The 55054-nt window shown below is 72.4% G+C and carries 58 protein-coding genes and 1 pseudogene (2 of these 59 only partly in view); 37 read left to right on the forward strand and 22 right to left on the reverse strand.

Annotated features, from left to right (window positions below):
• Positions 1-1127, forward strand: the 3' portion of a protein-coding gene (locus ACIQUT_RS01805) for a cytochrome P450 (RefSeq protein ID WP_403558129.1). Its footprint begins 61 nt before the window's first position; the window shows 1127 of its 1188 coding nt (coding positions 62-1188); its start codon lies beyond the left edge, outside the window; the stop codon is at positions 1125-1127.
• A 150-nt stretch (positions 1128-1277) separates the two neighbouring features.
• On the opposite strand, the gene ACIQUT_RS01810 is transcribed toward ACIQUT_RS01805, so the two are convergent.
• Entirely contained in the window at positions 1278-2282 is a 1005-nt protein-coding gene (locus ACIQUT_RS01810; RefSeq protein ID WP_403558131.1) for a Gfo/Idh/MocA family oxidoreductase, read from the reverse strand.
• Between the two features lie 251 nt (positions 2283-2533).
• Between ACIQUT_RS01810 and ACIQUT_RS01815 the strand changes: the two genes are divergently transcribed.
• The 9 genes from ACIQUT_RS01815 to ACIQUT_RS01855 all read left to right on the forward strand — a co-directional run bounded on the left by ACIQUT_RS01815 (position 2534) and on the right by ACIQUT_RS01855 (position 10240).
• Positions 2534-3514, forward strand: a complete 981-nt coding sequence (locus tag ACIQUT_RS01815) for a sugar ABC transporter substrate-binding protein (protein ID WP_403558133.1) — start codon at positions 2534-2536, stop codon at positions 3512-3514.
• Complete coding sequence (locus ACIQUT_RS01820; protein ID WP_403558135.1) at positions 3511-4584, forward strand: ABC transporter permease; 1074 nt, start codon at positions 3511-3513, stop codon at positions 4582-4584. The genes ACIQUT_RS01815 and ACIQUT_RS01820 overlap by 4 nt, the downstream gene beginning before the upstream one ends.
• Positions 4581-5522, forward strand: coding sequence for an ATP-binding cassette domain-containing protein (locus ACIQUT_RS01825; RefSeq protein WP_403558137.1), 942 nt, complete (start codon positions 4581-4583; stop codon positions 5520-5522). The genes ACIQUT_RS01820 and ACIQUT_RS01825 overlap by 4 nt, the downstream gene beginning before the upstream one ends.
• Positions 5523-5538: 16 nt before the next feature.
• Positions 5539-6699, forward strand: a complete 1161-nt coding sequence (locus ACIQUT_RS01830) for an ROK family glucokinase (RefSeq protein ID WP_403558139.1) — start codon at positions 5539-5541, stop codon at positions 6697-6699.
• A complete protein-coding gene (locus ACIQUT_RS01835; protein WP_403558140.1) occupies positions 6696-7292 on the forward strand; it encodes a hypothetical protein in 597 nt (198 codons plus the stop codon). Before ACIQUT_RS01830 ends, ACIQUT_RS01835 begins: the two co-directional genes overlap by 4 nt.
• Positions 7293-7331: 39 nt before the next feature.
• Complete coding sequence (locus ACIQUT_RS01840; protein ID WP_403558142.1) at positions 7332-7964, forward strand: MBL fold metallo-hydrolase; 633 nt, start codon at positions 7332-7334, stop codon at positions 7962-7964.
• 55 nt (positions 7965-8019) lie between these two features.
• Complete coding sequence (locus ACIQUT_RS01845) at positions 8020-8805, forward strand: exodeoxyribonuclease III (protein ID WP_403558143.1); 786 nt, start codon at positions 8020-8022, stop codon at positions 8803-8805.
• 58 nt (positions 8806-8863) lie between these two features.
• Positions 8864-9307: a DUF6278 family protein gene (locus ACIQUT_RS01850; protein WP_403558145.1), complete on the forward strand. Its 444-nt coding sequence runs from the start codon at positions 8864-8866 to the stop codon at positions 9305-9307.
• A gap of 189 nt (positions 9308-9496) precedes the next feature.
• Positions 9497-10240 carry an amino acid ABC transporter ATP-binding protein gene (locus ACIQUT_RS01855; RefSeq protein WP_403558147.1) on the forward strand — a complete coding sequence of 248 codons (744 nt, stop codon included), beginning with the start codon at positions 9497-9499 and terminating at the stop codon, positions 10238-10240.
• A gap of 2 nt (positions 10241-10242) precedes the next feature.
• On the opposite strand, the gene ACIQUT_RS01860 is transcribed toward ACIQUT_RS01855, so the two are convergent.
• Together ACIQUT_RS01860 and ACIQUT_RS01865 are read right to left on the reverse strand one after the other, a co-directional pair.
• Positions 10243-11838: a CocE/NonD family hydrolase gene (locus tag ACIQUT_RS01860; RefSeq protein ID WP_403558149.1), complete on the reverse strand. Its 1596-nt coding sequence runs from the start codon at positions 11836-11838 to the stop codon at positions 10243-10245.
• A gap of 189 nt (positions 11839-12027) precedes the next feature.
• On the reverse strand, positions 12028-13239 hold the full coding sequence (locus ACIQUT_RS01865; protein ID WP_403558151.1) for an Ig-like domain-containing protein: 1212 nt from the start codon (positions 13237-13239) through the stop codon (positions 12028-12030).
• Positions 13240-13590: 351 nt separating this feature from the next.
• Here ACIQUT_RS01865 and ACIQUT_RS01870 point away from each other — a divergent pair, with 351 nt between their 5' ends.
• The 6 genes from ACIQUT_RS01870 (at position 13591) to ACIQUT_RS01895 (ending at position 20619) form a co-directional block, all read left to right on the forward strand.
• Positions 13591-14706, forward strand: a complete 1116-nt coding sequence (locus tag ACIQUT_RS01870) for a lipid II:glycine glycyltransferase FemX (RefSeq protein WP_403559280.1) — start codon at positions 13591-13593, stop codon at positions 14704-14706.
• 29 nt (positions 14707-14735) lie between these two features.
• Positions 14736-16466 carry a murein biosynthesis integral membrane protein MurJ gene (gene murJ, locus ACIQUT_RS01875; protein WP_403559283.1) on the forward strand — a complete coding sequence of 577 codons (1731 nt, stop codon included), beginning with the start codon at positions 14736-14738 and terminating at the stop codon, positions 16464-16466.
• A 39-nt stretch (positions 16467-16505) separates the two neighbouring features.
• The gene (locus ACIQUT_RS01880; protein WP_403558152.1) at positions 16506-17192 is read left to right on the forward strand and encodes a response regulator; all 687 of its coding nucleotides are present in this window, start codon (positions 16506-16508) and stop codon (positions 17190-17192) included.
• 7 nt (positions 17193-17199) lie between these two features.
• On the forward strand, positions 17200-18660 hold the full coding sequence (locus tag ACIQUT_RS01885) for an ATP-binding protein (RefSeq protein WP_403558154.1): 1461 nt from the start codon (positions 17200-17202) through the stop codon (positions 18658-18660).
• Positions 18657-19235 carry a hypothetical protein gene (locus ACIQUT_RS01890; RefSeq protein ID WP_403558156.1) on the forward strand — a complete coding sequence of 193 codons (579 nt, stop codon included), beginning with the start codon at positions 18657-18659 and terminating at the stop codon, positions 19233-19235. The genes ACIQUT_RS01885 and ACIQUT_RS01890 overlap by 4 nt, the downstream gene beginning before the upstream one ends.
• A 76-nt stretch (positions 19236-19311) precedes the next feature.
• Entirely contained in the window at positions 19312-20619 is a 1308-nt protein-coding gene (locus ACIQUT_RS01895; protein WP_403558158.1) for a cytochrome P450, read from the forward strand.
• Here the strand turns inward: ACIQUT_RS01895 and ACIQUT_RS01900 are convergent.
• Complete coding sequence (locus ACIQUT_RS01900; RefSeq protein ID WP_403558160.1) at positions 20579-21304, reverse strand: hypothetical protein; 726 nt, start codon at positions 21302-21304, stop codon at positions 20579-20581. The genes ACIQUT_RS01895 and ACIQUT_RS01900 overlap by 41 nt on opposite strands.
• Positions 21305-21418: 114 nt before the next feature.
• Here ACIQUT_RS01900 and ggt point away from each other — a divergent pair, with 114 nt between their 5' ends.
• Positions 21419-23224: a gamma-glutamyltransferase gene (gene ggt / locus ACIQUT_RS01905; RefSeq protein WP_403558162.1), complete on the forward strand. Its 1806-nt coding sequence runs from the start codon at positions 21419-21421 to the stop codon at positions 23222-23224.
• A gap of 170 nt (positions 23225-23394) precedes the next feature.
• Here ggt and map read toward each other — a convergent pair whose 3' ends face one another.
• Complete coding sequence (gene map / locus ACIQUT_RS01910; protein WP_403558164.1) at positions 23395-24162, reverse strand: type I methionyl aminopeptidase; 768 nt, start codon at positions 24160-24162, stop codon at positions 23395-23397.
• Between the two features lie 78 nt (positions 24163-24240).
• Here map and ACIQUT_RS01915 point away from each other — a divergent pair, with 78 nt between their 5' ends.
• The 9 genes from ACIQUT_RS01915 (at position 24241) to ACIQUT_RS01955 (ending at position 32068) form a co-directional block, all read left to right on the forward strand.
• Positions 24241-24492: a helix-turn-helix domain-containing protein gene (locus ACIQUT_RS01915; RefSeq protein WP_403558166.1), complete on the forward strand. Its 252-nt coding sequence runs from the start codon at positions 24241-24243 to the stop codon at positions 24490-24492.
• A gap of 97 nt (positions 24493-24589) precedes the next feature.
• Positions 24590-24760, forward strand: a complete 171-nt coding sequence (locus ACIQUT_RS01920) for a hypothetical protein (RefSeq protein ID WP_403558168.1) — start codon at positions 24590-24592, stop codon at positions 24758-24760.
• Between the two features lie 90 nt (positions 24761-24850).
• Positions 24851-25198, forward strand: a complete 348-nt coding sequence (locus tag ACIQUT_RS01925) for a hypothetical protein (protein ID WP_403558170.1) — start codon at positions 24851-24853, stop codon at positions 25196-25198.
• A 24-nt stretch (positions 25199-25222) separates the two neighbouring features.
• Complete coding sequence (locus tag ACIQUT_RS01930) at positions 25223-25603, forward strand: PPOX class F420-dependent oxidoreductase (RefSeq protein ID WP_403558172.1); 381 nt, start codon at positions 25223-25225, stop codon at positions 25601-25603.
• 45 nt (positions 25604-25648) lie between these two features.
• On the forward strand, positions 25649-27307 hold the full coding sequence (locus tag ACIQUT_RS01935) for a hypothetical protein (RefSeq protein WP_403558174.1): 1659 nt from the start codon (positions 25649-25651) through the stop codon (positions 27305-27307).
• Positions 27308-27479: 172 nt separating this feature from the next.
• On the forward strand, positions 27480-28322 hold the full coding sequence (locus ACIQUT_RS01940) for a nitrilase-related carbon-nitrogen hydrolase (RefSeq protein ID WP_403558176.1): 843 nt from the start codon (positions 27480-27482) through the stop codon (positions 28320-28322).
• A complete protein-coding gene (locus ACIQUT_RS01945) occupies positions 28319-29614 on the forward strand; it encodes an aspartate aminotransferase family protein (protein ID WP_403558178.1) in 1296 nt (431 codons plus the stop codon). Before ACIQUT_RS01940 ends, ACIQUT_RS01945 begins: the two co-directional genes overlap by 4 nt.
• 16 nt (positions 29615-29630) lie before the next feature.
• Complete coding sequence (gene hydA / locus ACIQUT_RS01950) at positions 29631-31037, forward strand: dihydropyrimidinase (protein ID WP_403558180.1); 1407 nt, start codon at positions 29631-29633, stop codon at positions 31035-31037.
• A gap of 29 nt (positions 31038-31066) precedes the next feature.
• Positions 31067-32068, forward strand: coding sequence for a TIGR03842 family LLM class F420-dependent oxidoreductase (locus ACIQUT_RS01955; RefSeq protein ID WP_403558182.1), 1002 nt, complete (start codon positions 31067-31069; stop codon positions 32066-32068).
• A gap of 212 nt (positions 32069-32280) precedes the next feature.
• On the opposite strand, the gene ACIQUT_RS01960 is transcribed toward ACIQUT_RS01955, so the two are convergent.
• Positions 32281-32418, reverse strand: coding sequence for a hypothetical protein (locus ACIQUT_RS01960; protein WP_403558184.1), 138 nt, complete (start codon positions 32416-32418; stop codon positions 32281-32283).
• 230 nt (positions 32419-32648) lie between these two features.
• Here ACIQUT_RS01960 and ACIQUT_RS01965 point away from each other — a divergent pair, with 230 nt between their 5' ends.
• The 5 genes from ACIQUT_RS01965 to ACIQUT_RS01985 all read left to right on the forward strand — a co-directional run bounded on the left by ACIQUT_RS01965 (position 32649) and on the right by ACIQUT_RS01985 (position 35934).
• Positions 32649-33305, forward strand: a complete 657-nt coding sequence (locus ACIQUT_RS01965) for a DsbA family protein (RefSeq protein ID WP_403558186.1) — start codon at positions 32649-32651, stop codon at positions 33303-33305.
• Position 33306: 1 nt separating this feature from the next.
• Positions 33307-34401 (forward strand): tRNA-dihydrouridine synthase, encoded by a 1095-nt coding sequence (locus ACIQUT_RS01970; RefSeq protein ID WP_403558188.1) that lies wholly within the window; start codon positions 33307-33309, stop codon positions 34399-34401.
• 135 nt (positions 34402-34536) lie between these two features.
• Positions 34537-35019, forward strand: a complete 483-nt coding sequence (locus tag ACIQUT_RS01975) for a nucleoside deaminase (RefSeq protein ID WP_403558190.1) — start codon at positions 34537-34539, stop codon at positions 35017-35019.
• A 91-nt stretch (positions 35020-35110) separates the two neighbouring features.
• Positions 35111-35431 carry a DMT family transporter gene (locus ACIQUT_RS01980; protein ID WP_403558191.1) on the forward strand — a complete coding sequence of 107 codons (321 nt, stop codon included), beginning with the start codon at positions 35111-35113 and terminating at the stop codon, positions 35429-35431.
• Between the two features lie 83 nt (positions 35432-35514).
• The gene (locus ACIQUT_RS01985; RefSeq protein ID WP_403558193.1) at positions 35515-35934 is read left to right on the forward strand and encodes a DMT family transporter; all 420 of its coding nucleotides are present in this window, start codon (positions 35515-35517) and stop codon (positions 35932-35934) included.
• A gap of 75 nt (positions 35935-36009) precedes the next feature.
• On the opposite strand, the gene ACIQUT_RS01990 is transcribed toward ACIQUT_RS01985, so the two are convergent.
• The 3 genes from ACIQUT_RS01990 to ACIQUT_RS02000 form a co-directional block, all read right to left on the reverse strand.
• Positions 36010-36780, reverse strand: a complete 771-nt coding sequence (locus tag ACIQUT_RS01990; RefSeq protein WP_403558195.1) for an SDR family NAD(P)-dependent oxidoreductase — start codon at positions 36778-36780, stop codon at positions 36010-36012.
• Positions 36777-37496, reverse strand: coding sequence for an HAD family phosphatase (locus ACIQUT_RS01995; protein ID WP_403558197.1), 720 nt, complete (start codon positions 37494-37496; stop codon positions 36777-36779). Before ACIQUT_RS01995 ends, ACIQUT_RS01990 begins: the two co-directional genes overlap by 4 nt.
• A 64-nt stretch (positions 37497-37560) precedes the next feature.
• Complete coding sequence (locus ACIQUT_RS02000) at positions 37561-38193, reverse strand: ScbR family autoregulator-binding transcription factor (RefSeq protein ID WP_403558199.1); 633 nt, start codon at positions 38191-38193, stop codon at positions 37561-37563.
• Between the two features lie 254 nt (positions 38194-38447).
• Between ACIQUT_RS02000 and ACIQUT_RS02005 the strand changes: the two genes are divergently transcribed.
• Entirely contained in the window at positions 38448-39380 is a 933-nt protein-coding gene (locus ACIQUT_RS02005) for a ScbA/BarX family gamma-butyrolactone biosynthesis protein (protein WP_403558201.1), read from the forward strand.
• Positions 39381-39448: 68 nt separating this feature from the next.
• Here ACIQUT_RS02005 and ACIQUT_RS02010 read toward each other — a convergent pair whose 3' ends face one another.
• From ACIQUT_RS02010 to ACIQUT_RS02055, 10 genes are all read right to left on the reverse strand, one after another.
• The gene (locus tag ACIQUT_RS02010) at positions 39449-40195 is read right to left on the reverse strand and encodes a 4'-phosphopantetheinyl transferase family protein (protein ID WP_403558203.1); all 747 of its coding nucleotides are present in this window, start codon (positions 40193-40195) and stop codon (positions 39449-39451) included.
• Positions 40196-40250: 55 nt separating this feature from the next.
• A complete protein-coding gene (locus ACIQUT_RS02015) occupies positions 40251-40493 on the reverse strand; it encodes a DUF6253 family protein (protein ID WP_403558205.1) in 243 nt (80 codons plus the stop codon).
• On the reverse strand, positions 40490-41323 hold the full coding sequence (locus ACIQUT_RS02020; RefSeq protein ID WP_403558207.1) for a maleate cis-trans isomerase: 834 nt from the start codon (positions 41321-41323) through the stop codon (positions 40490-40492). The genes ACIQUT_RS02015 and ACIQUT_RS02020 overlap by 4 nt, the downstream gene beginning before the upstream one ends.
• A gap of 62 nt (positions 41324-41385) precedes the next feature.
• Complete coding sequence (locus ACIQUT_RS02025; protein ID WP_403558209.1) at positions 41386-42123, reverse strand: transglutaminase family protein; 738 nt, start codon at positions 42121-42123, stop codon at positions 41386-41388.
• Between the two features lie 14 nt (positions 42124-42137).
• Complete coding sequence (locus ACIQUT_RS02030; RefSeq protein ID WP_403558211.1) at positions 42138-43268, reverse strand: acyl-CoA dehydrogenase family protein; 1131 nt, start codon at positions 43266-43268, stop codon at positions 42138-42140.
• 90 nt (positions 43269-43358) lie between these two features.
• Positions 43359-43733, reverse strand: coding sequence for an ectoine synthase (locus tag ACIQUT_RS02035; RefSeq protein WP_403558213.1), 375 nt, complete (start codon positions 43731-43733; stop codon positions 43359-43361).
• 123 nt (positions 43734-43856) lie between these two features.
• Positions 43857-44117, reverse strand: coding sequence for an acyl carrier protein (locus tag ACIQUT_RS02040; protein WP_403558215.1), 261 nt, complete (start codon positions 44115-44117; stop codon positions 43857-43859).
• The gene (locus ACIQUT_RS02045; protein ID WP_403558217.1) at positions 44117-45562 is read right to left on the reverse strand and encodes an AMP-binding protein; all 1446 of its coding nucleotides are present in this window, start codon (positions 45560-45562) and stop codon (positions 44117-44119) included. Before ACIQUT_RS02045 ends, ACIQUT_RS02040 begins: the two co-directional genes overlap by 1 nt.
• 241 nt (positions 45563-45803) lie before the next feature.
• Positions 45804-46244, reverse strand: coding sequence for a MarR family winged helix-turn-helix transcriptional regulator (locus tag ACIQUT_RS02050; protein WP_403558220.1), 441 nt, complete (start codon positions 46242-46244; stop codon positions 45804-45806).
• A gap of 110 nt (positions 46245-46354) precedes the next feature.
• Positions 46355-47485 carry an IS701 family transposase gene (locus ACIQUT_RS02055; protein WP_403558222.1) on the reverse strand — a complete coding sequence of 377 codons (1131 nt, stop codon included), beginning with the start codon at positions 47483-47485 and terminating at the stop codon, positions 46355-46357.
• 112 nt (positions 47486-47597) lie between these two features.
• Here ACIQUT_RS02055 and ACIQUT_RS02060 point away from each other — a divergent pair, with 112 nt between their 5' ends.
• The gene (locus ACIQUT_RS02060; protein WP_403558223.1) at positions 47598-48185 is read left to right on the forward strand and encodes a TetR family transcriptional regulator; all 588 of its coding nucleotides are present in this window, start codon (positions 47598-47600) and stop codon (positions 48183-48185) included.
• A gap of 43 nt (positions 48186-48228) precedes the next feature.
• On the opposite strand, the gene ACIQUT_RS02065 is transcribed toward ACIQUT_RS02060, so the two are convergent.
• The 3 genes from ACIQUT_RS02065 to ACIQUT_RS02075 all read right to left on the reverse strand — a co-directional run bounded on the left by ACIQUT_RS02065 (position 48229) and on the right by ACIQUT_RS02075 (position 51183).
• A complete protein-coding gene (locus ACIQUT_RS02065; RefSeq protein ID WP_403558225.1) occupies positions 48229-49455 on the reverse strand; it encodes a serine hydrolase domain-containing protein in 1227 nt (408 codons plus the stop codon).
• 67 nt (positions 49456-49522) lie between these two features.
• The gene (locus tag ACIQUT_RS02070) at positions 49523-50476 is read right to left on the reverse strand and encodes an aldo/keto reductase (RefSeq protein ID WP_403558227.1); all 954 of its coding nucleotides are present in this window, start codon (positions 50474-50476) and stop codon (positions 49523-49525) included.
• A gap of 254 nt (positions 50477-50730) precedes the next feature.
• Positions 50731-51183 carry a hypothetical protein gene (locus tag ACIQUT_RS02075; RefSeq protein ID WP_403558229.1) on the reverse strand — a complete coding sequence of 151 codons (453 nt, stop codon included), beginning with the start codon at positions 51181-51183 and terminating at the stop codon, positions 50731-50733.
• A gap of 124 nt (positions 51184-51307) precedes the next feature.
• Between ACIQUT_RS02075 and ACIQUT_RS02080 the strand changes: the two genes are divergently transcribed.
• From ACIQUT_RS02080 to ACIQUT_RS02095, 4 genes and pseudogenes are all read left to right on the forward strand, one after another.
• Positions 51308-52132 carry an inositol monophosphatase family protein gene (locus ACIQUT_RS02080; protein WP_403558231.1) on the forward strand — a complete coding sequence of 275 codons (825 nt, stop codon included), beginning with the start codon at positions 51308-51310 and terminating at the stop codon, positions 52130-52132.
• A gap of 187 nt (positions 52133-52319) precedes the next feature.
• Complete coding sequence (locus tag ACIQUT_RS02085) at positions 52320-53741, forward strand: phytoene desaturase family protein (protein WP_403558233.1); 1422 nt, start codon at positions 52320-52322, stop codon at positions 53739-53741.
• Positions 53741-54250, forward strand: coding sequence for an O-acetyl-ADP-ribose deacetylase (locus ACIQUT_RS02090; protein WP_403558235.1), 510 nt, complete (start codon positions 53741-53743; stop codon positions 54248-54250). The genes ACIQUT_RS02085 and ACIQUT_RS02090 overlap by 1 nt, the downstream gene beginning before the upstream one ends.
• Before the next feature lie 584 nt (positions 54251-54834).
• Positions 54835-55054: pseudogene (locus ACIQUT_RS02095) on the forward strand (molybdopterin-dependent oxidoreductase); its annotated part runs 167 nt beyond the window's last position; the annotation flags it as partial.

Raw genomic sequence — 55054 nt, forward strand, 5'->3', positions numbered from 1 at the left:
ACGCCGGGCTGCGGGCCGCCGGCCCCGTCCATCCCGTCGGGGTCTCGGCGTCCGCGTACGAGCCCGGCTGGATCGTCGTCGGCCACGAGGAGGCCCGGCAGGCCCTGAACCACCCGGACCTGTCGAAGGACTGGAGCAGCAGCCTGCCGGACGTGGCCCGCACCGCGGCCAACCTCAACATGCTGGAGTCCGACCCGCCCCGGCACACCCGGCTGCGCCGCCTGGTCGCCCGCGAGTTCACCGCCCGCCGCGTCGAGGCGCTGCGCCCCCGCGTCCAGCAGGTCACCGACGAGCTGATCGACGCGATGGCCGCCCGCCCGCAGCGCACCGCCGACCTCGTCGAGGCGGTCGCCTTCCCGCTGCCCATGACGGTGATCTGCGAGCTGCTCGGCGTCCCCGACCTGGACCGGGCCCGCTTCTCCTACTGGTCCAAGGAGGTCGTCGCCCCCTCCGGCGACACCCCCGCCACCCGGGCCCACAGCGAGCTGAGCCTGTACCTCGCCGAGCTCGTCGCGAGCAAGGCCAAGGAGCCTGGGGAGGACCTGCTCAGCGCCCTGATCCGGACCCGGGACGAGGACGGCGACTCGCTCTCCCCGGACGAGCTGATCGGCATGGCCTTCCTGCTGCTGATCGCCGGCCACGAGACCACCGTCCACCTCGTCGCCAACGGCGTCCGCGCCCTGCTCGCCCACCCCGCCCAGCTCGCCGACCTGCGCGCCGACTGGGACGGCCTCCTCGACGGGGCGGTCGAGGAGATGCTCCGCTACGACGGCCCCGTCCAGAACGCCACCTTCCGCTACGCCCGCCGGGACGTGGAGCTCGGCGGCACCACCATCCCGGCCGGGGCCACCGTCCTCGTCTCGCTGGCCGCCGCCGACCGCGACCCGGGCCGCTTCCCCGACCCCGACGCCTTCGACATCCGGCGCGCCCCGCAGGGCCACCTCGCCTTCGGCCACGGCCTGCACTTCTGCCTCGGCGCCCCGCTGGCCCGGATGGAGGGCCGCATCGCCATCCGCGGCCTGCTGGAACGCCTCCCCGGCCTGGCCGAGGACCCCGACGCCGGTCCGCCGGCCTGGATCGGCGGCAGCCTGATGCGGGGCGTGACCCGGCTGCCGGTGCGCTGGTAGCCGCAGCCCATGCCCGCACAGGTCCGGCCGCCACGGGTCCGGCCGTCCCAGGTCCGGCGTTCACGGATCCGGCGTTCACGGATCCGGCCGCCACGGGTCCGGCGTTCACGGGTCCGGCCGCCCCGGGTCCGGCCGCCCCGGGTCCGGTGTTCACAGGTCCGGCAGCTCCGCCATGGCCACCCGGCGCCGCTCCCGCCGCGACAGCTCGCAGGCCTCCGCCACCCGCAGCGCGGCCAGCGCCTCCCGGCCGTCGCAGGGGTTGGGCCCCTCGCCGCGGACCAGCCGGACGAACGCCGCGAGCTCGGCCTCGTACGCCGGGGCGAACCGCTCCAGGAAGCCCGTCCACGGCTTGGGGGCCGGGGGCGGGCCGTGCGGCTCGGTCGAGGCGATCGGCGTACGGTCGTCCAGCCCGGAGGAGACCTGGTCGAGGTCCCCGGCCAGCTCCATCCGCACGTCGTACCCGGCCCCGTTGCACCGCGTGCCCGTACAGGTCACCAGGGTGGAGTCGTCCAGCGTCAGCAGGGCCGCCGCCGTGTCCACGTCGCCCACCTCGCGGAACCGCGGCGGGCCCGCGTCCGAGGCGGTCGCGTACACCTCCGCCACCTCCCGGCCGGTCACCCAGCGGACCATGTCGAAGTCGTGCACCAGGCAGTCCCGGTACAGGCCCCCGGACGTGGCCAGGTAGGCGGCGGGCGGCGGCGACGGATCGGCGGTCATCGTCCGTACGGTGTGCAGCCGGCCCAGCGCCCCGGAGCGCACCAGCTCCCGCGCGGTCCGGTAGCCGGCGTCGAAGCGGCGCATGAAGCCCAGCTGGAGCACCCCGTCCGCGGCGGCCACCTCGCGGAGCACCGCCAGGGTCCGGGCCAGGTCGGCGGCCAGCGGCTTCTCGCAGAAGACGGGCAGCCCGCCGCGGACGGCCCGCAGCACCAGCTCGGCGTGTGCGTCGGTGGAGCAGGCCACGACGACGGCGTCCACGCCCCAGGCGAAGACCTGGTCCACGGAGGGCGCGGCCGTGGCTCCCAGCCGGTCGGCGAGCCGTGCGGCACGCGCGGGATCGGCGTCGGCGAGCAGCAGCGAGCCGGCGTCCGGGTGGCGGGCGAGTGCCGCCGCATGGAAGGAGCCGATCCGCCCTGTTCCGATCAGCCCGATGCGCATGCACTCAACCTGGACCGCCGGGCGGAGGCTGTCAATCCGCATGACGGCGGCCGGAGGGTGCGGGGACGCCGGGAAGCCCCCGATGACCTCACATGCGCCACTGTGGCGGATACTGGGCGGCTGAAACCGGAATGACCGCTTTGATATCGACGGACGCAGAAGAGCAGCGCGCAGCGGAACAGAGCGCGGACGAGCACGGCACGAGGGAAGGGCACGCAGACGTGGCCAGGACAGGGACAGGGGTACGCGTCGTGGGCGCCGTGCTCGCGGCGGTACTGGGGGCCTCCCTCGTGGGCTGCAGCAGCACGGGCGGCAAACGCGCCGAGGAGCGGGCGAAGGCCGCCGCGGCGGGCCGGCCGGCCGTGTCCACGCCCCGCTGGACCTTCGCGATGATCACCCACGCGGGCGACGGCGACACCTTCTGGGACATCGTCCAGAAGGGCGCCAAGGAGGCCGCCGCCAAGGACAACATCAACTTCGTCTACGCCCACGACGACCAGGCGCAGCAGCAGGCCCAGTTCGTGCAGAACGCCATCGACCAGAAGGCCGACGGCATCATCGTGAGCCTCGCCAAGCCCGAGGCCCTCAAGGACGTGATCGGCAAGGCCGTCAAGGCCGGCATCCCGGTGATCACCGTCAACTCCGGCTCCGCGCAGTCCGCGGAGTACGGCGCCCTGACCCACATCGGCCAGGACGAGCAGGTCGCCGGCGAGGCCGTCGGCACCGAGCTGACCAAGCGCGGCCGCACCAAGGCCGTCTGCGTCCTGCACGAGCAGGGCAACGTCGGCCACGAGCAGCGCTGCGCCGGAGCGAAGAAGACCTTCGGCGGCACCATGGAGAACCTGTACGTCGAGGGCACCAACATGCCCTCCGTCCAGGCCGCCGTCCAGGCGAAGCTCCAGGCAGACCCGTCCGTCGACGCGATCCTCACCCTCGGCGCGCCCTTCGCGCCGACCGCCGTCAAGGCCAAGCAGGCCGCGGGCAGCAAGGCGGAGGTGGACACCTTCGACCTGAACGAGTCCGTCGCCCGCGACCTCAAGTCCGGGGCCCTCGGCTTCGCCGTCGACCAGCAGCCCTACCTCCAGGGCTACGAGGCCGTCGACCTGCTCTGGCTCTACCGCTACAACGCGGACGTGCTCGGCGGCGGCCGCCCGGTGCTCACCGGACCGCAGATCGTGACCGGCGCCGAAGCCGCCAAGCTGGAGGAGTACATCAAGCGGGGCAGCCGATGACCGCGCTCGCGCCCACCCCGGCCCCCGGCCCGGCGCCGGCCCCGGGCGGCTCCGGCGACGAGCGGCTCGCGCCCTCCTCCCTGCTGCGCCGCCTGCTCGGCCGCCCCGAGCTGGGCGCGGTCGTCGGCGCCGTCGCCGTCTTCGTCTTCTTCTCCTTCGCCGCCCCCAGCTTCCTGCAGGCCTCCAGCCTCAGCACGATCCTGTACGCGGCCTCCACCATCGGGATCATGGCGGTCCCGGTGGCGCTGCTGATGATCGGCGGCGAGTTCGACCTCTCCGCCGGCGTCATGGTCACCACCGCGGCCCTGGTCAGCTCGATGTTCAGCTACCAGATGACCGCCAACGTGTGGGTCGGCGTCGCGGTGTCCCTGCTGGTCACCCTCGCCATCGGCTTCTTCAACGGGTTCATGCTGACCCGGACGAAGCTGCCGAGCTTCATCATCACGCTCGGCACCTTCCTGATGCTGACCGGCCTCAACCTCGGCTTCACCAAGCTGATCAGCGGCACCGTCTCCACCAAGGGCATCTCCGACATGGAGGGCTTCCCCTCCGCCCGCGCGCTCTTCGCCTCCCAGTGGACCGTCGGCGAGGTCACCCTCAAGGTCACCATCCTGTGGTGGATCGCCCTGGTCGCCGTCGCCACCTGGATCCTGCTGCGCACCCGGGCCGGGAACTGGATCTTCGCGGTCGGCGGGTCGTCGGACGCGGCCCGCGCCGTCGGCGTCCCCGTCGTGAAGACCCGGATCGGCCTCTACATGGGCGTCGCCCTGTGCGCCTGGATCTCCGGGCAGCACATCCTCTTCTCGTACGACGTCGTCCAGTCCGGCGAGGGCGTCGGCAACGAGCTCCTGTACATCATCGCGGCCGTCATCGGCGGCTGCCTGCTGACCGGCGGCTACGGCTCCGCGATCGGCGCGGCCGTCGGCGCCTTCATCTTCGGCATGACCAGCAACGGCATCGTGTACGCCCAGTGGAACCCGGACTGGTTCAAGTTCTTCCTGGGCGCGATGCTGCTGCTGGCCGTGCTGCTCAACGCATGGGTCCGCAAGCGGGCGGAGGCACGGGCATGAGCACGCCACACACGAACACCGGCACCCCGACCGGCACCCCGACGGGCACGCCCCTCGTGAAGCTGACCGGCGTCAGCAAGCACTACGGCACCATCCGCGCCCTCCGGGACGTCTCCCTGGAGGTCTCCGCCGGCGAGATCACCTGCGTCCTCGGCGACAACGGCGCCGGCAAGTCCACCCTCATCAAGATCATCGCGGGGCTGCACCGGCACGACGCGGGCACCTTCGAGATCGAGGGCGAGGAGACCGTCCTCGCCAACCCGCGCGCCGCCCTCGACCTCGGCATCGCCACCGTCTACCAGGACCTCGCCGTCGTCCCGCTCATGCCCGTCTGGCGGAACTTCTTCCTCGGCTCCGAGCCCACCCGGGGCCGCGGCCCCTTCCGCCGCCTCGACGTGGACCTCATGCGCGAGACCACCCGCGCCGAGCTGCTGCGCATGGGCATCGACCTGCGCGACGTCGACCAGCCGATCGGCACCCTGTCCGGCGGCGAACGGCAGTGCGTGGCCATCGCCCGCGCCGTCCACTTCGGCGCGAAGGTCCTCGTACTCGACGAGCCCACCGCCGCCCTCGGCGTCAAGCAGTCCGGGGTGGTCCTCAAGTACGTGGCGGCCGCCCGCGACGCCGGCCTCGGCGTGGTCCTCATCACCCACAACCCGCACCACGCCCACCTGGTCGGCGACCGCTTCGTCCTGCTCAAGCGCGGTGCCATGGCAGGCAGCCACACCCGCGACTCGATCACCCTCGACGAACTCACCCGGCAGATGGCCGGCGGCTCCGAGCTGGACGAGCTGAGCCACGAGCTGGAGCGAGTGGCAGAATCGGACCGGCACCCCGCATCCGGCACCGCCGCAGACGGCGCCACTGCAGACGGCGCCACCGCATCCGACGCCGCCGCGGACGGCACCGCACACGGCACCGGCACCACCGCACCCTGAGGGACGACACGACTCGATGAGCACGTACCGGGACTTCACGCTCTCCCACCGGGGGTCGGCGCGGGGCACCGTCCTGCGGACCATCGGGACCCGTGAGCGCCGGTCGCACCTGACCGCCCCGCGCGTCCCCACCGTCGGCATCGACATCGGCGGCACCAAGGTCATGGCCGGTGTCGTCGACGCCGACGGCGTGATCCTGGAGAAGATCCGCACCGAGACCCCCGACAAGTCCAAGAGCCCCAAGGTCGTCGAGGACACCATCGTCGAGCTCGTCCTCGACCTGTCCGACCGGCACGACGTCCACGCCGTGGGCATCGGGGCGGCCGGCTGGGTCGACGCCGACCGCTCCCGCGTCCTCTTCGCCCCCCACCTGGCCTGGCGCGACGAACCGCTGCGCGACGCCCTGCAGTCCCGCCTCGTCGTCCCCGTCATGGTCGACAACGACGCCAACACCGCCGCCTGGGCGGAATGGCGCTTCGGCGCCGGCCGCGGCGAGGACCACCTCGTCATGATCACCCTCGGCACCGGCATCGGCGGCGCCATCCTGGAGGGCGGCCAGGTCAAGCGGGGCCGGTACGGCGTCGCCGGCGAGTTCGGCCACATGCAGGTCGTCCCCGGCGGCCACCGCTGCCCCTGCGGCAACCGCGGCTGCTGGGAGCAGTACAGCTCCGGCAACGCCCTGGTGCGCGAGGCCCGCGAGCTGGCCGCCGCCGACTCCCCGGTCGCCCACAACATCATCGCCCGCGTCGGCGGCAACATCCCCGAGATCACCGGGCCGCTGATCACCGAGCTCGCCCGCGAGGGCGACGCCATGTGCGTCGAGCTGCTCCAGGACATCGGCCAGTGGCTCGGGGTGGGCATCGCCAACCTCGCCGCCGCCCTCGACCCCTCCTGCTTCGTCATCGGCGGCGGCGTCAGCGCCGCCGACGACCTGCTGATCGGCCCCGCCCGGGACGCCTTCCGACGCCACCTCACCGGCCGCGGCTACCGGCCCGAGGCCCGCATCACCAAGGCCGAGCTCGGGCCCGACGCCGGCATGGTCGGCGCCGCCGACCTCGCCCGGCTCGTCGCCCGCCGCTTCCGCCGCGCCACGCGCCGCCGCGTCGAGCGGTACGAGCGCTACGCACAGCTCGGCCGGCGCGCCACCCCCCGCCCCGAGGACCAGGAAAAGCAGTGACACCCCCCACCCTGCCCCGCCAGGCTCCCGCCCCCGACGAGGCCGCGGTACCGGCCGCGCCGACCCCGGCCGAGGACCGCAGGCACGTCGTCCGCCGCCGCTGGATCACGGCCATCATCATCCTGCTGCTGATCGGCGTGCCCGCCGGCTACCTCGCCGTGTCCGCCCAGCAGAGCCGCGCCAGCGGCCGCGACAAGGCCGCCAAGGTCGGCGCGACCAAGGTGCGCCCCGGCTGGCCCTCCCGGGTGCAGCGCAGCATCTACGACGTCCCCATCCCGCTCAAGGCCTGGCGGGTGGGCTTCCTGGAGACCAACAACTGGCACACCAGCCGGCTGTACGTGCAGTTCGCCGTCACCCCGGCCGAGCTGGACGCCTTCCTCGCGAGCCTCGGCACCAGCCGCTCCGCGCTGACCCCCGAGGTCTCCATCTCCGCGCACGACGCCGCCGTCGCCGGCTGGAGCTGGGGCCCCGGCAACCGCTGGTACGGGATCACCCTGGAGCAGCCCGAACCGCGCCCCACCCGCGACGTCACCGTCGACCTCACCGACCCGGCCAAGCCCCGCGTCTACGTGGTCTCCACCGCCGTCCCGTAACCGCCCGGCCCGGCGGGGGCGGGCGGCTAGCCTGGGATCATGAAGCTCACCAAGCGGCTGCACTCCTGCGTCCAGCTGGAGAAGGACGGGCGCGTGCTCGTCATCGACCCCGGCGCCTTCAGCGAGCCCGACGCGGGCCTCGGGGCCGACGCCCTGCTCGTCACCCACGAGCACCCCGACCACTTCGACGAGGGCCGCCTGCGGGCCGCCCTCGACGCCAACCCCGCCGCCGGACTGTGGACCCTGCACAGCGTCGCGGAGCGGCTGGCGCCCGCCTACCCCGGCCGCGTCCACACCGTCGGCAACGGCGACGCCTTCACCGCGGCCGGCTTCGACGTCCAGGTCCACGGCGAGCTCCACGCCGTCGTCCACCCGGACATCCCCCGCGTCACCAACGTCGGCTACCTCGTCGACGGCTCCCTCTTCCACCCCGGCGACGCGCTGACCGTCCCCGGCATGCCGGTGGAGACGCTGATGCTCCCCGTCCACGCCCCGTGGAACAAGGTCGCCGAAGTGATCGACTACGTCCGCGAGGTCAAGCCGGTCCGCGCCATCGACATCCACGACGCCTACCTCTCCGACATCGCCCGGCCCATCTACGACACGGCCCTGGGCAACCTGGGCGGAGCACCGCACAGCCGGATGGCCGCGGGGGAGACCGCCGCCCTCTGACCGCCGCTCTCGCGGCAGCGGCCGGCTGTCGGCGCCGGGCGGTAGGTTGTCTGGTATGCGTATCGCCACCTTCAACGTCAACTCGATCACCGCCCGGCTGCCGCGGCTGCTGGCCTGGCTGGAGTCCTCCGGCACCGATGTGCTCTGCGTCCAGGAGACCAAGTGCACCGCCGAGCAGTTCCCCTTCGACGAGCTGCGCGAGCTGGGGTACGAGGCGGCCGTCAACGCCACCGGCCGGTGGAACGGCGTCGCCCTGGTCTCCCGGGTCGGCCTGGAGGACGTGGTCGCGGGCCTGCCCGGCGGGCCCGACTACGAGGGCGTGCAGGAGCCCCGGGCGATCTCCGCGACCTGCGGCGGCGTCCGCCTGTGGTCGGTGTACGTGCCCAACGGCCGCGAGGTCGAGCACGACCACTACGGCTACAAGCTGGACTGGTTCCGCGCGCTGAAGGACGCCGTCGCCGAGGACGCCGCCGGCCCCCACCCCTTCGCCGTGCTCGGCGACTACAACGTGGCCCCCACCGACGAGGACGTCTACGACGTGGCGGCCTTCGCCGGCCTCACCCACGTCACCCCCGCCGAGCGGGCCGCCCTGGCGGCGCTGCGCGCCGCCGGCCTGTCGGACGTGGTGCCCCGCCCGCTCAAGTACGACCGCCCGTACACGTACTGGGACTACCGCCAGCTCTGCTTCCCCAAGAACCGCGGCATGCGCATCGACCTCGTGTACGGGAACGAGCCCTTCGCCAAGGCCGTCAAGGACGCCTACGTGGACCGCGAGGAGCGCAAGGGCAAGGGCGCCTCCGACCACGCCCCCGTCGTCGTGGACCTCGACCTCGACGCGTAACGCCGGATCCAGGCGCGCCCTGTGGCCGGCAGGGCGCCGTGGTGCCAGGCTGGACGGCATGAACATCCCCTTCCTGGACCACTGGCTCAACCGGAACGACACGGAACGGGGTGCGGGACTCGCCGCCGCCCTCACGCAGGACCCCGAAGGCGTCAGCGAGTTGTTCTCGGAGTGCGAGATGCTGCGCGTCCACGCCCGCGCAGCCGGACTCGAACTCGACGAGACCCCGGCCTCCTTGGCGGCCCTGGACCAGCTGATGCCGCGCTGGCGGCGGGACCCCGAGATCGTGCCGTGGCTCGGCAACGACGCGGGCCTCTACCTCGGCACGGTGATCATCCGGACCCGCCCGGGCGCGAGCTGGCAGGTGCGCCCGGACGGGCAGCCGGTGATCCTGCTGGCCTCCGGCCGGGAGCTGAACGTGGTGGAGTCCGGGGTGTCCTGGGCGATGACCGGATCCCCCGAACTCTCCCAGGCCTACGCGGAAGCCTCCGAAGGCCTCTAGACCGGAGCCCGGACGGCCGTCGGCATCGTCTTCGGGACCCACTCGCCCACCGAGGACGACGAACGGGGCATCGCCACGGCCGGCATCACACCCGCCCCGAGGACCGGCGTGTTGACGGGTGACGTGCACTCCCCGCCCCGATGGTCGATCCTGGCCCCGGCACACCGACAAAGAGGGGGCAGGGCAGACATGGCCGTCGAACCGCTGATCGAGCTGCGCAACGTGAACAAGCACTATGGGCAGCTGCACGTCCTGAAGGACATCAACCTCACCGTCGGCCGCGGGGAGGTGGTGGTGGTCATCGGCCCGTCCGGCTCCGGGAAATCCACCCTGTGCCGGACCATCAACCGGCTGGAGACCGTCGAGTCGGGCACGATCACCCTCGACGGCCGGCCGCTGCCCGCCGAGGGCAAGGACCTGGCCGCGCTCCGCGCCGAGGTGGGGATGGTCTTCCAGGCCTTCAACCTCTTCGCGCACAAGACCGTCCTCGCCAACGTCTCGCTCGCGCAGGTCAAGGTCAGGAAGCGCGGCAGGGCGGAGGCCGACCGGCGCTCCCGGGAGCTGCTGGAGCGCGTCGGCCTCGCCGACCAGGCCGCGAAGTTCCCCGCCCAGCTCTCGGGCGGCCAGCAGCAGCGGGTGGCCATCGCCCGCGCCCTGGCCATGGACCCCAAGGCGCTCCTCTTCGACGAGCCGACCTCCGCCCTCGACCCGGAGATGATCAACGAGGTGCTGGAGGTCATGCGGCAGCTGGCGGCGGAGGGGATGACCATGGTCGTGGTCACCCACGAGATGGGCTTCGCCCGCTCCGCCGCCAACCGCGTCGTCTTCATGGCCGACGGCACGATCGTCGAGGACCGCTCACCGGAGGAGTTCTTCACCGCCCCCGCGAGCGACCGCGCCAGGGACTTCCTCTCCAAGATCCTCAAGCACTGAGGTCAGCGCAGGGGGACCGCCACGTACGACGGGTCGGTGGCGGGGGAGGTGAAGGTGAGCTGGGCGCCGAAGGGGTTGTACTCCGCGTAGAGGGGGTCGACGGTGTCGATGACCAGGGCCAGCCGGTGGCCGGCCGGCACGTCGTACGCCGTCGCGAACAGGTCCAGGTCCACACCGAAGGCGCGGCCCGGGGTCTTGCCGTGGAAGGTGTACGGGGCGTGGGTGACCAGCTTGCCGACGCCGAGCGGGCCCACGTCGTAGAGGTACGCGACGAAGGTGCCGTCGGACTTGGTGGGCGTGACGGTGGTGTGCAGGCGCGCCGTGCCGCGGACGCGCTTGTCGCTGCCGTACCGCTCCGACTGCCAGACGGCGGAGAACGTGCGCGGCAGCAGCGGGACGGAGGCCATCGGCGGGATCTTGGCGAACTGGTCCAGGGCGCTGGAGAGGAGGACGACGCCGCCGTCGGCCCCGGTGTTGACGCCGGTGAACAGGTGCTCGGTGTCGTTCAGGGCGAGCTTCTCGGTGGCGGCCGCGCCGACCGACTTCCAGTCGGCGTAGCCCTCGTAGCCGCCGGCGCTGCGGGTCTTGATCTGCACGGGGGCCTCGGTGTCCACCCCGTTGCGCTCGCCCTTGAGGTGGCGGTCGAACCAGCGGCGGGCGTTGGTCCAGGTGTCGTTGGGCAGGCCGAACAGGCCCGTGACCTCGGCGGTGGCGTGGTCGCCGGGGCGGAACTCCAGCCGCTTGGGGCCCGTCAGCTTCTCGAAGAAGGAGGCGTACTGGTTGGGCGGGAAGATGGTGTCGCCCCAGGCGTTGCCCAGCATGACCGCGGTGCCGTTGGCGTTGATCCGGTCGACCTGCTCCGAGGCCGAGCGCACCCGGCCCCACTCGATCATCTCCTGCTCCCGGTCCAGGCGGGAGGTCATGAAGTCGGCGAGGATCCGGTCGAGTTCGGGGCCCGGTCGGCCCGTGGCGTGGCCGACGGCGCCGAGCAGGCCGGCGGCCTGGAGGTGCTGGGTGCGGCCGGAGTAGATGGACTCGATGAGGTCGGCCCAGCCGCTGAGCGCCACCACGGTCTTGATCCGCGGATCGTGGGCGGAGGCGAGCAGGCTGATGCCCGCCCCGTACGAGACCCCGCCCACGCCGATGCGGCCGGCGTCGGCGGGGGTGCGGGCCAGCGCCCAGTCGATGACGGCGGAGACGTCGGCGATGTCGGGCGGGCCGGCCACCTCGATCTGCCCGCCGGAGAGCCAGAAGCCGCGGGAGGCGTAAGCGACCACGACGTAGCCGGAGTCGGCGAGCTTCTTCGCCTGGGCGATGTATTCGATCTGCGGCATGCCCCAGCTGCCGGGCAGCACGATCAGCGGGTACGTCCGGCCGGCCTCGGCGCCGGACGGGGTGAACACATTGCCCTTGAGGGTGATGCCGCCCGAACCCGGGATGTCGTGGAAGGTGAGCCCGGGCGAGGCCGCGGGCGCCGCGGCGGAAGGGCCGGTGGGGGAGGGGGCCGGGGCCGCCGCCCGGGCCTCCTGGGGGGTCAGGCCCAGGGCGGCCACGGTCAGGGCGGCCGCCACGGCCGCCGCGGTGGGGGTGCGGACCATCGTGGGCTCCTCGTATCCGTCTATATGTCGAAGTGACCCGACGGTAACGGGAGTTGCTTACCTCAGGTAACCCATCAGTAAGTTACGCGAGGGTAACGATTGATCGAATTCCCGGTGCGGTCGCGGCGGCCGTGGCAGCCCGGTCGGCCTCGGGCGGCCCGGGCGGCCGTGGCGGAGCGTCGTCCCCGGTCAGCCGTTCTGCGGAGCGCCGTTCAGCGCGCTCTTGGCCTTCCACTCGTCCCAGGACAGGTTCCACTCGCCGTACCCGTTGCCGAGGTCCGCCTTGCCCTTGGAGCCGCTTCCCGTCACCTCGACCACGTCGCCGACCTGGGACGAGTCGAACAGCCACTTGGCGTCGGAGTTGCTCATCCCCACACAGCCGGAACTGGCGTTGCTGCGGCCGAAGTGGGCGGAGTTCCACGGCGCGGCGTGGATGTACATGCCCGACCAGGTGACGCGCATCGAGTAGTCGACCGGCTTGTCGTAGGAGTCGCCCAGCCCGACGGTCCGGGAGTCCATCCGGATGGTGCCCTCCTTGGACATCAGCACCATCTTCCCGGACCAGGAGGCCTTCTCGCCGCCCGGCGTGCCCGCCGAGACCGGGATCGTCTTCACCGTCTGCCCGTCCTCGACCACCGACATCTTCTTGCTGTCGAGGTCGACCTGGAGCCGGCGGTCCTTGCCGATCTTGAAGTTGGTGTCGTAGTCGCGGACGAAGTAGCCGCCGCCCGGGCCGGAGTCCACACCGTTGAGGTTCATCTCGACCTTCACGTCGGTGCCGGACTTCCAGTAATCCTTCGGCCGCCAGTCCACGCGGTCGTTGCCGGCGTGGTCCTTGACCCAGCCCCAGGACCCCTCGGTGTTGTTCGACGTGGTCACCTTCAGGCGCTTCTCCACCTCGGCCTTGTTCTTCACCGGGTTGTCGAAGACCAGCGAGACGGGCTGGGCCACGCCCACCGTGCCGCCCTTGCCGGGGACGATCGTGACCTTGTTCACCTTGTCCGCGGCCGCGGTCTTGAACTGGGCGTTCGCGCTCTGGCTGTCCGTGTTCTGCGCCTCGACCTTGTAGTCCGTGCCCGGCGCCGCGTTGCGCTCCGAGGTCCAGCTCCGGCCGTCGTCGGCTATCTTCCCGGTCAGCTCGCCGCCCTTGCCGTCGGACACCTTCACCTGGGCGAACTTGCCCGCGGCGAGCGACACCTTCACCGGCTCACCGGGCTTGGCCTGGTCGCCCGTGAGGTTCACGGTGATCGCCATGGCCGCCTTGTCCTTCGTCTCCGCCTTGCCGTCGGCCTTGTCGCCGCCCCCGGAGCCGCCCGTGCAGGCGGTCAGCGCTGCGGCCATGAGTGCGGTGCCCGCCAGCATGGCGTGGCGGCGGTGTGCGAAACGGCGTGTGCGGCTCAACGAAAACCCCTCCAAAGCAACGGTCGTCCGGATTCAGAGATGCGGACAGGGCGACTCTAGGTTGCGCAATCCGCGGAAAAGATCTGACTTTCTGCTTGTGACCTGCACTGCAGCGAAACGGTCATCGTTCGGTCACAAACGCCGCGCGGATCCGTCACGGACGCCTGTGAGTCTCCTGTGCATCCCGCCCCGGACGAACAGGAAGGCCGATCCGCCGTGTGCGCACTGCTCGCGACCCCCGCCCACCACCAGCACCGGAACCCGGACCGGAACCAGGACCCGAACCCGGACCGGAACCCGGACCGGAGCCACGGCCGGACTCCCGGCCGGGGCCCCGACCGGAACCGGGAGCTGGAGTTCCGCTCCCTGCCGGCGGCCGAATACCTCACCTTCCTTTCCCGGAACCGGAATGCAAGCTTTCTGCAGTACCCGTCCTGGGCCGGGGTAAAGGACCACTGGCGCTCGGAAACGGTCGGATGGCACCACCCCGACGGGGAAATCGCCGGAGCCGCGCTCGTGCTGTACCGCCAATTCCCCGGCACCCGCAAATACTTCGCCTACCTCCCCGAGGGCCCCGTCGCCGACTGGTCCGACCCGTACCTCGACCGCTGGCTCACCCCGCTCCTGCGGCACCTGCGCGCGGCCGGAGCCTTCGCCGTGCGGATCGGGCCGTCCCCCGCCTACCGCCGCTGGGACGCCGCCGCCCTCAAGGCCGCCACCGGCCCCGGCCGACAGCTGTCCGACGTCCTGGCCACCGGGGTCGACCCGGTCGGCACCGCGCTCGCCGACCGGCTGCGCACCCGCGGCTGGCGCCGCTGCGGCGGCGAGGACGACGGCGACGCCCAGCCCCGCCACGTCTTCCGCGTCCCGCTCGCCGGCCGCTCCGTGGACGACCTGTGGTCCGGGCTCAACCAGGAGTGGCGGCGCAACGTGCGCAAGGCCGAGAAGGCCGGCGTGCGGACGGTCCTCGGGACCGCCGCCGACCTGCCCGAGTTCCACCGGCTGCTGGGCATCACCGAGCAGCGCGACGGCTTCCGGCTCGGCCGCTCCCTCGCGTACTACGAGCAGCAGTACGCGGTGCTCAACGCCGAGGCCCCGGGCCGGATGCGGCTCTACCTGGCCGTCCACGAGGGCGAGGTCCTCGCCGCCCACACCATGATCACCGCCGGCCGCCGGGTCTGGTACCAGACCGGCGCCTCCGCCGACCACCGCCGCGAGGTGCGCCCCAGCAACGCCCTGCAGTGGCGCATGCTGCGGGACGCCCACGCCCTCGGAGCGGACGAGTACGACATGCGCGGGGTACCCTCCACTCTCGACCCCGCCGAACGTTCATTCGGACTGCTGCGCTGGAAGCTCGGTACCGGCGGGCACGTCGTCGAAACGCTCGGAGAGTGGGAGATACCGTTGGACGGATACGCCAACACGGCGCTCTACAAGGCCTTCCAGGCCTACCTGGCCCGCCGGTGACGTCCGCCGCACCCGCCGCCGACCCCGCCGTGAACGCAGCCGACACGGCCAACGCCGCCGCGACCAACGCCAACGCCGCCGCGACCACCGCCGCAGCCGGCGGGGCCGGCGCCACGCCCGCCCCCGCCGCAGCCCCCAAGAGCTCGGTGCTGCGCAGCGGCGCGCTCATGGCCGCCGGCTCGATCGTCTCCCGCGCCACCGGATTCGTCCGCTCCGCCGTCGTCGTCGCCGCGCTCGGCACCGGGCTGCTCGGCGACGCCTACGCCGTCTCCAACACCGTCCCGAACATCATCTACATGCTGCTCATCGGCGGCGCCCTCAACGCCGTCTTCGTGCCCGAGCTGGTCCGCGCCGCCAAGGAGCACCAGGACGGCGGCGCCGCCTACACCGACCGGCTGCTGACCGCCTGCACGGCCGCGCTCGTCCTGCTCACCGCCGTCGCCGTGCTGGCCGCGCCGCTGATCGTGGCCGCGTACACCCCGTACACCGGCAGCCAGGCGAACACCACCGTGGCCCTGGCCCGCTACTGCCTCCCGCAGATCCTCTTCTACGGGCTGTTCACCCTGCTCGGGCAAGTGCTGAACGCCCGCGGCCGGTTCGGCGCGATGATGTGGACCCCGGTCCTCAACAACCTCGTCATCATCGGCGTCTTCGGCCTCTTCCTGTACCTCTCGCACCACGGCGCGCAGGGCCTGACCGCCGGCGAGACCCGGCTGCTGGGCCTCGGCACCACCGCCGGCATCGTCGTCCAGGCCCTCGCCCTCATCCCCTCCCTGCGCGCCGCCGGCTTCCGCTGGCGCCCCCGCTTCGACTGGCGCGGCCAGGGCCTGACCCGGCCGCTGCGCAACGCGGGCTGGCTGGTCATGCTCGTGTTCACCAACCAGATCGGCTACTGGGTCGTGACCCGCCTGTCCACCACCGCCGGCGGGCAGGCCGTGGAGGCCGGCCTCGCGGGCGGCGCCGGCTACACCGCCTACAGCAACGCCTACCAGCTGTGGATCGTCCCCCAGGGCATCATCACCGTCTCCCTCGTGACCGCCCTCATGCCCCGGATGAGCGCCGCCGCCACCGACGGCGACCTCGCCGCCGTCCGCCGCGACGTCTCGTACGCGCTGCGCTCCAGCGCCGCCCTCGTCGTCCCGGCCGCCGCGCTCTTCGCCGCCCTCGCCCCCTGGGTGATGGGCAGCGTCTTCGGGTACGGCCGCACCAGTGCCGCCGACATCGAGGCCATGGCGGGCATGCTCGCCGCGTTCGCCCCCGGCCTGATCGCCTTCTCCGGCCAGTACGTCCTCTCCCGCGGCTTCTACGCCCTCTCCGACACCCGGACCCCGTTCTTCCTCAACCTGGTCATCGCCGGGCTGAACGCCGGGCTCTCCGCCGCCGCCTACCTGCTGCTGCCCCCGCGCTGGGCCGTCACCGGCATGGCCGCCGCCTACACCGTCGCCCTCTTCGCCGGCCTCGCCGTCACCGCGTACGTCCTCGCCCGGCGTCTCGGCCCCCGCCGCAGCGGCCCCGGAGGCGGCACCGACACCGCCACCGCGCTCGGCACCCACCTGCGGCTGCTCGCCGCCTCCCTGCCGGCCGCCGCCGCCGGCTACGCGGCCGCCCGCACCGCCGACCGGGCCGGCCTCGGAGACCTCGCCGCGGCCGGCGCGGGAACCGCGGTGATCGCCCTCGTCGTCGTCCTCCTCGCCGGGCCGCTGCGCCTGACCGGGATCACCGATCTGCTCGCCTCCCTGCGGCGCCGCACCGGCCGCTAGCGGGGAGCACCGCCCACCACCACCCTTGGACACGACCGGATGCCACGCGTACTGCTGATCGAGGACGACCCCGCCGTACGGGAGGGGGTGGGCCTGGGCCTGCGCCGCCGGGGCCACGAGGTGAGCGCCGCCGACACCGGCGAGGCCGGCCTCGACCTGATGGCCGCCTTCCGCCCGGAACTGGTGCTGCTCGACCTCATGCTCCCCGGCATCAACGGGGTACAGGTCTGCCGCCGGATCCGCGAGACCAGCCAGATCCCGATCATCATGCTGACCGCCCGCGGCGACGACTTCGACATCGTCGTCGGCCTGGAGGCCGGCGCCGACGACTACATCGTCAAGCCCGCCCGCACCGAGGTCATCGAGGCCCGCATCAAGGCCGTGCTGCGCCGCCTCGGCGACACCGCGGCCGCCCGGCCGGCCGGCACCGAGTTCCACGCGGAGCTCGCCATCGACCGCGCCGGCCTGACCGTCGCCAAGAACGGCGAACGGGTCCCCCTCGCCCCCAGCGAGCTCAAACTGCTGCTGCACCTGTCCGCCTCGCCCGAGCAGGTCTTCTCCCGCCAGCAGCTGCTGGAGTACGTGTGGGAGCACAGCTATCACGCCGACGCCCGGCTCGTGGACGCCTGCGTCCGCCGGCTGCGCCACAAGATCGAGGACCCCGACGCGGCCCCCCGCTACATCCAGACCGTACGCGGCTTCGGCTACCGCTTCGGCCCCCTGTAGGCACCCGGTGGCACGCATCGCACGCATCGCGCGCACCGCACCCCTCGGGCTGCGCACCCGGCTGATCGCGGCCTTCCTGCTGGTCGCCGCGATCAGCGCGGTCACCACGGCCGCCCTCACCTACCAGCAGGCCCGCAACGCCGTCCTCAAGCAGAGCCAGGACACCGCCGTCAGCAGCCTGCGCGACCTCGTCGAGAACCGCACCCTCACCCTGCCGATGGGCCGGGAACAGCTCCAGAACCTCGCCGGCGAGCTCGGCAAGCGCGGCAAACCGCACTCCTGGACCGTCTTCGCCGAGTACGGCAGCCTGCGCGCCTCCAGCACCGGCGAAGCCACCTCCCCCCTGGTCACCGACCAGCTCCGCCGCCAGGTCGCCAAGAACCCGCACGGCGCCTTCCAGCGGGTGGCCGACGACAGCGGCACCCCGTTCCTCGCCGTCGGGATGCCCGCCGTCTTCGACCACCGGGGCGTGCGCCGGTCCACCGGCCTCGTCGTCTTCGCCACCATGCCCCTGGCCACCGAGAGCCAGACCGTCGAGGCCATGGTCGAAGCCGCCCAACAGGGCGCCGTCCCCGGCCTCGCCATCGCCGTCATCCCCGCCCTCCTCGCCGCGCGCAGCGTGCTGCGCCCCGTACGGGACATGCGCCGGGCCGCCCAGAACCTGGGCAGCGGCCGCCTCGACACCCGGATCGAGGTCCGCGGCGCCGACGAACTCGCGGGGCTCGCCCGCACCTTCAACGAGACCGCCCGCGCCCTCGAACAGTCCGTCAGCGAACTGCGGGACGCCGAGACCCGGGCCCGGCGCTTCGCCTCCGACGTCTCCCACGAACTGCGCACCCCGCTCGCCGGGATGCTCGCCGTCACCGAGGTCCTCGACGAGGACGCCGAGAGCCTCGACCCCGACACCGCCTCCGCCCTCCGCCTGGTCAGCGCCGAGACCGGCAAACTCGCCGTCCTCGTCGAGGACCTGATGGAGATCTCCCGCTTCGACGCCCGCGCCGCCGAGCTCAACCTCGACGACGTCGACGCCGCCGAGGCCGTCCGCAAGACCCTGGAGCGCCGCCACTGGGACGACGAGCGGGTGGTCGCCGACCTGCCGCAGCAGGTCCGCGCCCGGCTCGACCCGCGCCGCTTCGACGTCGTCCTCGCCAACCTCGTCGGCAACGCCCTGCGGCACGGCAGCGCCCCGGTCCGCGTCACCGTGCAGACCGAACCCCGGCCCGGCGGGCCCCGGCTGCTCATCGAGGTCGCCGACAGCGGGCCCGGCATCGCGCCCGAGGTGCTGCCGCACATCTTCGACCGGTTCTTCAAGGCCGACGCGGCCCGCACCCGCTCCGCCGGCAGCGGCCTCGGCCTCGCCATCACCCTGGAGAACGTCCGCCTGCACGGCGGGACCCTGCGCGCCGCGAACGGGCCCGCCGGGGGAGCCGTGTTCACCATCGACATGCCGCTGGAGGCCGACGCGTGAGCGGCCGTGTGACCCGGAGCGCGACCCGGAGCGCGACCCGGAGCGCGACCGGGAGCGCGACCCGGATGCGCCCGGCGGCCGCCGCGGGTCTCCCGGCTGCCCTGCTCGCCTGCGCGCTGCTCGCCGGCTGCGGGATCAAGCCCACCGGGGTCGTCGAGAGCGGCGCGCCCGCCAGGGTGAAGGTGGACACGCCCATCCAGCGGTCGCTGGTGTACTTCGTCGACCCCGACGGCCGGCTCCTGCCCTCCGCGCAGGAGCACGCCTCGGACGGGGTGTACGCCGGCCTGCTCCGGCTCCTCATGGGCCCCACCGAGGAGGAGAAGGCCGCCGGGCTGCGGACCGCGCTGCCCCGCTACGAGTTCAAAGAGGTGGCCGCCGGGATACGGGTCGTCGCCACCGGACAGGAGGTGATCGAGGCGCGGCTCCCGGTCAAGGTCGGCAGCCTGTCGGACCTCGCCCGCCGCCAGGTGGTGTGCACCGCGCTCTCCACCAGCGCCTCGCACGTCCGCGCCGTGCTGGTCGGCACCGACACCACCGTGCAGGCCGGCCGCTGCGAGACGGGCGTCGTCGGCTGACCCCTGGGCAGGGGCACGGCATCCGGGCGGGCCCGGGCCTCTTGCGGCGGGCGGCCCACGCCGCCACCGTGGGCGCATGCATGCCGCCGCCGAGCAGCCCGAAGCCGGCCTCCCCGACGTCTTCGACCCCCGCATCTACGCCGCGGGCATCCCGTACGAGAGCTACCGGCTGCTGCGCGACCGGCACCCGGTGGCCTGGCAGGACGAGCCGGAGATCCAGGGCTGGCCGGCCGGACCCGGCTTCCGGGCGGTCACCCGCCACGCCGACGTGGTCCGCGTGCTGCGCGACCACGCCACGTACTCCTCCTGGCTGGGCGCCACCCAGATCCGCGACCCCGACCCGGCCGACCTGCCCTTCCTGCGCCGCACCATGCTCAACCAGGACCCTTCCCCCGGGCCCCGCGGGCCCGGGGAGACCCCCACGGACCACGGCCGGCTGCGCCGGCTGGTCTCCCGCGCCTTCACCCCCGCCCGCGTCGACGCCTTCGCCGCCCGGGTCCGGGAACGGGCCCGTACGCTGCTGGCCGCCGCCCGCGACCGGGCCGAGGACGGCGCCGCCGACGTGGTCGCCGCCGTCACCGACGAGTACGCGCTGCTGAACCTGACCGACCTGCTCGGCATCCCGCCCGGCGACCGCGCCCTGCTGCTGGAGTGGACCGTACGGGTCATCGGCTACCAGGACCCCGAGGACGCGCCCGAACCCCTGCGCGGCCCCGACGGCACGCCCCGCAACCCCCGGTCACCGGCGCTGCTGGGCGAGATGTTCGGCTACGCACGCGAACTGGCCGCCCACAAGCGCCGCCACCCGGGCGACGACGTGATGACCTCCCTCGCCGAGGCCGGACTCGAACCGGCCGAGCTGGAGATGTTCTTCTTCCTGCTCACGGTCGCGGGCAACGACACGGTGCGCAGCGCGGCCCCCGGCGGGCTGCTCGCCCTCGCGCAGGCCCCCGGCGAGTACCGGCGGCTGGCCGCCGGGGAGGTGCCGGCCGGCCGGGCCGTGGAGGAGCTCCTGCGCGTCCACCCGCCCGTGCTCAGCTTCCGCCGGACCGCGGCCGTCGACACCGAGCTCGCCGGGCAGCCGATCCGGGCCGGGGACAAGGTGGTGGTCTTCCACGCCTCCGCCAACCACGACGAGCGCGTCTTCGCCGATCCCGGCCGCCTCGACCTCGGCCGGCACCCCAATCCGCACGTCTCCTTCGGGGACGGCCCGCACGTCTGCCTCGGCGCCCACTTCGCCCGGCTCCAGCTGCGCGTCCTCCACGAGGAGTGGCGTACGGCCATGCCCGCTCCGGAACTCGCCGGCCCGCCGCGCCGCCTGGTGTCGAACTTCATCAACGGGATCACACGGCTGCCGCTGCGGGTGTCCGGGCCGGCCCGGTGACGTCCGCCACCAGCTCGGCCACGTCCGGGCCGTAGGCGTCGGAGTTGGTCACCTTCAGCACGATGCAGAACGAGTCCCCCCGGTACTTGCGGGCCAGCTCCCGGTGGTTGCGGGCCAGGTACCGGGCGCCCGCCTGGTTGCTGATCGCCGTCTGCCCCGATATCAGGAACACCGGGCGGGTTCCCGGACCGGTCGTCAGCCGGGCCAGCAGCACGTGCTCCGCCTGGCCCTTGTCGTAGCGGTAGATCTCTGTCCCGACGTGGATCGCCAGGCGGTCCGGTTCCGGTTCCTCGAACGTGCCGATCCGCACGCCCGGCAGCATCGAGGACAGGTGGGCCACCGTCCGGGTGTTCGAGGAGGGGCCGCCCACGCAGAACTCCGTGCGCTCGCCGATGCCCTGGCGGACCTCGTCGTGGGAGACGAGCTGGAGGGTCGCGCCACAGTCCTTGATCAGGGCCGATATCTCCAGCAGCGCGAAGGCGTCGTTACGGTGTACCGACCACGCATCGGCGTCCGGCTTACGGTTGACCACGAACAGGCAGTCCGAGCCGGCGGGCAGGCCGAAGAGCGCCTGTTTGCGGCGCAGCGCGCGGCGCCACAGGAAGGTCCGAGAGAACCAGCCGAAGCCGCCGCTGACGGCGGTGGCCACCACCCCGAGCACGATGTTGCGCAGGTCGTCGTTCATGCGCGGGATGCTAGCCCGCACCCGGTCTTCCTGACGCGGGGGGTGCGGTGAAGCTACAGTGCCGACCCAGCCCTGTCGCAGGGGGCCTGACAGGCCGTCGACCGGAGGTACGCCATGCGTCGTCCCGCTCCACGCCACTTAGCGCTCGCCGCCGCCCTCACCGGGGCGCTCGTCTCCACCGGCGCCGCGGCCCCGCCCTCGACGGCCGGTGGACCTCCGGCCAAGGTGCCCGTCGCCGTGGGCTACGGCGGGGTCGTCGCCAGCGTCGACCCCGACGCCACCGCCGTCGGCATCGCCGTCCTGCGGGCCGGCGGGAACGCGACGGACGCCGCGGTCGCCACGGCCGCCGCGCTCGGCGTCACCGAGCCGTACTCCGCCGGCATCGGCGGGGGCGGCTACTTCGTCCACTACGACGCCCGGACCCGCCGGGTGCAGACCATCGACGGCCGCGAGACCGCGCCGAAGTCGGCCACCGCCGGGCTCTTCCTGGAGAACGGGGTGCCCATCCCGTTCGCCGAGGCCCAGACCAGCGGCCTCTCGGTCGGCGTCCCCGGCACGCCCGCCACCTGGCAGAGCGCCCTGGAGGCGTGGGGAACCCGCCCGCTGTCCAAGCTGCTGGAGCCCGCCGAGAAGCTGGCCCGCGACGGGTTCAAGGTCGACGCCACCTTCCGCGCCCAGACCGAGGCGAACCAGGAGCGTTTCAAGGACTTCCCGGCCACCAGCGAGCTGTTCCTGCCGGGCGGCGCCCTGCCCGTGGTCGGCTCCACCTTCAAGAACCCGGACCTGGCGGCCACGTACGCCGAGCTCCGACGCAACGGCGCCGGAGCGCTGTACCGGTGGCCGCTCGCCGACGAGATCGTCAACACCGTCCGCAAGCCCCCCGTCGACCCGGCCGCCACGCGCACCGTCCGGCCCGGCGACCTGACCACCGGGGACCTGCGCGCGTACGGGACGAAGCGGCAGGAGCCGACCCGGATCGAGTACCGCGGGCTCGACGTCTACAGCATGGCGCCGTCCTCCTCCGGCGGCACCACCGTCGGCGAGGCGCTCAACATGCTGGAGCGCACCGACCTCGGCGCCCTCTCCGAGACGCAGTACTTCCAGCACTTCATCGAGGCCTCCCGGATCTCCTTCGCCGACCGGGGCCGGTGGGTCGGCGACCCGGCCGTCGAGCAGGTGCCCACGCGCGGGCTGCTCTCGCAGCGGTTCGCCGACGCGCGCGGCTGCCTGATCAACCCGGAACACGCCCTGACCAGCCCGCTGGCCCCCGGCGACCCGTACCACCCGAAGCCCTGCGACGCCCCCGGCCGGCCCGCGCCGACCACCTACGAGGGCGAGAACACCACGCACCTGACGGTCGCCGACCGCTGGGGCAACGTCGTCTCGTACACCCTGACCATCGAGTCCACCGGCGGCAGCGCGATCACCGTTCCCGGCCGCGGCTTCCTCCTCAACAACGAGCTGACCGACTTCTCCTTCGCCCCGGCCGCGCCCGGGGTACCGGACCCGAACCTGCCCGGCCCGGGCAAGCGGCCGCGCTCGTCCATGTCCCCGACCATCGTGCTGGACCACGGCCGGCCGGTCCTCGCCGTGGGCTCGCCGGGCGGCGCCACCATCATCACCACCGTCCTGCAGGTCCTCACCGAGCACCTGGACCGGGGCATGCCGCTGGTCGAGGCCATCGCCGCACCGCGCGCCAGCCAGCGCAACCAGCCCACCACCGAGCTGGAACCCGCCCTGTGGAACAGCCCGCTGCGCGGCCAACTGGAGAAACTGGGCCAGGCGTTCCGGCTGAACCAGGAGATCGGCGCCGCCACCGGCGTCCAGCGGCTCCCGGACGGGCGCTGGCTCGCGGCCGCCGAGAAGACCCGGCGGGGCGGCGGCTCGGCGATGGCCGTCCACCCGCACGGCAAGCCGTAAGCGCTCCGCGGGAGGTGCAGTGTGGGGCCGGCGGCCGCCTGCGGGCCCGTTGTGGCCGGTCGCGCAGTTCCCCGCGCCCTTTCGGGGGCGCTGCCGAACCGCAGCCGACTTCGCCACGGCCGCTCAGCACGATCAGGGTGCGGTGAGGACCCTCGGGCCGTCAGCGGTGATCACAGCGCCGTGAGGATCCTCGGGCCGTCGGCGGTGATCGCGACCGTGTGCTCCGCGTGCGCGGCACGGCTGCCGTCGACGGTCCGCAGGGTCCAGCCGTCCCCGTCGCAGCGGTAGTCGTCCCTGCCGCCGGCCGTCACCATCGGCTCGATCGCCAGGACCATGCCCGGGCGCAGCTTCATGCCGCGCCCGGGCCGGCCCTCGTTGGGCACGCCCGGGTCCTCGTGCATGCTGCGGCCGATGCCGTGGCCGCCGAAGTCCTCCGGTATGCCGTATCCGGCGGCACGGCATACCGTGCCGACCGCGTGCGCGATGTCGCCGATGCGGTTGCCGGGCACAGCGGCGGCCATACCGGCCGCCAGGGCCGCCTCGGCCGTCTCGATCAGCCGCAGGTCGGCGGGGCGGGGACGGCCGACGGTGAAGCTGACCGCCGCGTCCCCCACCCAGCCGCCGAGCCGGGCCCCGCAGTCGATGCTGACCAGGTCGCCGTCGCGCAGCCGGTGGTCGCCCGGGATGCCGTGCACGATCGCGTCGTTGACGGACGCGCAGATCACCCCCGGGAAGGGGACCGGCGCGAAATGCGGCCGGTAGCCGAGGAAGGGCGAAGCCGCGCCCGCCCCGGCGAGGACGTCGCGCGCCACCCGGTCCAGCTCCAGCAGGGACACCCCCACGCGCGCCGCGTCCCGTACGGCCGCCAGGGCCTGGGCGACGACCCGGCCCGCGGCGCGCATCTCGTCGATCGACTGTTCCGTCTTGATCTCCACCATGCCAATAACTATACCGGTAAATCTATACCGGTAAAGCAATACCGGGATGATTGTTGGGCCGGCCGGTACGATGGGCCCATGGTCCGAACCCCCCTGACCCCCGAAGAGCGCGAGCGCGGCGAGCGCCTCGGCACACTGCTGCGCGAGGCCCGCGGCGGGCGCAGCATGGTCGAGGTCGCGGCATCCGCCGGGCTCTCCCCCGAGACCCTCCGCAAGATCGAGACGGGCCGGGCGCCCACCCCGGCCTTCTTCACCGTGGCCGCCCTGGCCGAGGCGCTCGGCCTCTCCCTGGACGACGTCGTCCGCCACTGCGCGCTCCTCCCCGCCTGACCCGTTCCGGTGCCCGCGGGCCGTCGTTCGGGCGGCCCCGCGGGCCGAACGGCGCAATCGGCGGGGCCCGCGGCCGGGCTCGGGGCAACGTGAAGGGGTGTCAGCCAGCAACGCAGCCGAACGGCTCGGACTCGGACTCCTCGGCGCCCTCCTGGCGGGCGGCCTCCTGCTCGCCGTCTGCACCGTCCCCGACGGCCGGGCGGACGGCGCGCGCCGCCACCCGGCCGCACCGTCCGCCGCCCCCGCCGGGAGGGCCATGGCGAGATGACCCGATCGGGGCGGCGCATTCGGGTGAATGGCCGCCCCCAACCCGGGATGAAGCGTTTCGGCAGGTCAGCGCCCTCCTAGGCTGCACGGCATGCGCAACCGCACCACCCCGGCCGGCATCGCCGCCGCCGCTGCCTTCCTGCTCCTGTCCGCCGTCGGCCCGGCCGACGCAGATCCCGTGCCCGGCCGGCTGTCCTACGCGTACGCCGATGCCGACGGGCATCCGGCCGCGGACACCCTCCGGGCCCCGGAGAGCGGGGTGTGCATCGACCTGCCGGACCTCCGCGACGCCCCGGCCGTACACCTGCACAACGACAGTCCCGCCAGGGTCACGCTCTTCGGCACCCGCGGCTGCCTCGGCCACCCCCTCGCCACGATGCACCCCGGCGCCCGCTCCGCGGTGCACACCTTCTCGGTCTGGCTGGAACTCCCCCGTTAGGGAGGGGTGGCGTAGCCTCGGGGGATGACCCTTGAAGAGCTCGGGCGGGCGAAGTACGTCAGCCTCACCACCTTCCGGAAGGACGGCACGCCCGTCGCGACGCCCGTGTGGGCCGTGGCCGACGGCGGCGAGCTGTACGTCTGGACGCGGTCCGACTCGTGGAAGGTCAAGCGGATCCGGAACAACGGGCGGGTCACCCTCTCCCCGTGCGACGTCCGCGGACGGGTCGCGCCCGGCGCACCGGCGATCGAGGGGCAGGCGCGGCTGCTGGACGAGGCCGGGCTGAAGCGGGTGCGGCGGCTGATGTCGCGGAAGTACACGTGGCAGTTCTGGTCGGTGGACGTGCCCGGCGCGCTCGTCCGGTTCGGGCGCCGCCCGCACACGGGGATCGCCGTCAAGGTTTGAGATTCCCGTAGCCCGCCCGTAACAACGGTGGGTTCCAATGCGGGCATGGAGACCGCGGCTACGCTGGTGATCACGCAACTCTCGGGCTACTTACGCGGGTTGACGCAGAGACTGGACCCGGGGGCCGGGTGGTACGGGGAGTTCCTGCGCCGGGACCCCGAGGGGCTGAGGGCCTGCCTGGACGGGGCAGCGATGCCGCCGTGGGACGTGGTGGAGTCACTGCTCGACGATCTCGCCCGGGCGAGAGGCGCCGAGTTCGCGGCGCGGGAGACGCAGTACGCGGCCCGGCTCCGGGCGGAGGCCGCCGCCGTGTGGGACCGGCTCCCGGGCGGGGCCGGGGAGTTACGGGACCTGATCGCGGCCGCCGCCGGGCAGCGGGAGGCCGCGGAGGCGGCGGCGCGGAGCCTGACGGCGCGGCTCGCCGCCACGGCGGACCGGGCGGAGGCCGACGCGGTCGCCGGGGAGCTCGCCTGGCTCCGGGACGACGCGGCCCGGGCCGCATCCCGGCACGAGGACCTCACGACCCGCCTGACGGCCCTGACCGCCACCCCCGACCCGCTCCCCGGAGTGCCCCGCCAACGCACCGAAGCGCCGGCCGCTGAAGCCACGGGCCGTGCCGGGGCACCTTCCGAGCCTGCTGCCCCGACCCCGGCGTACTGCGGTCAGGGGCCCGGCGAAGCCGGAGGAAACGCAGGTCGGCCCGGGACACCCCGCGCGGCTGCCGAGCCGCCCTCGACCGCCCCGGCCGGCGATGCGCAGGGCGGGCAACCGGGGCGGGAGTCGCGCGAGGGGCCGATCGGGGACTCGGGGGAGGCCTCCGGGGGTGAGGCGCCGCGCAGGGTGCGGCGGGCCGAGGGGCGGTGGCTTCGGGGCGGCGCCGCCCGCAAGGCGGGAGGGGCGCGGTACGCCGGCTCGGCGGCCCCCCAGCCGACCCCCTTCACCCCGCCGCCCGGGCACCCGGCCGGCCCTGCCGCAGCCCCGCCGCGCGGCGCCCGCTTCGGGCACCTGGAGCCGCAGCCGCGGGACGCCCGTGCGGTGGCCGGTCCGGCGGGTGGGTGGCCGGAGTCGGCGCCGGAGGACCAGGGCTTCGGGCCGGAAGCGCCGGAGGTGCCCGGGGTGCGGGGGACGCCGGAGGTGCCCGGGGTGCGGGGGATGCCGGAGGTGCCGGGGGATCGGGGGGTGCCGGGGGTCCGCGGCACGGTGGCCGAGCTGATCACGCTGCGGGCCCGGGGGCGCAGCGGCGAGGCGCACGCGCTGCTGTGCGAGGCCGCGGCCTGGCCGCCCGGGCTGCTGCCGGACCTCGCCGCCGAGCTGGCCCGGGCCGGGCTGGCCGCCGACTGGGCCACGCTGCTGTGGGAGGCGGCCTCGCTCCCGCCCGAGCGGCTCGCCGCAGCGGCCGCGGCCCTCGGCGCGGCGGGCCGGCACGCCGACTGCGAGGCGCTGCTGCGCCAGGGCGTGTCCCGCCCCGCCGCAGAGATCGCCGAGGCGGCCCTGGCGCTGGCGGAGGCGGGCCGCCCCGGCGAGGGCGATGCGCTGCTCGGGGCCTTCGTCCGGGTCCGCACTCCCGAGGAGGCGGCCCGCCTCGCCCGCCGGGACCCGCAGTGGTTCGTCCCGCGCCTGCTCAGGGCCGCGGAGGCCGTTTCCGCCGGGCGTCACCGCGACCTCGTACACGCGCTGCGGGTCGGGAAACTCCTCGCTTTCTGAACCCCGAACCCCCGGGAGCGATCGAAAGCGATCGGCTTTCGATCCAATCCGACCGACTGCGCCATCCGGGCAAGGCGGTCTTGCCCCGCGGTGTGACGAGGCCTACGTTCTAGTCCCTACGCACACCATCTACGTGCGTAGAAGTCGGCGTTCCCGTCGCGAGGAGCAGCTCATGGCCCAAGTCGTCCGCGCCGCACTCGTCCAGGCCACCTGGACCGGAGACACCGAGTCGATGATCGCCAAACACGAGGAGCACGCCCGCAGAGCGGCCGCCGAGGGCGCGCGGATCATCGGCTTCCAGGAGGTGTTCAACGCCCCCTACTTCTGCCAGGTCCAGGAGCCCGAGCACTACCGCTGGGCGGAGCCGGTCCCCGACGGGCCGACCGTCCGCCGGATGCAGGACCTCGCCCGCGAGACCGGCATGGTGATCGTCGTGCCGGTCTTCGAGATCGAGGACTCCGGCTTCCACTACAACACCGCCGCCGTCATCGACGCCGACGGCAGCTACCTCGGCAAGTACCGCAAGCACCACATCCCGCAGGTCAAGGGCTTCTGGGAGAAGTACTACTTCCGCCCCGGCAACCTCGGCTGGCCCGTCTTCGACACCGCCGTCGGCAAGGTCGGCGTCTACATCTGCTACGACCGCCACTTCCCCGAGGGCTGGCGGGCCCTGGGCCTGGCCGGCGCCCAGCTGGTCTACAACCCGTCCGCCACCCACCGCGGCCTGTCCGCCCACCTGTGGCAGCTGGAGCAGCCCGCCGCGGCCGTCGCCAACGAGTACTTCGTCGCCGCCATCAACCGGGTCGGCCGGGAGGAGTACGGCGACAACGACTTCTACGGCACCAGCTACTTCGTCGACCCGCGCGGGCAGTTCGTCGGCGAGACGGCCGGCGACAAGGAGGAGGAACTCCTCGTCCGCGACCTCGACTTCGGCCTCATCGAAGAGGTCCGCACCCAATGGGCGTTCTACCGCGACCGCCGCCCCGACGCCTACGGAGGGCTCGTACAGCCGTGACCAACCCGATCCCCCTGCTCAGCCGCCACCGCTCCGTCCTGCCCGACTGGCTCGCGCTCTACTACGACCGCCCCATCGAACTCACCCACGGCGAGGGCCGCCACGTCTGGGACGCCGACGGCAACCGCTACCTCGACTTCTTCGGCGGCATCCTCACCACGATGACCGCGCACGCCCTGCCAGAGGTCACCAAGGCCGTCTCCGATCAGGCCGCGCGGATCGTCCACTCGTCCACGCTGTACCTCAACCGCCCGATGGTCGAGCTGGCCGAGCGGATCGCCGCCGTGTCCGGCATCCCCGACGCGCGGGTCTTCTTCACCACCTCCGGCACCGAGGCCAACGACACCGCCCTGCTGCTGGCGACCGCGTACCGCCGCTCCAACCAGGTCCTGGCGATGCGCAACAGCTACCACGGCCGGTCCTTCTCCACCGTCTCCGTCACCGGCAACCGCGGCTGGTCCCCGACGAGCCTCTCACCGCTGCAGACGTACTACGTCCACGGCGCGGTCCGCACCCGCGGCCCCTTCGCCGAGCTGTCCGACGAGGCGTTCACCGCGGCCGCCGTCGCCGACCTGGAGGACGTCCTCGGCCAGGCCCGCGGCTCCGTCGCCGCCCTGATCGCCGAGCCGATCCAGGGCGTCGGCGGGTTCACCTCCCCGCCCGACGGCCTGTACGCGGACTTCCGCGAGGTGCTGGACCGGCACGGCATCCTCTGGATCAGCGACGAGGTGCAGACCGGCTGGGGCCGCACCGGCGAGCACTTCTGGGGCTGGCAGGCACACGCCCGCAGCGGCCCGCCCGACATGCTCACCTTCGCCAAGGGCATCGGCAACGGCATGTCCATCGGCGGCGTCGTCGCCCGCGCCGACATCATGAACTGCCTCGACGCCAACTCCATCTCCACCTTCGGCGGCTCCCCGGTCACCATGGCCGCCGGCCTCGCCAACCTCGGCTACCTGCTGGAGCACGACCTCCAGGGCAACGCCCGCCGCGTCGGCGGCCTGCTCCTGGAACGGCTGCGCGCCATCGCCGCCACCGTGCCCGCCGTACGGGAGGTCCGCGGCCGGGGCCTGATGGCCGGGGTGGAGCTGACCCGGCCCGGCACCGACCGGGCCGACCCGGACGCGGCCGCCGCCGTCCTGGAGGCCGCCCGCGAAGGCGGACTGCTGCTCGGCAAGGGCGGCGGGCACAACACGAGCGTGCTGCGCATCGCGCCGCCGCTGTCCCTCACCGTCGCCGAGGCGGAAGAGGGCGCCGAGATCATCGAACGGGCCCTGCGCAGCATCGTGTAACCGGGAGGCGCCCCACATGTCCATCCGCACCCTGATCCGCGGCGGCCTCGTCGTCACGGCCGCCGACGAACTCCACGCCGACGTGCTCGTCGAGGACGGCCGGGTCACCGCCCTCGCGGCGCACGGCTCCGACACCGCCGAGGGCTGGACCGCGAGCGCCGGCCGCGTCCTCGACGCGACCGGGAAGTACGTCATCCCCGGCGGGGTCGACGCCCACACCCACATGGAGCTGCCCTTCGGCGGCACCTTCGCCTCGGACACCTTCGAGACCGGGACCCGGGCCGCCGCCTGGGGCGGCACCACCACCATCGTCGACTTCGCCGTGCAGAGCCGCGGCCGCGCCCTGCGCGAGGGGCTCGACGCCTGGTACGACAAGGCCGACGGCAAGTGCGCCGTCGACTACGGCTTCCACATGATCCTCTCGGACGTCAACGAGCACACCCTGAAGGAGATGGACCTCCTCGTCGACGAGGGCATCACCTCCTTCAAGCTCTTCATGGCCTACCCGGGGGTCTTCTACAGCGACGACGGGCAGATCCTGCGCGCCATGCAGCGGGCCTCCGGCAACGGCGGGCTGATCATGATGCACGCCGAGAACGGAACCGCGATCGACGTGCTCGTCGAGCAGGCCCTCGCCCGCGGGGAGACCGACCCCCGCCACCACGGCGAGGTCCGCAAGGCCCTCCTGGAGGCCGAGGCCACGCACCGGGCGATCCGGCTGGCCCAGGTCGCGGGCTCCCCGCTGTACGTCGTCCACGTCTCGGCGGAGGAGGCGGTGGCCGAGCTGGCGGCCGCCCGCGACCAGGGCCTGCCGGTGTTCGGGGAGACCTGCCCGCAATACCTCTTCCTGTCCACCGACAACCTCGCGGAGCCGGACTTCGAGGGCGCCAAGTACGTCTGCTCGACCCCGCTGCGGCCGCGCGAGCACCAGGCCGCCCTGTGGCGGGGCCTGCGCACCGACGACCTCCAGGTGGTCTCCACCGACCACTGCCCCTTCTGCTTCAAGGGGCAGAAGGAGCTGGGCCGCGGCGACTTCTCGAAGATCCCGAACGGCCTCCCCGGCGTGGAGAACCGCATGGACCTCCTCCACCAAGCGGTCCTGGACGGGCACATCACCCGCCGCCGCTGGATCGAGATCGCCTGCGCGACCCCGGCCCGGATGTTCGGCCTCTACCCGCAGAAGGGCACCATCGCCCCCGGCTCGGACGCCGACATCGTCCTCTACGACCCGCACGCCGAGCAGGTCATCTCCGCGCAGACGCACCACATGAACGTGGACTACTCGGCGTACGAGGGCAAGCGGGTCACCGGCCGCGTCGACACCGTGCTCTCCCGCGGCGAACTCGTCATCGACCGGCGCGAGTTCACCGGGCGCGCCGGCCACGGGGCCTTCGTGCCCCGCTCCACCAGCCAGTACCTGTAAGCCGTACCCCCGCACGCAAGGAGCCGCCCATGGACTTCGGCCTCGTCCTGCAGACCGACCCGCCCGCCTCCCAGGTCGTCAGCCTCATGCGCCGGGCCGAACGCAACGGCTTCCGCTACGGCTGGACCTTCGACTCGGCCGTGCTGTGGCAGGAGCCCTTCGTCATCTACAGCCAGATCCTGGCCAACACGACGAAGCTGACCGTCGGCCCGATGGTCACCAACCCCGGCACCCGCACCTGGGAGGTCACCGCCTCCACCTTCGCCACCCTCAACGACATGTACGGCAACCGCACGGTGTGCGGGATCGGCCGCGGCGACTCGGCGATGCGGGTCGCCGGGCGCAAGCCCAACACCCTGGCCCGGCTCGGCGAGGCGATCGGCGTCATCCGGGACCTCGCCGAGGGCCGGGAGGCCGAGGTCGACGGCCAGCCGGTGCGGATCCCGTGGGTGAAGGAGGGCCGGCTCCCCGTCTGGATGGCCGCGTACGGGCCGAAGGCCCTGGCCCTCGCCGGACAGAAGGCGGACGGGTTCATCCTCCAGCTGGCCGACCCCTTCCTCACCGAGTGGATGGTGCACGCGGTCCGCACCGCCGCCGAGGAGGCCGGCCGCGACCCGGACGCCATCACCATCTGCGTGGCGGCGCCCGCGTACGTGAGCGAGGACCTGGCCCACGCCCGCGAGCAGTGCCGCTGGTTCGGCGGCATGGTCGGCAACCACGTCGCCGACCTGGTCGGCCGGTACGGCGAGCACTCGGGCATGGTGCCCGACGCCCTCACCGACTACATCAAGGCCCGCGAGGGCTACGACTACAGCCACCACGGGCGCGCCGACAACCCCGACACCGCCTTCGTCCCCGACGAGATCGTCGACCGCTTCTGCCTCCTCGGCCCGGCCGAGGCGCACATCGAGAAGCTGCGGGCCCTGCGCGCCCTGGGCGTCGACCAGTTCGCCGTCTACGACATGCACGACGCCAAGGAGGCCACCATCGACGCGTACGGGCAGCACGTCATCCCGGTACTGCGCGACTGACTCGCCACGCACATGCACGTCCAGTAGGCAGACGGCCGTCTCCCCGCCGGGGTTTCACCCGGCGGGGAGACGGCTTTGGGTTTGGCGTCTGCGGAGTTCCGGACGGCAGCTGCGTTCGGAGCGGGACCCGGAACGTGCCAAGGACCTGCTGCGGCTGAGCCACGCGGTGGCGTAGTGGCGCGGGCACCCGCAGCCGGGGTGCAATCAACCGATCAGCGCAACAGGGCTTCCAGCCCATCGGCTGCCCTGGAGCCCGCCAGTTCCCCGCCCCGGTCCCAGGGCAGGGTCTTGCGCACCTGCTCGGGCAGGGGCCGCATCCCGGCAGACAGCGCCGCAGTGGCGGTGGCCATGTCCCGGCCGTCGAGCCGGACCAGGACGGCGAACGGGTCGCGCGTTCCACGACCGTTGCGATCTGCGCGAGGCCACGGCCGAGGCCGGTTGGCTCGAAGAGAGCGGGGCGCAGGAGGACTTGACATCAAAGTGCATGATCCTGCAACCTTTTGCCGCCCCCCTTCGTCCCCTGGACGCACCGTCAGGGGGATGTTGTTGCTTGCACAATCACTAATCTGGAGGTCGGCGCATGGCTGCCCCCGTGAAGATCAAAATCTGGTCCGACTACGTCTGCCCCTTCTGCATGCTGGCCGAAGGCCCTCTCGAAGAGGCGATCGGCGATGTCGGCGCCGACGTGGAGATCGAGTGGATGCCATTCGAGCTGCGGCCCCATCCCCAGCCCACCCTGCGGCCCGAGGACGACTACCTGCCCCGCATCTGGGAAAGGGCCGTTTACCCCATGGCCCGCCGCCTGGGGGTCGACATCAAGCTCCCCGACGTGTCCCCCCAGCCCTACACCGCCCTCGCCTTCGAGGGCTACCAGTACGCGGCCGAGCACGGCCTGGGGACCGCCTACAACGGACGGATGTTCCGCGCCTTCTTCCAGGAGAACCAGGACCTGGGACAGATCGACGTCCTCACCGCCCTGGCCGGCGAGATCGGCCTGGACGAAGCCGGGTTCCGGGCCGCGCTGGAGAACGGCACCCATCGCGCCAAGCACCAGGAGGCCCTGCGCGAGGCGGCGGCCCACCAGGTGCAGGTGGTTCCCACCTTCCTCATCGGTGACACCCGGATCGAAGGCGTCGCGAGCACCGCCCACTTGCGCAAGGCGATCCTCGACGCCCAGGCGCAGCAGGCCGAGGATGCCGCATACGGCGCCGCCTGCGGTATCGACGGGAACTGCTGAGGTGCACGGCGCCCACCCCGCCCTCACCGCCTGCCGGTTCGCCGGGATGGAGCTGCGCAACAGATTCGCCCTCGCCTCCATGACCCGGGTCTCCGCGACCGAGGACGGCCGGGCCGTGCCGGAGATGGCCGAGTACTACGAAACCTTCGCCGAGGGCGGGTTCGGACTCCTGATCACCGAAGGGACCTACACCGACACCGCCTTCAGCCAGGGCTATCTGCACCAGCCCGGTATCGCGGACGAGGCGCAGGCCGCTGCCTGGCGGCCCGTCGTCGACCGAGTCCACGCCGCCGGGGCGCGCGTCGTCCTGCAGCTGATGCATGCCGGGGCCGTGGCGCAGGCCAACCGGTTCCGCGACCGGACCGTGGGTCCCTCGGCGGTACGGCCGCTCGGTGAGCAGCTGACCAAGTACCGCGGCAGCGGCCGCTGGCCCGTACCGCTGGAGATGACCCGCCGCCAGATCGCCGAGGCCGTCCAGGCCTTCGCCGCCGCCGCGGCCCGCGCCCGCGACGCCGGCTTCGACGGCGTGGAAATCCACGCGGCCAACGGCTATCTGCTCGACCAGTTCCTCACCCCGTACACCAATCTGCGCACCGATGAATACGGAGGGGGCGCCGAGGGACGCTCCCGGCTCGTACGGGAAGTGACAGCCGAGGTCAAAGGCGCGACCGGGCCGGGCTTCACGGTCGGTGTCCGCTTCTCCCACGGGAAGGTCAACAATCCCTCGTGGCGATGGCCGGGAGGTGACGCCGAGGCGCGAGCCGTCTTCACGGCGGCTGCCGCGGCCGGGGCCGACTATCTGCATCTCGCGGGAAGGGGGCGGGACTGGTCTCCGCACGGACCGACGTTTCCCGGGCTCGCCCGGGCCGTCACCGGACTTCCGGTGATCGCCAATGGCGGGCTGCACCAGGACGCGGTGGCACGGCGCATCCTGGACGAGCGGCACGCCGACGTCCTGGCGATCGGCAGGGCCGCGCTGGCCAACCCCGACCTGCCGCGCAGAGTCGCCGCGGGCACGGTCCGGACGCCCTTCGATCCCCGGCTGATCGAACCGCTGGCGACATTGGCCAACGCCCGTTCCCATGCGAACGCTTGACAGTTATTACATGCACATACAAGATTAATGCCGTAGGTTGAGATTTCTGAAGGTGGCCTCTTGTTCTGCTCATGTTTGCATGTGCAGGCAAGTTGCGGGTTCAGGTCTCAGGGCAACTCGGGAGACGAACTGCTCATGCGTACACACGACAGCGAACTGATGGACCATGTCCACGAAGCGATCCGGATCAGCCGCGAGCACGTCGCGCAGGGTGGAATCCCCTTCTCCGGCGTGATCGTGGGCAACAGCGGACGGATCTTGGGGACCGGCTTCAACCGGGTCCGCGAGGACAACGACCCGACCGCTCACGCCGAAGTGGTCGCCCTTCGGGAGGCCACCACCAAGCACGGGCTCCGCGCCGTGGCGGGAGCCACTCTGATCGCCTCCGGTGAACCCTGCGCCCTGTGCTACATGGCGGCGCTGTATGCCGGCATCGGCCATGTCGTGCACGCCGCCGACCGCCGGACCGCTGCCCGGTACGGCTTCGACTACACGAGCTCGTACTCCATCTTCGCCGAGGATCCGGAGACATGGCCCTTCCAGGTCACGGCACTGCGACTGCCCGAAGCAGAGCAGCCCTTCCAGGACTTCCTCACCATGAGCCGAGCCCGGCGATAACCCCGACGGCCCAGGGCTCCCGCCTCCCCGCATCGTCGTACGACGCCCTTCACCCCCACTCACCACCATTCACCGTACGGAAGGACCCCCCATGCACTGGCTCTACCTCGCGATCGCCGTCGTCTTCGAGGTGACGGTCGCCATCGCCGCCGGAAAGGCCGAGGGCTTCAAGAACCGCAAGTGGACCTCCATCACCCTGCTCAGCGGGGCTGCCGCGACCTTCTTCCTCAGCAGGGCGCTGCTGAAGTTCGACGTCGGCGTCGGCTACGCCCTGTGGACGTCCGTAGCCGGCGTCGGCATCACCCTCCTCGGAGCGCTGTTCTTCGGCCAGCGTCTGACCTGGAACAAGGCGATCGGCATTGTCCTCGTCATCGGCGGCGTCGTCGGCCTGCAGCTGAGCGGTTCCGCCTGAGCCCGGCGCAGACCTCCCGGCCGCGCATCCTGTGCAACCCCGCAACCACCTGACGAACATCCCCACGAGAGGACTCATCTCCCATGTCCAACGCAGCCCGGACCTCCGCCAACGCCTGGCTCATGCTCCTTCTCGCCGGAGCCTTCGAGATCGGGTACGCGCTCGCCGTCGGCGGCAGCGAGGGCTTCACCCGTCTGACCTGGTCCCTGGTCGCCGTGGTGTTCTTCCTGCTGACGCTCTACGCACTGAGCCTCGCCCTGCGCTCGATCGACGTGAGCATCGGTTATGCCGTCTGGGCGGGTATCGGCGCGGTCGGCGCCGCGGTCTTCGGCCCGCTCTTCTTTGACGAGAGCCTCACCGTGGCCAAGGGCGCCTGGCTGGCGGTCATCATCGTCGGGGTCGTCTGGCTCAAGCTCGCCGACCGCACGAAGTCCCCCGAGGCGGCTGCCGGGGCGCGGGAGACCGAGCGCCCCGCGGACAGGGCCGAAGCACTTCAGGTCTGATGCTCGCCTACCGTACGCCCCAGGCGCCTGCTGCCCCTCCGTACAAGGGTGGTAGGCGCCTGCGGCGTACCCCCCTCACTTCGCGGTTCTGCCGCCGTCCACCGCGAGGGCGGCTCCCGTGGTGAAGGACGAGGCGTCCGAGCAGAGCCAGGCGGCGGCGCGGGCGATCTCGGTCGGATCGGCGAGGCGCCGCTGGATCGCCTTGGCGCCGAAGCCGGAGCGCACGGCGGGGCCGACCGAGAGGACGCCGTCCATCATTTCCGTGTCCGTGCTGCCCACCACGAGGGCGTTGACGCGGATGCCGTGCTCGCCGTACTCGGCGGCCGCCGCCCTGGTCAGGCCGATGACCGCGTGCTTCGCGGCCACGTAGGGCGCCGAGGCGGCGGTGGCGCGTACGCCCGCGACGCTCGAGGTGTTGACCACCGAGCCGGCACCGGCCTCCAGCATGACGGGAATCTGGGCGCGCAGACAGTTCCACACGCCGCGCAGATTGACGTCCAGGGTGCGGTCGAAGACGTCCTCGGGGAGTTCGTGCAGTACGGTTCCGGCGCTGGCGTAACCGGCGTTGTTGAACCCGCAGTCGAGCCCGCCGAACCGGCTGACCGCCGTGGCGACGGCGCGTTCCATGTCCGCGGGACGGGTGACGTCGCCCGGTACGGCCACGGCCCGGCCGCCGTCCTTCCTGATGCGCTCGGCGACCTCCTCGACCCGGTCGGCCCTGCGGGCCACGAGTACGACGGCGGCTCCTTCGGCGGCGAAGTGGTGGGCCGCCGCGGCGCCGATTCCGCTGGAAGCGCCGGTTATCAGCGCCACCTTGCCGGGCAGCAGCGGTCCGGTCGGTGTCACGCGCGGCTCCCCTGGCCGGTCGCGGGCCGGGAGGGGCTCCAGAACGAATCCGAGCTCATCTCCCGGTCTATTCGGTGCAGCAGGGCGTCGTCGAGCGCGTCGAGACTGCTGATCACGTGGCGCACGCCCGCCTCCCGCATGAGATCACGCTGGTGGCTGTGGACGAAGGCGGAGGGGTGGCCGACGAACGCGGTGCCGAGTTCGCGGGCCGCGTCGGCGGTCCGGGCGACGTCGTCGACGAAGAGGGCCTGGCCGGGGCGGAGCCGGAAGACGTCCTCGGTGATCTCTTTGAAGCCGGGGCGGATGTCGTTGGTGCAGACGTAGCCGGGGCCGTCGAACAGGTCGGCGTAGCTGCCGAGATGGCGGTCGAAGTGGTCCTTGCCCAGGCCGCCGTAGCAGACCGTCTGCAGGCCCGCGCGCCGCAGTCGGTGGAGCAGGTCGGGGGTGCCCGGCGTGATGGTGACCGGGTGGCGGTCCACGTAGGCGGCGCGCTCCTCGAAATAGGCGGCGAGCGCTGCTTCGCCCGTCATGCCACCGCCCACGGCGGCCGCGAGTAACCGGCCGGCGATGTGCCGCGGCTGGGAGAAGACGGACCGTTCCAGCTCGGCGGTGTACGTACCGCCTCTGCTGACGATGAAGTGGTGGATCACCGGGCTGAAGGTGTCGTTGAGCAGGACACCGTCGATGTTCAGGGCGGCCAGGCGCAGGGTGGGCATGCGGCTCCGTAGGGATCGTTTCAGACGGGCGGAGTGGGCAGGACGGCCGGGGTGAGCAGCGCGTTCAGGGCATCATCGAGGCGCCGCGGGCGGGGGTCGAGTCGGCGCGGGCGATCACGGACGGGACCGCGATGCCCGGAAGGAGCAGGTTCCACATCTGCTGGGTGCGCTCGGGAAGGTCCTTGCGGCCGCAGACGACGTTGGAATACATCTGCATCCCGGTACAGGCGGCGACCACGAACTCCGCGACCACGACCGGATCGACGCCCGGCTGCAGCTCGCCGTCGTCCCGCGCGTCCGTCAGGCACTTGGTCATGATCCCGCGGAAATTCTCGTACGGGTCGGAGTCCAGGGAGCTGCTCACGGAGGCCTGTTCGTTCGTCAGCCGTACGCCCGCCCGGAGCAGCGGGTCGCGCTGCAGCTGCCACGACCACACGAGGGTGAGGTCGATGAGCCGCTGCAGGCCGCCGGCGGCAAGCAGCGGGACGATGGTCTCCGGCTGGCTGTTCATCACCGCCTTGGCCAAGCCCTCCTTGGAACCGAAGTGGAAATAGAGAGCCCCTGCGGTCACTCCGGCACGCTTGAGGATGCGGGTGATACCGGCCCCCGCATAGCCGAACTCGTCGAAGACCTCTGCAGCTGCGTGCAGCAGCGCGCGCCGGGTCTGTTCCGCCCGCTCCTGTTTCGGTTGCGCCATGCCTCTCACCTTCTCAAAAAAGAACGCTTCTTACGATATCCGAGTCGACCACGGTCTGAGCAAGTTCGATTTGTGCAGGTTAGGCAGTCTATGACCCCTAACCTCCTTGAGGCGATCAAAAGATTTCCCACGATCGCTTGCCCTTGACTGGAGAAAACAAAAAGAACATTATGTTTGAGCCGGATACGCGGAGTGGCCGCAACTCTCTCTGTGTAGCCGTGGCGACAACGATCGATCTTGTGGGGGGGGCGGAGTTGTCTGTTTCCGTACTGGGCCTTGAGGCGCAGCCGGTCCAGCAGTGGCAGGTGCACAAACTGCAAGGGGAGGAAGTCCTGCTCAGGGCATGGGCCGAGCCGTTTCCGGGGCGCTGTGTGATCACTGCGCGCTGGCCGCAGGGCCATGTCTTCTACCGGCCGTCGCAGGGTGTGTACGACCCGATGCTGCTCGCCGAGAGTGTCCGCCAGGCGGTGCCGCTGCTGTCCCATGCCGTCTACGGCGCTCCTCGGGAGCACAAGCAGGCATGGGAGCACTTCAGTTTCGCGATCGAACCGCTGGCGTCGCTGGTGACCACCGCCGAGGAGGAGGTGCGCCTCGTGCTGTCCTGCTCGGACGTGGTCCGCCGCGGCGGCAGATTCGCGGGCATGACGATGGACATCGAAGTCCACCTGGGGGAGCGGCTGATGGGTACCGCGCTCACCCGCTTCAACAACCAGCCGGCGGCCATATACCGGCGACTGCGGGGGAGTTACGCGGACACCGGCGCCGCGCTCGCGCGCTGCCTTCCGGCGGGCCCGCCCGTGGAGCCGCACCGGGTGGACCGGCGCTCCCCGGACGACGTGGTGCTCTCACCGGCTCCGGGTGGCGGGCCGGGGCAGTGGATGCTCCGGGTGGATCCCGCGCACCCGGTGCTGTTCGACCACGCCGTCGATCACGTGCCCGGGATGCTCCTTCTCGAGGCGGCCCGCCAGGCCACCCACGCCGTCGTCGGCGGCGACGGCGCTGAGGTCGTCACCGGGATGAGGACGAACTTCGCCCGGTACGTCGAGTTCGACGCCCCCGCTGTCGTCCTGGCCGGCGAGCCGGTCCGCGACGGCACGGGCCGGCGCCGCTTGGATGTGTCGATCGAGCAGCACGGCGTCCGGGTCTTCACCTCCGAGGTGACCGTCGAGCCGCTGATCGGCCTGTAGGCCGTATCACGCGGCGCGGCGGGCGGCTCGTATCCCCTCCGAGGGGATACGAGCCGCCCGCCGACGGGTCAGGCACGCACCGGCTCCGGCATCGGCTCCGGGAGTTCCTCGTGCACGGTGACCGAGACGTGCACCGAGGCCGGGACCGCGAAGCTGGCCTCGTACCCGGGTGGTGCGAGCAGTTGCCGCACCCGCCAGCCGAGCGGCTGGCCGGTGAGATCCAGCCGCTTCATGATGGCGGACATGCCTTGTCCCGTCGCCTTGGCCATGGCCTCCTTGCGGGTCCACAGGCGGGCGAAGTCCCGGACGAGGTCGTCGTCCGCGCGGCCGCCCAGCCACTGCTGTTCCCTCGGATGGAGGAACGGCAGGTAGTCGGCGACGGATTCCGGCGTCGGCCACGACTCGATGTCGATGCCGACGGTGGCCTCGGCGACCGCGATGGCCACGTAGTCGCCGCTGTGCGACATCGAGAACTCCACCGCTTCCCGTCCCGGGTCCGGATCGCGGATGGCGGGCCTTCCGTGCGCCCCGCCGCAGCCGGGACACGGCTGCCGCAGGAAGCCGACGCTCCTGGGTGAGCAGTCGAGCGAGGACCCGAGAACACTCCGCAGCGCCCAGTGGGCGAAAACGTAGGCCTCCCGGCCGGCCGGCTGCGGTATCCCGGCCAGCCGGTGCCGTTCCTTCTCGTCGAGCCAGTCGGGCGCGGCCTCGTCGGCCGCGAGCCACGGCCCGGCCGGGGCCCGGACGATCCAGATGCCGACCGGATCGAGGACCTCCCCCGGGGGTGCGTCGGACCACTTGAGGTCGTGTGTCATGTCGATACGGCTCCTGATGCGGCGAGGACCCGGCCGGTCCCCGCCACGGGTCGGATCAGGCGGTGGCTGCGAGCAGCGGCCACGGGCCGGTCGTGGCGTACTGCTCGAGGTCCTCTTGAACGAGATAGCGTCGGAATCCCGGCACCTGGTCCGCCGGGCACAGCGCTCCGCGATACAGCACCATGCCGCGTACGCCGGTGCCGTCGTCGCGCCAGCACACCAGCGGGATGCGGTACTCCGGCGTATCGCAGGTCTCCTGCACGGCGGCTTGGTAGCCGTACGCGGACAGCAGGCTCATCGGGCCGCCTCCGGCGACGTGCCCGTGGCCACTGCCCGGGCCTCGGGGCGGACGCCGAACAGGGCGCCGTAGTCGGTGATCCGCGCGGCGGCCTCCGTCCCGCCGGCGAGGTGCAGCGCATGCCAGAAGAGCACCTGGTTCGCGGTGAGTACGGGGATGCCGAGCCGCTCCTCCAGGCCCGCGATGGTACCCACGGCGCGAATGCCGTTGCCGGCGACCAGCACCGCCTGCGGCCGCTGCGGGGCGACGGTGGACTCGACCCACTGCACCAGCGCCTCCGGCGTGATCAGTTTCTGGTTGCTGGGGAGGCCGCAGGGCCCGTGGTGGACGACGTCGAAGCCCCGCTCGCCGAAGTACGAGGCACCCATGGCGGACAGCTCGTCGTCGAACCACGGCGGATTGACGAGCGCGATCCGCTCGGCGCCCAGGGCGTTGAAGCCGGCCGCCGCCGCGTGGGTCGTGCCGGTGAGCGGGATGCCGCGGGTCCGCTCGGCGAGCCGCTCGAACAGCTTCTGCTCGCCGTCGGCGCCCAGGACGTACGCGGAGCTGGTGAACCCCAGGGCGATGGAGTCCAGCGGGGAGGCGGCGAGCAGTTCGACGGCGTCGTCGATGAAGGGCGGGTCGATGAAGGCGCGCACCGGGTCATGCGGGATCTTGGGGTCCATCTCGCCGCCCGGGCGCATCGCCCCGAAGGGGACGCGTGAGCCGTGGACGGAGACATCGCGCGGCGCCATCGCCTGAAGCTCGGACTCCGGACCGACGTCCGCGTGCGGAACGACGACGCCGATGCGGGCGACCGCGGCCCAGCCGTCCTCCTGGAACTGCGTCATGGGGTGCTTCTCCTCTTCTGCTGTTCTTCTGCTGTGTCGTTGCGGATCCGCCGCGGCGCGGCTCAGGACGCTTCGTCGGCGAGTGAGCCGCCGCTGACGGTGCCGGTGCCGTCCTCGTCCAGGAACTTCGGGTGCTTGCGGCGCATGGCGCCCATCACGAACTCGTAGGGGACGTCGTCGAAGTCGCCGTGATCGGTGAGGAATTCCATGCTCTGCCGCCCCTGTGCGTCGAAGGGGTGGTAGAGGCTGTCGGAGCGGCCGTCGAACTCCAGCGGGGTCATGCCGTACAGCCGGCACAGGAGCTTGTTGAAGACCGGGGTCACCTTCACCCAGCGGCCGGCGAGATACACGGTGGCCAGGCCGTGGAAGAAGACGTCGCCGCCGATGTACGAGCGCAGCCGGTCGGAGGCCAGGTGGTTGCGTACGTCGCTGTAGTGCAGCCGGGCGGGGATGCCGACCGCGCGGCAGCAGGCGGCGTAGAGCGCCGACTTGTGCAGGCAGAAGCCCTTGCCGCCGGCGATGATGCTGGATGCCCGCAGGCCCTGCGGCGACAGGTCGGCGCCGTAGACCTCGTAGTGGATGCCGTCGCGCACTGCGTAGTAGAGGGCGACGGCGAGGTCGACCGGGTCGGCGGCGGCACGGTCGATGTCGCCCAGGGCCTTGTCGACGAAGGCCTTGACGGTCTCGTCCTCGTAGTCGAGGAAGTCGGTGGCCGCCGTGAGGCGGGCGCGGTCGTCGGCGGTCAGCTCCTCGGACGCTGCCGGCTGCTGGGACGTGGCGTCGGCCAGGGTGTCGGTCATGCGGGTGCCTCTCGTCACAGGCCCATCAGGGCGGCGATGCAGTTGCGCTGGATTTCGTTGGTGCCGGAGTAGATGGAGCCTGCGGCGGCGTTGCGCAGTTCACGCTCGATGCCCGTGTCGGTCAGGTAGCCGCGGGCGCCGAAGATCTGGATCGCGTCCTGGGCGGTGCGCTGGTTGGCCTCGCTGACCACGATCTTGGTGGCGGCCACGTCCAGCGATGCGTCCTTGCCCTGCTCGACCTTGCGGCCGGTGTCGTACAGCCATTTGCGGGCCGTCTCCACGGCGATCTTCATGTCCGCGATCTTGTGGGCGACCGCTTGGTTCTTGCCGATGGCACTGCCGAACTGCTGCCGGGTGGTGGCGTGCTCGACCACCCGCTTCAGGCGGTGGGTCATCTCGCCGAGGTTGACGGCGAAGGAGAACAGGACCTCCCGCTTCATCACGTAGTCCATGATCAGGAAGCCGGCTCCCTCGCTGCCCAGCCGGTTGCCGACGGGCAGCCGGACATCCTTCAGCGTGACCTCGCTGATAGGGGAGGTGCGCAGCCCCATGGTCTCCAGGGGTTCGCCGACCGTCAGGCCCGGCGTGCCGCGTTCGGCGAGGAAGGTGCTCAGCCCGAAGGCGCCCGGCTTGCCGGTCCGGACATAGAGCAGGAAGAGGTCGGCGACCGGGGCGTTGGTGATGAACAGCTTGCCGCCGTTGAGTACGTACTCGTGGTCCTCGCGGACGGCAGTGGTCTGGATGTTCATCACGTCCGAGCCGTGGCCCGGCTCGGTGATCGCGTGCGCGGTGATGGCCTGCCCGGAGGTGACCTGCGGCAGGTAACGCCCGCGCAGCTCGTCGGAGCCGAACGCCTGCAGCGGGATACCCACACTGACGATCTGGGTGGACGCCGAGAAGTTCAGGCCGGCGTCCCGGCTGGTGTGGCCCAGACCCTCCAGCGCCGCCATGGTCTCGGTGAGGGTCCGGCCGGCGCCGCCGTACTCCGGCGCGAAGGGGAGGGTGAAAAGCCCGGACCGCTGCAGCGGCTTCCACTTCTCGTGCGGGAACTCGGCGGCGCGGTCCCAGCGGGTGACGTCGTCGTTCAGCTCGTCGGCGTAAGGGGCTGTGACGCCGTACGTGTCTGCGGCCTTTTCTGCTGTCATGCGTGTTCTGCCTTGCCTTTCGCGGGGCGATGGGCGGTGGACGCCGGGTGCGGGGCCGCGACGACGCGGCCCCGCACCCGGCATCGCGGGTCAGTAGCGGGAGAATCCGTCCTCGGAGAGCGAGTGCTTCTCGTCGCCACGCAGTGCCGGGCTGAAGACGGAGACGAGGAGCAGGTCCTCGTCGTCGGAGGCGATCAGGTGGTGGGCGTCGTTCTTGTCCAGGGCGTAGATGGTCCCGGGCATGATCTTGTGACGGGTACCGTCCGTGGCGACGACCTCGCCCGAGCCGCCTATGCAGTAGCAGGCCTCCAGGTGGCCGAGGTACTGCAGCCCGCTTGAGGTGCCCTGGCGGACCAGCGTCTCGCAGACGGTGAAGCCCATACCGTCGGCCTCGGTGAGCAGGCGGTGGCTGGTGCCGCTGCCCCACTCGACCGCGGGGACGTCGGAAAGAGAACGGACGATCATGGCGTGTACTCCTGTCATCACTGTGCTCTGGGCGTGTGCGTGCGCGTGTGCGCGTGCGTGTGCAGGTGGTGCGGGTTGTGCTGCGTGGGGCGTGTGCTGTGTGCGGGGAGAGAGAACGGCCTGTCAGACCCTGGTCGGAGTGGCCTGGCTCACGAAGCCCCGGATGTCCGCGAGAGTGCGGTAGACATCCGGCTCCAGCGGGATGTCGTCGACGGGGATGCTGTACGTCTCGGCGATCCAGGAGATGAGGCGGACCAGGCCGAGGCTGTTCACGACGGTGCTCTCGATGAGGTCGAAGTCGTCGGTCAGGTCCTCGGTGTCCTCACCGGCCAGGAAGTCCTGGACGATGTAGTCGCGGATCGGATCGTTGGTGCCGGTGCTCATCACGAGCCTCCGTTCAGTTGGGTGTTCTTGATCGAATTGCGGTTCGGCTTGCCCGTCGGGGTCTTCGGCAGCGGGGTGCCGCCCAGCCCCACCGAGCTGGGCACGGCGTGCCGCGGCAGGTGCTTCGCCGCGTACGCCCGCAGGGCCAGCGAGCTCAGGGAGGTGCCGTCCCGGCGCACCACTTCGGCGTGCAGCCGACTGCCGGCCTCGGGGCAGGGCAGCGCGACGACGGCGGCCTCGACGACGTCCGGATGTGCCTCGAGGACGGTCTCGACCTCCAGGGTGTTGGTACGCACACCGCGCACCTTGACCTGGAAGTCGGTACGCCCCTGAAGAAAGAAGCTGCCGTCGGCGTCGCGGTGGACGAGGTCGCCGGTTCGGTAGAACACGGCGTCGCCGCCGCGCGGGTCCGGGACGAAGGCGTGCGTGTTGCGGGACTGCTCCAGATAGCCGCGGGTCTGGAAGGGGGTGTGAACCAGCAGTTCGCCGGTGCCGGGACCCCGCAGGACCTCGGTGCCGTCGGCCCCCTCGATCAGCAGCACGGTGTCGGTGCCGTCGATCGGGGTGCCGATGGGCAGCGGATGCACGTACGCGGCCGGGTCGATGTCGTGGATGAAGCTGTCGTTGGTCTCCGTACAGCCGAAGACGTTGTGGAAGCGGGCGGCCGGACAGGCGGCGAAGGCGTCCTGCAGTCCCTGCTCGGAGACGGCCTCCCCGGTGAACACGACCGTACGGACCGCCGGGTAGCGGGCGTCGTCCGCGGCCAGGAGCCGGTGCAGCAGCGGCACCCCCTGGACCAGGGTCACTTCGTTGCTCTGTGTGATGTCACGCAGGTAGCCGGCGTCCCCGCTGGCCCCGGCGTCGGCCAGTACGACGGTGCCGCCGACCTCCAGCACCGCCCAGACGTCGAGGAGCGCCAGGTCGAAGTTGAGCGGCGAGAAGCTCAGCGACCTGGTGCCGCCGTCGAGCCCGAACTTCCCTGTGGCCCAGGCGCCGAAGCGGTCGAAGGCCTCGATGCCGATCGGGACGAGCTTGGGTACGCCGGTGGACCCGGAGGTGGTGAGGGTCAGCAGCGACTCCTCGGGGTCGGGGGCGCTGAAGCCTTCCGACAGTGCGGGGTCGGCCTCCTCCCGCGACAGGGTCACGCCGCCGCCGGGGACCGCGGCGGCGGACAGCGGGCCGTGGGCCTGGGCGATGAGCGTGGACAGGGCGGCGGCGCCCAGGCCGGGCGACGGGACCAGGGTGTTGATCCCCTGCCGCCATGCCGCCAGCAGCAGCGCGATGGTCTCCGGTGACTTGTGGGCCGGGACGCACAGGGCACGTACGGGGCCGAAGTCGGCGCCGTCGAGGTCCGCGGCGGCGTGGCGGGTCAGCCGATCGAGGTCCGCGTAGGTGACCCGTCGGCCGGCGAAGACGAGCGCCGTGCTGTCGGGCTGTTCCTGCACGTGCCGGCTGATTGCCCGCAACAGGCGAGGCGAAGGCAACGGTTCCCCCCTCGTGGAATTGGCGTGTTCTTGGCTACGAGAGAGAACCTATGGGTTCGTATTTGCATGGTCAAGCATATAAATTTCGATCGGGATGTGATCCAGGTCACTGGCTCGCACGCCGGAAAGAAGCTCAAGCATGCAAAAGACGGCGGGGGCGCCGGGTCACCCCGGGCGCCTCCCGCCGTCTGTCGTGATCGCGTCAGGCGCTGCGCAGCGCCTGCACCGCGCGAGCGAACCGGTCGTCGGCGCCCGCGGTGTTGAGGGCCGAGCTGAGGATGTCGGCGTACGTGGCGCGGGCGTCCTGGTAGCGCTTGCGACCTTCGTCCGTGATGACGGCGAAGACGCCACGCCTGTCGTCGGCGCAGCTGTCCTTGTAGGCGTAGCCGGCGCTGCCCAGTCGCCCCACCAGCCGGGTCACCGAGCTCTGGCCCAGGCCGATGCTGTCCGCGAGCTCCTGCATGCGGCATTCGCCCGCCTCGGCCTGGATGAGGACCTCCAGGGCCCGGTACTCGGACAGGCCGACTCCGTGGCGGCGCTGCAGGGTGTGCGCGAGCTGGCGCTCCACGAAGGCGTGCAGGCCGAGGACGGCCTCCCACACGGCATGATCGGAGGCGGCGCGCCGCTGCTGGTGGCTCGTCATGGAACGGCTCCCTTCTGACTGCTCTTAGGCACAAGATACATGCCCATGCAACAATCTGGAGAGCTCGGGAACAGCAAAGGTCGGCTCCATGCCGGGATGCACTTGTAGGGTCAGGCAATGGATCTGCGTTTCAGGCCCTCCAGGGTGCTGCATGCGTAGGCGGCCGAGACGAGGGTCATGTGCCGGTGCCAGCCGGGGAAGGACCGGCCCTCGAAATCGAGGAGGCCGAAGTCCTCGCCCATGCGGTGGATCGCGGCCTGCGCTCCCCGGGGCGAACGGGCCAGCTCCAGCAGTTCGGCCGGGTGGCGGTCGGTGATGTTCGTCAGCCAGATCCGGCCCGGGCGCCCGCCGCTCGCGTCCCACTCGGCCAGCAGCCGGCCTGCCCCGCGACCGGGCTCGCCGTCCGGGCGCAGCCCGCGCATCGGCGTGTCGTACGAGACGACCTGCAGGCCCGCCCCCGCCGGGTGCCGTACGCCCCGGCGCAGCAGCAGTCCCCGCGCCGACTCCCTTTCGCCTGGCGGCAGTTCCGGGTCGGCGAGGGTGGTCTGGCCCGGGATGGCGAGGACGAAGGCGTGCCCGCTGCCGTGCAGGCTCCGCGCCAGCGGCACAACGTCGCACAGGGCCGTCAGGTCGGCCACCACCGGCGCCGTCCGCCCGTTCGACCATGACGTCGCCTCCTGGACCAAGCGCAGGGCGTGGGCCCACAGCGGCTCGGCCTCCTCCGTCTCGGGGATCTTCACCCGGTCGCGCACCGCCTCGTCGCGGGTGAACCGGGGAGGCAGGAAGAGCCGCCAGTCGACCGGTACGTGTGCCCGCCCGGAGTCCAGGAACAGGCCGAATCCCAGCTGGCAGTTGACGGTGCGCCCGGACTCCGGCAGGAAGCGCCGGTGCACCCCGACCGAGTGGCTGCCGCGCTTGGGCAGTACTGCCGGCGCCAGCGTCCAGGCCCGTACCGGCAGCGACTGAGCCGCCCAGCGGGCCAGCTCGCCGCGCGCCTGGGCCCATTCCCAGGGGCTGGCGTTGACGAACTGATGGAGCGACGTCGACGCCGCCTCCGATCCGGTCACGACGGCCGCCATGCGGCGCACGGTCTTCTTCCCGCGCGTCCGCATCAGCCCCTGCAGATACACATGCCCCCAACGCTGCTGGTCAGAGCGGTGTAAATGGCCGAACAGGCGCCGGGACAGGTCGCCCGGCGGTCGGCCCGCCGCCACGTTGGGCATCTCGTGCGTCGTCGTCACTGCAGGTCCCTCCCAAGTGAGCCGTCTCCGCCCAGGCTAGCAAACGTAGAGAACGTTCGTTATATTTTCTCCGCAGAATGCGACTACTTGCCAAGGTCTAAGGAGAAGGCGCATGCAGGATCGGGCCGCCAGGACGCGCCAAGCCCTGTTGGAAGCAGCCGCCGATGAGTTCGCCGAGCGCGGCTACGAAGGCGCCTCCCTCCAGGGGGTGGTCTGGCGGGCGGCGACCTCGATCGGCTCTCTGACCTTCCACTTCGGGACCAAGACCGTCCTGGCGGAGGATGTGCGCAGGACCGGGTACGCCCGCTTCGGGCACTGCCTGCAGGACCTCGCGGACGCCGCGGACCCGTTGCGGGAGCTGCGCACCCTGATCGGCTGTCTGGCTCGGCTGGCGCGCGAGGACCCGTTCGTACGCGCCGCGCGTCGCCTGGAAGCCGACCGCCCCGAGGGCGTACCGCCGTTGGCCGAGGCCTGGCTTCCCGTGCTCCGAGGCCTGCTCGACCGGGCCGACGGCGCGCGCCGGCTCCGTCCCGGCGTGTCCCCCGAGGGCGCCGTGGCCCTGCTGGCGTACCTCGCGGAGGGCGCCATGGCCACCCACGACGCGCCCCAGGACGCGGTCTGGGACATCGTCCTCCACGGCCTCGTCGCCGATCGGGCGGGCCGGGCAGCCTCGATGTGGTGCCGGTCGGAACCCACCTGAAGACGGGTTCCGACCGGCACCACCCCGGCCGTGGCATGTGGTGTCAGACGGTCCGCAGCGCCCTCGCCACCTCGTCCAGCACCCCCGCGCCGGGGCCCGCTGCCAGCCGGTTGCAGACCCAGGCGGCCCCGGCCCTGACCTGTGGCCAGGCCTGATAGGCGACTCCGCCGGGACCCTGGTGACCGAAGGCGCCGGAGCGGACGGCCGGGTGGAGGCCCTCGTCGAGGAGCTGGAGGCCGCCCTCACCGTACGCGCTGATCCCGCCGAGCAGCGGATCCAGGCCCTCGGCCCAGAAGCTCCGCGCCTGGTCGAGCGTGCGGCGCGACAACAGCAGCGGCTCCTCACCCGGGGCCCGTACGGCGTCCGCGGCCAGAACACCTTGGAGCCGGGCAAGACCGCGGGCCGACGCGTACGCCCCCAACGAGGGGATGACCGCGTAGCGCCGCCGGGTCTCGCTCCACATCCCGGCGTCCGCGGGGAACGGCGACGGGTTGTTCCACACCCGCCCGATGAGCTCCGCTTCGCCGTCGCCCGCCCCGCCGGCCGGCGCCGGGAAACGGGAGCGGAAGCCCGCGTCGTACGAGATCCGCGCGGCCTGCGGCAGTTGATCGGGGACGAGGCCGAAATGGACGTCGAGGCCCAGCGGGCCCGCGATCTCCTCCAGGAAGAAGAGGTCGAGATCGCGGCCGTCGACCCGGCGTATCACCTCGGCGGCGATCCACCCGGCGGTCCACGGCCCGTGCAGCACGCCGGCGGCCCGGGGGTCGTCCTCCAGGCTGTGCATTTCGAGCAACGTGGCCATCATGCGCGGGTTCTCGATGTCCCGCTGGTCAAGGCCCACCGTCATGCCCGGCAGGCGGGCGGTGAACGTCAGCACGTCCCGCAGCGTCACCGCGCCCTTGCCGCGCGCCGCGAACTCCGGCCAGTAGTCGGCGACGGGCCGGTCCAGTCCGAGCGCGCCCATGTCGGCCAGCAGCAGGACCGCCGTGGCCAGGATCGCGTGGGAGCCCATCAGCACGGGCTGGAGGGTGTCGCCGGTCCACGGCGCCCGGGTGACCGGGTCGGCGGTGCCGTGCCACAGGTCGACGACCAGTTCACCGTCCCGTACGACCGCCAGCGCGGCTCCCCGGGAACCGGGCGGACCCGCGTCCTGGCAGGCACGTTCGAAGAGGTGGCGCACGGAGGCGAACCCGGGCGCTGTCGTTCCGTGGACGCCGGTCGTCGTCGCCCCCGGCCGCAGGAGGACCTGCCGTACCAGAGAGGTCGTCATGTGAAGCACTCCAGAAGAGGTGGGCAGTGGGGGACAGTGGCGTGAGCTGAGTGCGGCTCATACCTGCTCATACCTCTGGGGCACCCGCCGGGTAGGGGAGGAACTCCAGGTCGGTCAGGTCCTGCTCGGTCAGGCGCAGCAGGTCGCCGCCGAGGTTCTCGGCGAGGTGGTCCGGCGCCCTCGTGCCGGGCAGCGGTACCACGTGCTCGCCGAGCCGGAGCAGCCATGCCAGGGCGACCTGCGCGGGGGTGACCTCGTGCCGGGCGGCCACGTGGGCGACGGCCTGCGTGAGCGCGAAATTGTGGCGGATGGCGCGCGGGGCGAAGCGAGGCTGGGTGCGCCGCCAGTCGCCCAGAGGCAGATCGTCGGACCGGGACAGCGCGCCGGCCAGCAGACCGCGGCCGAGCGGGGCGCCGGCCAGCAGCGCGATCCGGCGCTCCACCGCGTACGGCACGACGTCGTCGAGACCGCAGCGCGTGAACAGCGACACCTCGGCGGCGATCGCCGCCGCCTCGTGCACGGCTTCGGCGGCCCGGGCCTCCTGCACGGTGACGACGGGCAGCCCCAGCATGCGGATCTTTCCCGCCCAGACCTGCTCGGCCAGCGCGCCCCAGCTCTCCTCCAGCGGTACGCCGGGATCGACGCGGCGCAGCAGGTAGAGGTCGATGTGGTCCACGTGCAGTCGGCGCAGGCTCTCGTCGACCGCGGTCCTCAGCTCCCGCGGACCGCCCGCGGGCCGCAGCACGCCGTCCGCGTCGCCGAGCAGGCCGCCGCCGGTACACAGCACCACCTCGTCCCGGCGCCCGCGGATGGCCTCGCCGATCAGCCTTTCGTTGTCCCCGGCCGCGTAGGCGCCGGCCGTCTCAACGAGGTTGACTCCGAGGTCCATCGCCTTCTGGACCAGCGATACCGCCGTGTCCTTGTCCCTCAGGGCGGGGGCGTAGCGGTAGGAAAGACCCATCGCCCCCAGTCCCAGCCGGCCGACGACCGGCCCGTCCCTACCCAGTGTTGTGGTCCGCATCCTGTGAGGGCTCCCTTCTCCACGGAGGACAGCGACCACCTCATGGCATCAGCCCGCGATGCCGAAGCACAGCATCCCGGTCCTACTTGCCGATCTCGGACGACTTCGGCAGGTTCACCACGCTCCGCTCCGAGTGTCGAGGCGGCGGTACTTCCGCCCCGCATCAGGCCTGCGCGACCTCGGCGCCGACCGGTTCGCCGTCCACGACCTGCACGACGCCAGGGAGGCCGCCACCGACGCCTACGGGCAGCACGTCATCCCGGCGCTGCAGGACCGACGGGCTCGGCGAGGCGCGGGTCCAGCGTGATCTGCTGCGGGGTGTAGCAGTCGGCCGTCTCCACGGCCACCTCGGCGCCGCATCCCGCACAGGCCAGGTTCGGCCCCTGCGATCCGCTCGGCCCGCAGCAGCCCTGCCGGCGCCGCGGGATCGGCTCGACCCCGCGCACGTCGTCCGGGCCGATCACCGGACTGCGCAGCCCGGAGCCGGGCCGGACCGGCGGGGCCGGCACGCCCTTCGACGGGTGCGCCCAGGACAGGTGGTAGGGCTCGGGGTCGTAGGCGAAGGTGCCCGGGGCCAGCCGCGGCGGGCAGTCCTCCCCGTCCGGCACGGCGAACGGCAGCGGCGCCTCGTCCAGCGGCGGCAGCGGGACCTCCCGTACCGGGGCGGTCAGGACGGTCCCGCAGGCCGCGCAGCGGAATACGATCACGCCCTCCATCCTGCCCCACCCGTGTGGGTTCACCCGGGCGGGTTCACCGGATGGTCACCCTGGGGACGGTCTCCCTTCCGGGAATGCGGTGGGGAACGCGGGCCGGGCGTGATGTGATGGGGGCATGATCGAAGAGTTCCTGGCCCGTGACCTGTCCGCCGTCGAGGAAGCCGTCCGCAAGGCGGCCGCCGCCGAGATCATGCCGAGGTTCCGGCAGCTCGCCGACCACGAGGTGGACCACAAGAGCGGCCCGCACGATCTGGTGACCGTCGCCGACCGCAAGGCCGAAGAGCACCTCACGGCCTCCCTCAGCCGGCTGCTGCCCGGCTCCGCCGTCGTCGGCGAGGAAGCCGTGCACGCCGACCCGACCGTGTACGGGGCGCTGCGCGGCGACGCCCCGGTCTGGATCGTGGACCCGGTCGACGGCACCCGGCAGTTCGTCTCCGGCGACCCGAACTTCTGCACCCTGGTCGCGCTCGCCCACCACGGGGAGGTCCTCGCCTCCTGGACCTTCGCCCCGGCGCTGGACGAGATGGCCACCGCCGTGCGCGGGCAGGGCGCGTACCTGGGGCAGGAGCGCCTGCGCTGCGGTTCCCCCGAGCCGGGCGCCGAGCTGCGCGTCGCCATGGCGCACCCGCTGTACACCACCGACGGCGACAAGCGGATCCTGTCCCGCCTGGACGTGCCCGGCGTCGCCGCCCGCCCCTGCGGCTCGGCCGGCCTGGAATACCTGAAGGTGGCCCGCGGCGAGATGGACGGCCTCGCCTTCACCTGGCCCTCGGCCTGGGACCACGCGGCCGGGCTGCTGCTGGTCGCCGAGGCCGGCGGGGCGCAGAGCACCGTCGCCGGGGAGCCCTTCCGCATCGACCGGGACAACGAGCTGCCCTTCGCCGTGGGCCGCGACGAGGCCACGACCGCACGGATCCGCGAGCTGCTCCGCAACACCTGACCCGGGCCCGGGCCGACGCCTGACCCGGGCCCGGGCCGACGCCTGGCCGGGGTCCCGGCCGACGCCTGGCCGGCGTCCCGATCTGACGAACCCCGGGGCCGCTGCGGCCGTACCCGGGGCCCGCGCAGGCGGTCCGAATATCCTGGGAGCGGTGGCAGCCACCGGACGAAGCCGAAGGAGTCGCATAGTGCCGTCGATTCTCGATGCGGTCGTGGTGGGGGCGGGGCCCAACGGGCTGACCGCCGCCGTCGAACTGGCCCGGCGCGGCTTCTCCGTGGCCGTCTTCGAAGCCGCGGAGGCCGTCGGCGGCGGGGCCCGGACCGAGGAGCTCACCCTCCCCGGCTTCCGGCACGACCCCTGCTCGGCGGTCCACCCGCTGGGCGCCGGCTCCCCGGCGTTCACCGCGATGCCGCTGAAGCGGTACGGGCTGGAGTGGCTGCACGCCCCCCTGCCGATGGCGCACCCCTTCGACGACGGCACGGCCGCCGTGCTCTCCCGCTCCGTCGCCGAGACCGCCGCCTCCCTCGGGCCGCGCGACGCGGGCGCCTACCGGCGGCTGGTCGCGCCGTTCCTCGGCCGATGGGACACCCTGGCCCGGGACTTCATGTCCCTGCCCGCCACCGCCCTGCCCCGCGACCCGGTCACCCTGGCCCGCTTCGGGCTGGCCGGACTGCCGCCGTCCACCTGGCTGTTGCGGCGCTTCCGGGACGAGCGGGCCAAGGCCATGTTCGCGGGGCTCGTCGCCCACGTCATCGCACCCCTGGGCGGCATCGCCACCGGCGCCGTCGGCCTCGTCTTCGCCCTCGCCGCGCACGCCGGCGGCTGGCCCATGGCACGCGGCGGCTCCCAGTCGGTCTCCGACGCCCTCGCCGCCTACCTCGCCGACCTCGGCGGCAGCATCCACACGGACTTCGAGGTCAAGCGCCTGGACGACCTCCCGCCGGCCCGCGCGTACGTCTTCGACACCTCGCCGACCGCGCTGGCCCGCATCGCCGGCCTGGGGCGCGCGTACGACGGCTACCGGTACGGCGCCTCCGTCTTCAAGATCGACTATGCGCTGTCCGGGCCGGTGCCGTGGACCGCCGAGGCCCCGCGCCGGGCCGGCACCGTCCAGATCGGGCCCCGCGCCCGCGACATCGACGCCGCCCTGCAGCTCGCCTCCGGCGGCCGCGCCCCCCGCACCCCGTTCCTGATCACCGCTCAGCCCAGCCTCGCCGACCCGGGCCGGGCACCCGAGGGCAAACACGTCTTCTGGGCCTACGGACACGTCCCCGCGGGCTGGGACGGCGACCTCACCGACGCCGTCGAACGCCAACTCGAACGCTTCGCCCCGGGCTTCCGCGACCTCGTACTCGCCCGCGCCACGGCCGGCCCGCCGCAACTCGCCGCCCGCAACCCCAACTACATCGGCGGGGACATCGCCTGCGGCGCGGCCTCCGGACTCCAGCTGCTGCTGCGCCCGAAACTGTCCCTGTCCCCGTACACGACCCCCCACCCCGCCGTCTTCCTCTGCTCCTCCGCCACCCCGCCCGGCCCCGGTGTGCACGGCATGTCCGGCCACAACGCGGCCAAGGCGGTCTGGCGGCACCTGCGAAAGGCCGCCTCCTGATGGTCCGCATCACCCTCGTCCAGGGCGACATCACCGCCGAGCAGGCGGACGCCCTGGTCAACGCCGCGAACTCCTCCCTGCTCGGCGGCGGGGGAGTGGACGGAGCCATCCACCGGCGCGGCGGCCCGGAGATCCTGGAGGCCTGCCGCGCCCTGCGTGCCTCCCACTACGGCAAGGGCCTCCCGACGGGCCGGGCCGTGGCCACGACCGCGGGCCGCCTCCACGCCCAGTGGGTGATCCACACCGTGGGCCCGGTGTGGTCCGCCACCGAGGACCGCTCCGAGCTCCTCGCCTCCTGCTACCGCGAGTCGCTGCGCGTCGCGGACGAGCTGGGCGCCCGCACGGTCGCCTTCCCGGCCATCTCCACCGGCATCTACGGCTGGCCCATGGACGACGGCGCCCGCATCGCGGTGGAAACCGTCCGCGCGACCCCCACCGCGGTGGAAGAGGCCCGCTTCGTCCTCTTCGACGAGCCGGCCTACGAAGCCTTCGCCCGCCAGGTCGGCTGACCGCACACGGTCGGTCCCCGAGGCCGCCGGCAAGGCCTGGGCGCGGTTTGGCGCTCTGGCCGGCCCGCCAGTCGGTCGAGGTGGCCCTGGACGAGTTTCGCGAGCGCGGGTCCGTGTTCGTAGCCGAGCGGTGCGAGCTCCGGTGGAAGGACGTAGCCGTCGGGCATCCGCGCGTACGTCTGCTGCATGAGCTGCCGGTAGGCGTCGCCGAGCAGGCCGGGTCAGTCGCCGTACAGGCCGGATCGGAGTCGATTCCCACAAATTCCTGCCCGTCTTCATCGGCGTTGAACGCGCCCGCCGACTCGGTGCACATATGACGTCGAGCGCGGACGATCGATGGTTGGAGTCCTCCTCGGCGCGAGTGGACCACCCCGAGGGCTTCGGCGTCCGGGGAGTCTCCACCGGCTACGCCGGCTGGTCCGGAGTCGCGTACGCCTCCCACTCCCGCGAGCGCAGCCTCACCATCGACGAGCTGGTCACCTGCGAACTGACCGGCCAGGCCCTGTGGTGCTTCACCCGCCAGATCCAGCAGATGGTCGAGGACGGACAGGACCCCTCCATGCCCGAGCAGTACGGCTGGCGACCTCAGCGTCGCGGACCTGCGGGGCTGGGGGCAGCACCGGGCCGCGGTCACCTTCGACTGCGCCGCCAACGGCCCGCAGCACCACGTGTTCGAGGGCGCCCTGCTGCGCGAGGTGGTCAGCGACGCGGGCCCGGCCTTCGACGCCGGCCGCCGGAAGGGCTGGTCGCGGTTCCTGCTCGCGGTCAGCGGCGGGGGCGGGCACCACACCGTCGTGTCGTGGG

Origin of the sequence: Streptomyces sp. NPDC090445 (genome assembly GCF_044769385.1) — a bacterium.
Classification (GTDB): domain Bacteria; phylum Actinomycetota; class Actinomycetes; order Streptomycetales; family Streptomycetaceae; genus Streptomyces.

Coding starts and splice junctions, on each gene's coding strand:
- ACIQUT_RS01930 (WP_403558172.1), top strand. CDS start 25,223: ATGACCCTTGAAGAGCTCGGGCGGGCGAAGTACGTCAGCCTCACCACC.
- ggt (WP_403558162.1), top strand. CDS start 21,419: ATGCGTCGTCCCGCTCCACGCCACTTAGCGCTCGCCGCCGCCCTCACC.
- ACIQUT_RS01955 (WP_403558182.1), top strand. CDS start 31,067: ATGGACTTCGGCCTCGTCCTGCAGACCGACCCGCCCGCCTCCCAGGTC.
- ACIQUT_RS01965 (WP_403558186.1), top strand. CDS start 32,649: ATGGCTGCCCCCGTGAAGATCAAAATCTGGTCCGACTACGTCTGCCCC.
- map (WP_403558164.1), bottom strand. CDS start 24,162: ATGGTGGAGATCAAGACGGAACAGTCGATCGACGAGATGCGCGCCGCG.
- ACIQUT_RS02015 (WP_403558205.1), bottom strand. CDS start 40,493: ATGAGCCTGCTGTCCGCGTACGGCTACCAAGCCGCCGTGCAGGAGACC.
- ACIQUT_RS01915 (WP_403558166.1), top strand. CDS start 24,241: ATGGTCCGAACCCCCCTGACCCCCGAAGAGCGCGAGCGCGGCGAGCGC.
- ACIQUT_RS02090 (WP_403558235.1), top strand. CDS start 53,741: ATGGTCCGCATCACCCTCGTCCAGGGCGACATCACCGCCGAGCAGGCG.
- ACIQUT_RS01895 (WP_403558158.1), top strand. CDS start 19,312: ATGCATGCCGCCGCCGAGCAGCCCGAAGCCGGCCTCCCCGACGTCTTC.
- ACIQUT_RS01860 (WP_403558149.1), bottom strand. CDS start 11,838: ATGGTCCGCACCCCCACCGCGGCGGCCGTGGCGGCCGCCCTGACCGTG.
- ACIQUT_RS01825 (WP_403558137.1), top strand. CDS start 4,581: ATGAGCACGCCACACACGAACACCGGCACCCCGACCGGCACCCCGACG.
- ACIQUT_RS01975 (WP_403558190.1), top strand. CDS start 34,537: ATGCGTACACACGACAGCGAACTGATGGACCATGTCCACGAAGCGATC.
- ACIQUT_RS01900 (WP_403558160.1), bottom strand. CDS start 21,304: ATGAACGACGACCTGCGCAACATCGTGCTCGGGGTGGTGGCCACCGCC.
- ACIQUT_RS01935 (WP_403558174.1), top strand. CDS start 25,649: ATGGAGACCGCGGCTACGCTGGTGATCACGCAACTCTCGGGCTACTTA.
- ACIQUT_RS02000 (WP_403558199.1), bottom strand. CDS start 38,193: ATGGCGCAACCGAAACAGGAGCGGGCGGAACAGACCCGGCGCGCGCTG.
- ACIQUT_RS01940 (WP_403558176.1), top strand. CDS start 27,480: ATGGCCCAAGTCGTCCGCGCCGCACTCGTCCAGGCCACCTGGACCGGA.
- ACIQUT_RS01855 (WP_403558147.1), top strand. CDS start 9,497: ATGGCCGTCGAACCGCTGATCGAGCTGCGCAACGTGAACAAGCACTAT.
- ACIQUT_RS01820 (WP_403558135.1), top strand. CDS start 3,511: ATGACCGCGCTCGCGCCCACCCCGGCCCCCGGCCCGGCGCCGGCCCCG.
- ACIQUT_RS01810 (WP_403558131.1), bottom strand. CDS start 2,282: ATGCGCATCGGGCTGATCGGAACAGGGCGGATCGGCTCCTTCCATGCG.
- ACIQUT_RS02020 (WP_403558207.1), bottom strand. CDS start 41,323: ATGACGCAGTTCCAGGAGGACGGCTGGGCCGCGGTCGCCCGCATCGGC.
- ACIQUT_RS01925 (WP_403558170.1), top strand. CDS start 24,851: ATGCGCAACCGCACCACCCCGGCCGGCATCGCCGCCGCCGCTGCCTTC.
- hydA (WP_403558180.1), top strand. CDS start 29,631: ATGTCCATCCGCACCCTGATCCGCGGCGGCCTCGTCGTCACGGCCGCC.
- ACIQUT_RS02060 (WP_403558223.1), top strand. CDS start 47,598: ATGCAGGATCGGGCCGCCAGGACGCGCCAAGCCCTGTTGGAAGCAGCC.
- ACIQUT_RS01960 (WP_403558184.1), bottom strand. CDS start 32,418: ATGGCCACCGCCACTGCGGCGCTGTCTGCCGGGATGCGGCCCCTGCCC.
- ACIQUT_RS01850 (WP_403558145.1), top strand. CDS start 8,864: ATGAACATCCCCTTCCTGGACCACTGGCTCAACCGGAACGACACGGAA.
- ACIQUT_RS01830 (WP_403558139.1), top strand. CDS start 5,539: ATGAGCACGTACCGGGACTTCACGCTCTCCCACCGGGGGTCGGCGCGG.
- ACIQUT_RS02035 (WP_403558213.1), bottom strand. CDS start 43,733: ATGATCGTCCGTTCTCTTTCCGACGTCCCCGCGGTCGAGTGGGGCAGC.
- ACIQUT_RS01980 (WP_403558191.1), top strand. CDS start 35,111: ATGCACTGGCTCTACCTCGCGATCGCCGTCGTCTTCGAGGTGACGGTC.
- ACIQUT_RS02025 (WP_403558209.1), bottom strand. CDS start 42,123: ATGACCGACACCCTGGCCGACGCCACGTCCCAGCAGCCGGCAGCGTCC.
- ACIQUT_RS01995 (WP_403558197.1), bottom strand. CDS start 37,496: ATGCCCACCCTGCGCCTGGCCGCCCTGAACATCGACGGTGTCCTGCTC.
- ACIQUT_RS02070 (WP_403558227.1), bottom strand. CDS start 50,476: ATGCGGACCACAACACTGGGTAGGGACGGGCCGGTCGTCGGCCGGCTG.
- ACIQUT_RS02010 (WP_403558203.1), bottom strand. CDS start 40,195: ATGACACACGACCTCAAGTGGTCCGACGCACCCCCGGGGGAGGTCCTC.
- ACIQUT_RS01845 (WP_403558143.1), top strand. CDS start 8,020: ATGCGTATCGCCACCTTCAACGTCAACTCGATCACCGCCCGGCTGCCG.
- ACIQUT_RS01840 (WP_403558142.1), top strand. CDS start 7,332: ATGAAGCTCACCAAGCGGCTGCACTCCTGCGTCCAGCTGGAGAAGGAC.
- ACIQUT_RS02065 (WP_403558225.1), bottom strand. CDS start 49,455: ATGACGACCTCTCTGGTACGGCAGGTCCTCCTGCGGCCGGGGGCGACG.
- ACIQUT_RS02050 (WP_403558220.1), bottom strand. CDS start 46,244: ATGACGAGCCACCAGCAGCGGCGCGCCGCCTCCGATCATGCCGTGTGG.
- ACIQUT_RS02030 (WP_403558211.1), bottom strand. CDS start 43,268: ATGACAGCAGAAAAGGCCGCAGACACGTACGGCGTCACAGCCCCTTAC.
- ACIQUT_RS01985 (WP_403558193.1), top strand. CDS start 35,515: ATGTCCAACGCAGCCCGGACCTCCGCCAACGCCTGGCTCATGCTCCTT.
- ACIQUT_RS02080 (WP_403558231.1), top strand. CDS start 51,308: ATGATCGAAGAGTTCCTGGCCCGTGACCTGTCCGCCGTCGAGGAAGCC.
- ACIQUT_RS02040 (WP_403558215.1), bottom strand. CDS start 44,117: ATGAGCACCGGCACCAACGATCCGATCCGCGACTACATCGTCCAGGAC.
- ACIQUT_RS01880 (WP_403558152.1), top strand. CDS start 16,506: ATGCCACGCGTACTGCTGATCGAGGACGACCCCGCCGTACGGGAGGGG.